Source organism: Vreelandella olivaria (assembly GCF_023507745.1).
Lineage (GTDB): Bacteria > Pseudomonadota > Gammaproteobacteria > Pseudomonadales > Halomonadaceae > Vreelandella > Vreelandella olivaria_A.
In genome coordinates this window covers 1-41,333 of record NZ_JALPZO010000126.1, presented here as the reverse complement: position 1 = coordinate 41,333, position 41,333 = coordinate 1, and the positions used below count along the sequence as shown (strand labels likewise).

Sequence of the window (41,333 nt, the reverse complement as noted above, 5' to 3'; positions counted from 1 at the left end):
GAAGAAAGACCGAAGAAGAGTCTTGGTGGGCTGACACCTTCAGCCTATGCCGAGCAACTGGTGGTAAAACACGATAAAGTTATTTCTGACTCTAAACCCGGCTGCTACTGAAGATGGGGTGACGTCGGCCCGACACTAAGAACACTCTCAAGGCCTCCCTCATCCACATACTCAATTTCAGCATCGAATGTAGAGGATCCTGATACTGTATTAAAGCTAACCGTATAGCTCCTTGACCCACCTGTATAGGATCGTAAGTCCGCGTACGGCCCCCAAACTCCAGGTGGAGCCCAAATCTCAACAATTGCCATCGCTAATCTCCTTTTTTACAGTGACAATCTCAGGATGGCTGTGAGCCGCATAAATTAAAGTATACTTTAGTCCAAGTGCTCGGAAATATCCCTGGCCAGCGCATCATCCTCGACGCCAGTCCAAAACGGTGAGGCAGGATTCATCGGCGTGATGATGGGTGAGTCATGAACAAGCACCTGATCGCCATACTCTATGGTCATGTGCTGGCCCACCTTGGAGAAAACAGTTTCAAACGCTTTTTCACTGCATTCTGGGCTTCGCTTCATACTCACCACAACCATCGGCCTACCGTCTTCATCGTGGTCAACCTCCGCACTACGCGTGCACTCAGGCGTGAGCGTATAACTGGCATCCGACACGCTGAATATCAACCCTTGCTGTTCTTGATTTGAATTCTGGTGCAGGGCTCCTTGCCCAGCACACCCAGCCAGGAACGCCAAAGACATTGCTGCTAATATATTTATCTTCATAAGGAATCTTCCTTGCCAAGCTTCTCAGTAGATAGGTTTAATGAGGGCGCTATGCTTACTATCTAACGTTAGACGGCTTCAAGTTCTTTTTTCAACTCGACCCACTCCCCCGACTGTGATTATTTAGTCTCTGGCTGATAACAAGGCCTGTATCGCAGACTGACTCAACTCATCGAAGGCCTCTGGATCAGTATAGACTCTGACATCACCGCATTTTATTAAATGTGAGCGCCAGTGGTACTCTGTCCCAGTAATAGCGCGCTTTTTCTGAATCACGCCCGGTAGATTTTTACGAGCCTCATCAACATCGAACTGAGGCTCAAATATAAATGCTTTAAAACCACTCTCCGCATAAAAAGTCTCTTTGAACATCAGAACCAAATGAACACGGCTAATGGGTATTCCCGAAAGTTCTGTATTGCAGATTCTATTCAATAAGATATCTCTGGTTTCATCGTTATTCATCAATACAGATGTGTAGACAAGAATATAAACATCTTTGTGAACTGACTGAGATTGAGGATTTTTCAGCTTTTCGTGGGGTATGAGCACACATTCATACTCCTCTTGCATCGCGTAATAGCCAAGCCCGCCAACCGGAATAATCACCTTCTTCTTATTGCCTGGAGGAACATCTGGCTTGCCAACCCAGGCTCGAATAGCCGCACGAACCTCTGACTCCCGAGTCCTTCCATTCGCCTGAGCGGTAGCATCAAGGGCTTCCATCACGTCCGGGTCTATACCTCGTACGGTCATTGCTAATTTTTTATCCGACATGCTATCCCTCAGTCAGACTGATATCAAAACGATACGAAATGATACCACAAAAATTTTTGTACCATACCCCATGATAAACTCCTGTCACTGAGATAGCTGCGCTACAGGGAGCACAGATGGCGAATTATCATGACACCGGCTACAAGGAGCTGTTCAGCCACCCCGAATTCGTACAACAGTTGATCGAGGGCTTTGCGCCTGCCGAGATCGCCGAACTCATGGAGTTCACCACACTGAGAAACCATAGTGGTAACTACATCACCCCTCTGTTCGAGGAGAAGTTCGAAGACGTGGTGTGGTCTGTGGAGATCACTTGGCATGGTCTCACCCAACGGGTTTTTCTCTATATCCTGCTGGAGTTTCAGTCCCGTGTGGATCACACCATGCCCATTCGGTTGATGCACTATGTCGCTGGCTTCTATAGCCATCTGATTAAGCAGAAGGTCATCGCGCCTGGTGATGGGCTGCCTCCAGTGTTTCCGATCGTGCTTTACAACGGGGCCAAGCGCTGGACAGCCAAGACGGATATTTTCAACATGATCACCCCGGAACTGCCAAGCTTCCTGCAGGTCTACCAGCCACATCTTCGCTATTACTTGGTGGATGAGGGGCGCTATACTGACAAGGAGTTGACTGAGCATCCGACACCGCTGAGCGGCGTTTTCAGCGTGGAGAATGCTGGTGGTAGCTGGAAGGCGTTACAGCAGGCCGTGGATCGGGTCGTCGCTATCATTCAGGCTGAGCCCGATAAGGAGCGAACCGATAGGATCATTACCCGTTGGCTGAAACGCCACCTGCATCGACTGGGCGCCGAGATCAACCTGGAGCGGCTCGATAGCCTCGTGGAGGATAAAGATATGTTGGCTGAGAATTTAGAGAACCTGGTTAAAAAAGAACGCTTACAAGGACGCCAGGAAGGACGCCAGGAAGGCAATCTGGAGGGAAGGCTGGACGTTGCCCGCCGTATGATTCTGCACGGCGCATTGTCGGATGAGGTGATTGCCGAACTGGCGGGGTTGGAACACGCCAAGGTAGCGGAGCTACGCCGTGAGATAATGCATTAACCTCGACCATTTTAGATGGTGCTATCCTTTATGGGCAGAAGTCGATTTTGGAGGCGAAATTTGTACTCGATGGCGCAGATAGGCCTCAATCTCCTGTAAGTCTGGGATCCGGTGAGAAACCTATTTCCTTTGCACTTGTTACGATACCCTCAAAGTCTGGATGCGCCGGATTTAGAAGATAGTTCACCTCACGCGGTACGACGACACTGGGCACAACCAATACCAGGCTCGACAAGCTTGCCAGCCAGCCATCACCGATCTCGGAAGTTGACTCTGGGGCAGGCTCGGCCTGCCAGTCCTTCGGTAGCTCATCATCGGGAAGAGACAGGACGGCACTCTCATTGAAGGTAACAGCGAACAACGTGTAACGCTGCAGCAGGTTGTAGTCTTCAAGGTGAACCATCACTTCGAGCATCGCTAAAGACTCAGAACTGGCGAGGTAGACACACGGTGTCCCCTTGCTATTCCAGCGGCCACCATACAGGCGGGCTCCTTCTCCATCGAAGGCGTTACCCACCCAGCGCTTTTTGATCAATCGGTAGCCTGTCACTACACTCAAGCGAATACTCCATGTTCGAGCCGACCAATTAGATCGAAAACTGCCTCAGTTCCTGCTGACGTTGAGACCATTTCGATGGGGCGACGCCCGCCCAAGCCTCGCACCGGTTTCATCAGCCACTGCCGGGCCTGTTCCAGATCGCCCTCAAACAAATCTACAGTGCGTGTATACACTTCGGCTAACCGGTAGAGACGGTCGCTCTCTTCTGCCTTGAATCGACCCGCTTTGGCACGTCTTTGCAGTGTCGCCGGAGCTATCACCACATAACGAGCCAACTCTTGACGTTCCAGCCCTACCGCCGAGGCTAGCTTCATATAGACTTGATAAGGGATTCCCTCCCTCAACACTTCATGCAGCTGGGGACCACGCGGTGGAATGCCTAGAAATTGCCAGATGCTCAGATGGAGCTTCTCTCCTACTCGGAACTCTCGCTGTGCAGTAGCCATGACACACCTCCCAAGACTGCCTCATTGATAGAATGAAAGTATATCATATGAGGGTTATGGCGATAGGTCAGCGACAGCAGGTTATTCAATACATCTTTCAAACCGGGCCAAGGCAATGGCTAACCATGCCATGCACCGAACGCTAAAATGCACTTCCAAGTGGACGCGCCCGATCCCATCGCCTGCGAGGAATGCGGCGTGCAGGGTGAGTTCGTGCGGGTCACCCTCTGGGTGGTCCGCCGCCGGTATACCTGCCGGGCCTGCAAGACCACTTTCAGGCCCCAGCTACCGGAGATGGTGGACGGCTTCCGCATGACGCTGCGTCTGCATGAATACGTGGAGAAGGAATCCTTCACCCCCCCCCTACACCTTCGTGGCGGCACAGACCGGCCTGGACGAGAAGACAGTACGCGACATCTTCAACGCCCGCGCCGAGTTCCTGGGGCGCTGGCACCGCTTCGAGACGCCCCGCATTTTGGGCATCGACGAGCTGTACCTCAACAAGCGCTACCGCTGCATCCTGACCAACATCGAGGAGCGAACCCTGCTCGATCAACTACGGGGTCGATCTATCAACCATCTGAGGTTGGTGGGGTGAAGATGCCCCATCAACCATTAAATCCGTATACCCGAAACGAAGAAACCGGCACGGAGGCCGGTTTCTTCACCCTAACTGCCAGCGAACTAAATCGCTGAGTACAGGGTTGAGTCGTACTCATAGTCCTACGTATATTGACCGCCCCGTCAACGGACTCCCTCGCAAAATCTGGCAACTTTGCCTCCAGATTTCGCGTACAGCTGTCTGTTCGGAAGAAAGAATGCTGTGAAGAGCTGAGTCCTTGCTGGATAGGCTATATTTGCATAGAATTGTGCGTATAATAGCGCACAACTTAATGCGTACTGGAGGATAACTATGGCCACCTTACTTGAACGTCCAGAAGACGCGGTATCAGCGACCGCAATGGCGCGTACCTTCAGCGCCCGGCTCAAAGAGATATCATCACGTGCGACTGATAGACTCGTGGTCTTCAAGGATAACCAGCCTGCAGCTGTACTGATGAACGTCCAAGCCTATCAGGATCTCGTTGATGAGCTTGAAGACCTTCGTATCGAAGCTATCTCCCGAGATCGATTGGCGAGCTACCAGGCAGATCAGGCCATCTCCCACGATGATATGCGCGCTCTCTTTAGTCAGGACGATTGATGCATGGTCTGGCATTTGATCTACCACCCCGATGTTCAACAAGATCTAATTAGATTGGGTTCAGCCGCAGCGAATCGCGTCCTTGATGTTATTGAAGAGAGGATCCGCGGTGGCGAACCTGACAAGCTTGGCAAACCCCTTCGGGGCGCTCTGGCTGGCTGTAGACGGATTCGCACTGGAAACACGAGGATCGTCTATAAAGTAGATGGACCCGCTATCCAAGTGCTAATCATTGCGGTGGGAGCCCGGCGGGACGAAGAGGTGTACGAACTTGCAAATCGGCGTGTGTAGACTCGGGGGCTTGTTTCTTGCCGAGACTCGACCCGGCCAAAGTCACCGCTCTCCACGCCCTTTAGGACTTGAGTTGTGCTAACCTTCAAGAGAGAAACTGGCAAGGTGATGACAGGAGCAACGATGAGCGATAGCCCTCAGAATTCTGATGCCAAGATCTGGAAGCGTCGTGCCAAGGCATCCGCTGTTTTTGCGTCAGCCCTGTTGTTTGGTAACAAGGTGGTGGGTTCCAAAGGTCTGCTGCATACCCTTAGCAGCGCTACAGGTGCCGCTACGGTGGGTGCTGTCGGCTTCTTGTTCCGAAGCGAACGGCAACGCGACATGGAAGCGGCGCTAAGAAACCATGAAGCCTATCTAGGCCAACGTAATGATCGCAAGGTATCGTCATGAGCCTTAAAACACTGTTACAGCGCACCACCCAGGCTGCCAAAGCGGCAGGGAAACGTGTTGCGCCTGCTGCCCAAAACAACGACGGTTGGACCGATGGGTGGCATACCCAGGCAACCTCAACTGAGTCGCTGCGCATGCTGCGAGACTCAGCCACTGACGCAGCCAAGTCCACGGCACAGACCGTCACTACCCAGGCTGCCAAAGCTATTACGCCTGCTCCCCAAACCAACGACGGCTGGACCGACGGTTGGCATACCCAGGCAACCCCAACTGAGTCGCTGCGCATGCTGCGGGATTCAGCCACTGACGCAGCCAAAGCCACTGCCGAGACCGCGACCACCCAGGAAGGATGGCAGCGTGTAGGTCGTGGTGCGGGCAAAGTGATTGCTGGCGGGGCTACAGTAGCGGTCGTTGTAATACATGGAATGCTACAGGCTGCGGCTGAAACCTCCCATGAGGAGGAAGAAGAGGAAAATCTTAGTGATGGTTGGAGAAACGGGCATTCTGGCTATGGATACTACTTTGGCGATTGGCGTACAGACGATGAGGATTATTGATTAGGGCCAAGCATCACTTGGCCCTGACCAACTTATAGCTTTCCTCCTGTGCCTATCGACTGGCCTTTACTTCCTCCCGATTTTCCCGCCCCCTGCGCGTCACCAGTCCCCTTGTTGACACCTTGCTCAACAGCATTACCCACTTTCATCCCGGTCCAGCCGAGCGCTCCCAGCCACACCGCAGGTAACACCAGGAACATCGCCCCCTCCACAAACTGCAGTACTAAACGGTCATAGAGGTTGTTGGCAGCCGACAGCCAGCTCATCTTGGCGGCATCGCTACGGTAGAGCAGATCCACCAGGTTCGAATCGACCCAACGGGCCAGCTCCCACCAAAAGCTCAGGAACCAGATCCCAAACAGCCCAAAGGTCGCCATCCCCACCGCTTTGTACGAGTAACCCGAGATCACGATCACGAAGGGCAGGCAGATGATGATGGCCATTACCAGTGCACTCTGCACCATTGGCAGCGCCTGCTTGAGCATGTCCATGCCTGCCTGAAACGGCAGTATCGAGATGCCGCCGCCAAATACAGCTCCTGCGGTGACAGTGGCATCCCAGAAGGAGGAGCCGCCATCAAGATCGCGGTAGCCTACAACGGCTTGATCCAGGTTGCCGGCGGCGGCTCCCGAGCGAGGACTCACCATACGCCGGATCACGTAGTCCTCAGAGTCGCTACTGGTAAAGACGCTCCGAAATCCATCCCAAAACCCGGCGTCCACCTCTTGGTGCAGCCGAGCCCGAAGGCCCACTTCATCGGCAGACCACCACTCCTGGCATGTGGGATAGCCGGGCTGGCCTGGCCCTGTCCCTGGGCGTGACTGATCGCGCTCGGTATTATAGGGAAAGCCCTCAACTGGACGGCCCGCGTGGAAGCTATCGTAGTAGCCTGGCGTCGTTTGGAAGTAGTTAGACCCGATCCAGTCCACATCCATGGCACGTGTCGCTTCAATCGAACCACCCTGCTGAAACAGACGATTACGGGCTCGCCCGAAACACTGACGCTGGAACTCGCCGACTTCCGTTTGTAGCGCGGGATTCTCGATCGCCTGTAGATCAACCTCAGTGCGAATCGATTGAAAGTCCGTGCTACATGGGATCGCCGCAATGGCCGTAGCCGTCGTGCCATGCGAGATCGCATGCACGAATGCCCACCAAACCGGTATCCGTGGAACAGTCCCTTCAATACCGGTCAGCGTCGACCCACTCCATTCACCTCTTGCAAACTGGCGTGTCCCACACTCCTCACTACGATTCACATCGACATCAACCGTGTTGAGGTTGACCTGCAGAATGGGCTGACAGGTGAACAGGAAAACCAGAGCCATGGCATACAACCGCGTTTCGATGCGATTGATACTAAGGACCCCCTTGTTTCCCTCATCGTCACCCTCCTGTCGTGCCCGGTACCACTCCGACGCAATCATCGCGATAAACGGTACAGCCGCTATGCCCGTGCTGTTCATCACGCTCCAAATGGCGTTGTTGATGATCCAGCCAAGCACCACCAGTGCATTGGAAAAGTAGTCAAATACAATTAAGGGAGCATCCATTTACGATCCTCCCAGCCAACTGACAACGTTGATCAACTCAAGCAGGACAACAAAGCCTAATGCTGCGTATTCAAGTCGCTTGAGCTTGTGTCGCGCCTGCGCTCCACCGTCGTCATCCGAGGTAAGGCCCGCCAAAACCCGTGGTTTCCACAGTTTCAGCCAGAGACCAACAATCCCGCCGTAGAACAGAATCCGCCAGCCAAGCAAGGCAGGACCAGCGGTGCTCATCGCGGCATTCCATGCCTCCATACTTCCCGCCAGACGGATACCAATGGAGGCCACGACACCACTGATCACGTACACCACCACCATGGCGATGATGAACACTACAATAGGAGGCCAGCGCCTGGGGTCGAACCAGGCGCGCGGTGATTGACCCATTACGGCTCCTCCCCTGCACTCGGACGGCCACGGCTATCCATCGTCGCACCTGGCCGTAGTGTCTCAGTTGTCATAGAGCCATCAGCACGGTTGGATGCCCGCTGCAACGCAGTGCCCGCCGCACTTGACGCCAGCGCCTGGCGAATCTCCATTTCAGAGCGCAACATATCAATGTCGCGATTAAGATCATCAATACGACGATCCAATGCGGTCATGCCATCGGAGTTTTCCGCGACTCCCGGATCGCTCGCCCCAGCCAACAGCGCACGACGTGCCCACAGGGCTTTGGTCATGACACGGGCAATGGCCATCTCGGACGCAAGTCGGTGGACCAGGAGATCCGCTTGAGGATCTTCACGCAATGCCTCAATGACACTTCGAGACACCGTCAAGCCATCACCTGCAGACACAGCACGCAGATTCTCTGGTGAAGGCGCCTGGCTTCCGTTGACTAACGCCACCAGGTTCTGGTGTACATCTTGCTGCTCAGTTTCCAGCTCTCGCATCAAGCCTGTACCTGCCTGTGTGGTGCGCTTCTCACAGCTGTCGCAGGTTTGTAGCTCGTCCTCACCCAACACCTTGCTCGTCCACTCAGCCGCTTCGGAAGGACTGCCCCAGACGGTACACATTCCCCCCAGGCACTCTCCAGTGCCTCCACCACCGCCACCAGCTACACCACCGCCACCACTCCAGGTACCGTTGTCGGTAGCCACCGATCCCCAGCCACCTCCACCGCCAGACACAGGTGCAGAGCTGGTGACATCACTACGGCCATGGAGGAGGTTGTAACCAGCAGTTGCCGTGTCTTCGACGACTCGCACGGGTTGCTGCCCACTTCCACCACGGCGTTGCCCTCCAACCCAGGTCACGCCGTTATCACCACCTGATTGTTCCACCTGGCGTTGTGCTGCCACGACGTCAGATGTGCTCTGTGCAGCCACCTGCCAGTTCTCTGCCTGTGCCCGTTGCATCAGGCTGTCCCCCATGGCCATGTCAGCCATCCGCTCTGCCATGTTCTGACAGGACAGCTTGGAACGGTCAAAGTCCATGCGTCCCTGGAGTACACCGTTACTCAACAGGTCGTATAGGCCAGGGTTAGCACGTTGAATAATCATCGCTGGTAACGACGCCACCGCTCCCTGGGCATTTTGTACGACCTGCCCCATCATGTTTTGAAAGCCTTGGGTAGCGCCGTTAAGCTGGTTGCTGACGGTCGCTCCGATATCAAAATTGCCGCACGTCGCGTTCATGTTCCAGCGGACTCCAATACCGGCGCGGTGAGGGTTATACCCTCGTCCTGCAGAGATCGAGAAGGGAGAGGCTCCGCCGATCTGGTAGTAGAGGTGGTCAGCAGATTGGGCAACGGCGCCCTGGCTGGCAGTCATCGCCATGGCTGCTGCCAACGGCAGCAGGCTACGTGAGAAGATACATTTCATATTCGTCCCTACCGTTCTTCAAGGGAGTCAGGCAGACTCTGGCCAGGTGCACCCAGAAACTCCTGCCCACGACGCTGACAACAGTGGTACCGGCTCCACATGGCAAAACGTAGTCGCCGTCCTCTGCGAGCCGATCAGCATAGGTATCCTGGGCGCTTCGGTCCGGCCAAACGTGACAGGAGCGACTCATGTTCGGTTGCAGTTGCTGCCACCGGTGGTCACTGTTGCCTTCCACAATAGGATCAGGTGGCCACCAGCCATCACGAGCGTTTCTGATCAGGGGGAAATAGACGTGCGGCTGACCAGTACGAGTCACAATATCTGCACTGCGTTGAGCCGTTAGTGCCGCCGCTTTATAGTCGTGGGTCTGAGCGATAAAGCCAGAACGCGGATACACGTTGCCCCACAGGTCACTGGTCTGGCCAAGTTCACGCCGACCAGGGATCAGCGCCTCAGGGTAGGCGGACTCAGGAATGCCGGATCGCCAGGCCAACGAATCAAGAGTCGACAGATAATAGGGGTAGAACGCCTGAGCGGCTCCCTGACAGGCAAATCCGAACCCACTGGCAAATTGATTGAAGATGGCCCCGCCTGGATGCCCAACCACGTCCGCGTGCTTGAAACGCAGGGACTGACGGTATCGTGGCTCCGCGTCCGACGTGTTTTGGCCACCTCCCATCGCGTCGGTGCTCGGAGCCAGGCTGCTGGCGAGGAAATTGGCGAGTTCGGAGGAGACGCTGTACGCTTGCCCGACCATGTCAGACCATGGGTTCTCACCGGTTTTCTCATAGCTTGAAACCACCAACTCAGGCACATAGTGGCGCACCAGCAGCGACGTGCGAACACTGCACCCCGTCCAACCACAATAGAGCCAGAAGCAAACCCCTACGATGCTATAATCCAGGCATTGGCTCGACGCCGTTGCATTAATAATCGAGGGAGTAGTGATCGCCTTGGCTGGCGGAGCGTTCAGACTGCTTCCCAAGAATCCAGCCACTACCACAGCGGGAAGCAGTTGCCTCAATGTATCCCTCATAACGCTCCCTCACGCTGCTCAAGGATCTCCATGACCGCTGCGGTGACGTCAGGCTGACCATAAACGACATACTCCCCGTCCACGACCACCGCTGGAACCTTCTCGACGCGCAGCAGCCAGGCACGGGCTACGCCCATGTGCAGATCGCCGTAACGGGCTGCCACCTGCTCCCACTCAGGAGACTGCATACGCTGTTGCATCTCGGCCTTTGCTGCTGTTTGATCCTGTGGCAGCCCTTGAGAAATTTCACCATCGAGCCGTGCAGGACCATCCAGTTCGATGACCGCCACTCCATCGGGCACACGACTCACTGGCTCGCCTGCCGTAGTGAACACCTCAATGCTGTTGGTGTGGTCGCTGATAGACCGTGGCATATCGATCGTTGATGTTTGTCCCAGCGCATTCATCGGCCCCCAGGCCAACGCACCGGAGGCCAGTAAGAGCAACCAGGGTCGGGAAAGGGGGGAAGTCTGTCTTGGCATGTCCGTCACTCCAGAAGATTCACTGTTACAGCAAACCCTATGCATAGGGACTGACACAGCAGGAAACGTTAAAGAGAGCCGATAAGGTTTCCAATACGCTCAATCACTGTTCCAGTCATTCACTGGTTGTCACGATCTGCACCAGGTCTTCAACGGGTATATAGCCCTCTCCCACCTCGCCATTTGGAAGCACCATGGCCGGAGTCCCCTGGACACCAAACTCATGCCCCAGGACATACCCCTGCTCTACAGCGGCTCTACAACGCTCCCAGGCTTGTGCATCGTTCTGAACGGCAAGGCCAGGATTGAACGCCGTGTTCAGTGCCGCCTGTGGATCTTCACTGCACCAGATTTCAGCGAGTAGATGGGCAATAGGGTGGTTGAGGCCCATGCGCGGGAAGGGCAGATAGTTCACTGTGATGCCCGCCGCGTTGATCGCATCGATGTCGCCATGAAGCATCTCGCAGTAGGGGCAACTTGGATCGGTGAACACCGTTATCTCAGCGATCTCATCACTGGCTTGATAGGTAACGGCACTGTCCTTAGCAACCGCCAAGGCCGCTATCCGGACTTTGCGGCGTACCACTTCGGTCACATTGATCAAGCGATCCTCGGCGTTCTCGTAAAGCGTGCCGACTATCACGTACCGCTGTTCAGGATCGGTATAGAAAATCTCCCCAGACGGCAGCATGACTTCCTGCCAGCCCTCCATCGGAGCATCTGCTATACGGCTGGGCGTCACTGACTGGCCGCCGAGCACCAGGGTGTCCAGGCTATCGCTGGCAATAGCCGACGATAGCAGCATCGCACTCGCTACCAGGGTGCCCAGAATGGAAGTCGATCCATGCTTCACAATCTTTGGCATTGCCATTCTCCTCTCAGATGTGATGCTGAGTGATACCGTAGGTAAGGAGTGTCAACCACCCGGAATGTTAAGGCGATGATTTGAGGATTTACCCAAACCGATCAAGCTAGGTAGCAGCCACAGCGGTCGGCGTACCCTCGCTTAAATGCAGGCGTTCCGCCGCTGTCAAACCACGTGAGCCTATTTGATACAAAGCCGTACCTCTCCGTAGATCAGAACACCATACGCAGAGCTTTCGAGATAGCTTTGTAGATACTTATGTTGACACGTAGCATCCCAAAAGCTAAAGTAGCTACATAAGTAGCTACATTGGAGTAATAGAATGAATAGCGAAATTAAACGGTGGGGCAATAGCGCAGCGGTACGCCTATCAAGCAAAGTGCTTGCACAAGCCAACCTTGACGTATCTACGCCCATTAGCATCAACGTGCGCGCCGGTAAAATCGTAATTGAACCGCTGGTCAAGAAGCGGAAAATGCTGAAGCTGCCTTTTTCCGAAGCTGAGTTGTTACGTGGTTTAACGCCTGAAAGCGCCCACGCAGACGAACTGGCAACGCCATCTTCATCAGAAATGGGTATTTCATGAGCAAGTATGTACCCAAGCGAAATGACATTGTGTGGCTTGATTTTGAGCCAACGAAAGGTAAAGAAATAGGCAAATATCGACCTGCTCTAGTTTTATCTTCTGAGGAATATAACAAGCAGAGCGGCTTGATGATCTACTGTCCAATTAGCACCAGTGTTCGGGGTGGTGTAACAGAGGTTCCTGTTAATAATCTGGATCAACCCAGTGTTGTTGCAGCAAGCCTTATTCAGACACTTGCCTGGCAAGATCGTAGCGTGAAGTTCATTGTCCGTGCAGAGCGGGGCGTAATGGATGAAGTTCTGGTAAGGCTGATCCCACTAATTGGGGCTGACAGCGTTATAGAAAAATTTGTTGAATAGGAAGACGTATGGCTCAGAAGATGCAGAAAAAGATCAAATGAAGCATTTTTTGATTTAAACGCTCATCGCTCATTTGGCGTACTCTAAAAACAAAGGGAGGGAGAGACCATGGCCATCCAGTACAAGACTGCCGACAAGCGTCGCGACATGGGTACCGCTGCGATGCGAACCTACCCCAATATCTCACGGTCCTGAGGACTGAAGGAACACGAAGCCGCCCTGCTGCGGGGAGTGCCAGACTCCACGTACCGACGCTGGAAGCAGGCCCCAGAGCATGCACACCTCGACGTCAATCATCTGGAACGCATGTCATTGATAGTAGGGATATACAAGGCGCTGCATATTCTGCTCCCGAACAAGGAGGCCGCCGACACTTGGCTGCAGCGACCCAACAGTAACCCCTTGTTTGCTGGGCATCCTCCGAGAGAGCGCCTACTGAGCGGGCAGGTTTCCGACCTCTATGTCGTTCGCCAGCACCTGGACGCAGCGCGTGGCGGAGGCCATGCATGACGCTTCCCCTGACCTGGGTCTCCTGGCAACCAAGCTATCGCGTCATTCCTTCCCGCTTCCCCCCATCGACTTATTCGAAGGTGTCAACGACAGCCCTGATGACTGGGCACTATTGAACGAGTTGGAGGGCGACACCTCCGCATGCCTTCGGGAGGAAGCGGAGAACATCCACCTGATCCGTGATGGAGACCGCCGCTATGGTCCCGGCTGGACACCCGTCATGGCGGCCTTCTGCCACTTCCCTGCCACTGGCTCTCGCTTTACCGATGGCACCTTCGGCGCCTACTACTGTGCTTTGACGGAAGTCACAGCCATCGCCGAAACCCGCTTCCACGCCGAACAGTTCATGCGAGAATCCAACGAACCCCCAATGATGCTGCAGCAGCGGGTCTATCTCTCAGATCTGAACGGCCAGTTATTTGATCTGCACGGGCAGACCAACACCCAAGCGCTGCTCTCTCCGGAAGACTGGACAGCCGGGCAGACCTTCGGCCGACAAGCCTGGGAGGCCCATGCGGATGGGGTCGTCTATCCCAGCGTGCGGGATCCCGAAGGCGAGTGTGCAGCCATACTTCGCCCACCGGTGCTATCCTATCCCCCACCCGGCAAGGTCGCCACCTCGGTTACGATTGGGATGGTCGGTGTATCCGCCACGTCTATGAGCTGACGGTACTGAGTTAAGACTGGCCATGCTGTCCACCTTCTACAGGGCGGCGGCAGGCTGCATGATGGAGTTACTTCCCCCACCAGATTGGAGATAACGGTAGATGACGAGTCCACTCTTTGACCGCCAGCAATATGAGGAACTAGCCGATAGGGTTGAAAAAGCAGCACCCAGCCTCCACCCAGAACAGCACGAGATGCACTTCATCCTGTCTGCCTACGGTAATGCCTTGGCAGTCAGTAGAGAATGGCAATTACGGGGAATAGATGCTATTCACTATGCCCTGATTCATCGCTATCACTGGCTACCAAGCCAGATTCATTCTCTTTCGCTTCACGATAAAGCCTTAGCATTACATGAGGAATTGCAGGGTCTGACACTCGACGATGAAGCGGTGACAGTATGGCGAGATCACTACAATCCCCAGTCTGAGCCAGCTTCACCTTCTCTCTATAGCTTATGGTACCCCTTTGGAAGGATACCACTAGCTTGAACTGTGGCACATCGACCATCTCAACTTGCCAAACAGGCTGAATGGACGGCAATGCTTTCATTGCTAACTGAAGGGGCACTTCGACCAATAGGATTTCGAGCATGGCCACTCCACCTGGGGCACCATACTGCTTTCTCCAAAGCAATGCGCAAGCCCGGGGTTGGGGAACGATACCATGATCCAGCAAGCGACTGACCCCGTCCATCCAATTATGTACCGAGACAGTACCTAAGCGCCTCTGGAGCTCCTCATCCAACCAATCCGTGGCAACCCAGAGGGCCCCTTCGGTTAACCAAAGCGATCTCTTCCCAGCTTCACCATGCTCACGCAAGGCTGCCAGGAGTGTCTGTTCCAGGAGCTCTCTTTCACGACTCATCCTCCGATCCCTCCGAGAGCTATTTGAGTGACATATACTTTGATGGCAAATATTGGAGATATTCATCTGGAGACCGCCTTGGCCACATGCCACGCTATGAAGAACTGGGATGGGCATGGGAAATTTCAAGAATGATCAGTATGTTGGATTAGCACTTCCATACCGGTCAATGAAATTTTTGATCACGCCACGCTGGATAAACGCATATGCATGGAACCGGCTTTCAGCCCCCCCCCCGGATTCCAACTGCTCCAGTAGGCGTCTTAAATCATCACTGAACCAAGTGAGATTTTGTGGATCGCTTCCACTGGGAAGCTCGTCAAACACACCCAGGATTCGTAATACCATGTCCCGGCACTCCATGGAGTAACAGGTCACCCCGAAGAGCTGAGTCCCTTGATGTCTGAGCATTCGGGCTGCTATGACCCCTAAAGCCCTCGCCACATCCGTAATATCCTGATTAGTGCCCTTTACGTCCTGCTCTTGAGACAGGTTCTGCATCATTTTCCTCCTATCCTTTACGCTTGATTTGGGAGTTGACGACAAGTGCTCAGCCAGTGCCTGTTGCCGCTTCTCTCAGCGCTGCCGCCCAACGTTATTGACAGCCGCCACCAGCATTTACCAGCAGTTGCACTCACGTCGCAATCCCCCGCTTATCATCCAGACGCCTGGCAATCTCGATCGCTGCATCGAGTTCTGAGCAGTCAAGCTCGCGCCTCACACGGTCACGCTCGGCCTTCTCATCACCCTCAGTTCCTGCTAAAGCGAGATAAAGGCTGGGAGGTACAACACGGAACAGTGCCTCCAACCGTGTCGAGAGCACGACCCCCTCGGTGTACTTTTTATTGACTTTGGACGCGGACAGCATGAGCTGTCGTTGGGAAGGTGTCAGGCTCTTAAATCGTGCGACTTGCTCGACTTCGTCGGGCGGCATCGTTAGACAGATCCACCACTCCACCATATTGAGGAGCTTCTCAGCCGCGCTGGGAAAGTCTTCCAAGCTCTGAGTCGCAAACCACAGCCAATGGGACAGCTTGCGCCCCATTTTGCCGACCTTGACAAAAAATGGGCTAAGCAGCGGATTCACCGTCACGATATGGCTTTCATCAATTGCCTGAACAATGGGCCGCCCCGAAAACTGCTCCCGTTCTGCCAGGTTGGTGATCATATTAGTGATCGAAATTACGGCTAGAGCCAGTTGGGCCTCATAGCCTTCACGTGAGTAGTGAGCCAGGTCGATGATAGTAACATCGCACTCAGGCCAGGCATTGCCATCACGGTTAAATACTTCACCGTCAAAACCGTCCACAAACAGCCCAAGACTTTCACCCATTTCATAGGCGCGATGTCGCGCCGACTCCGGCAGTTCTGGGTCAACCGCAATCTCACGAAACGCCTGCCGAACATCTTCAGTCAAACACGTGCGACCAACTGAGTGGGAGGTACGAGCAGCCCGATAAATCGCATCTCTGACCATGCGTCGATCTGAACGACGGAACTGCGCTTCTTCTTTGGGATCCCCACCGGTAATCATCAGGCGCGCAGCGATTTCCATCTCGCCCATCAAGTCACGTTCATCACCCTCTTGATCGCCTTCTGCATCACTCACCAAGGACTCAACAGGTGCTTCCTCATAAGGATTATGGTCTTCACGATCACGCTCTAACCGAGTTGCTTCCATCTCTGCATCAAGCAGGCGATGAGCTTCAGAAAATGGAGGCAAACAGGCACCCGAACCCGGAGCCAGCCGTACCTTATTGACGGTCATGCCCTTGCGCTTGAAGTAGTCCCCCAGCATGCCAAAGGAGTTGCCGACTTCGATCACAAAGAGCCTCGGGCGATGAATGGCCATCACCTGGCTGAGGATACTGTTTAACGTCGCTGATTTACCTGCCCCGGTTGGCCCAAAAATCAACATGTGGGCATTGGCCGCCCGGTCATCCAGGTTTAGCGGGTCAAAATTAAACGTCCCACCACCGCGATTGAAAAAACTGATCCCCGGATTACCTGTACCCTTGGCGCGACCGAATAGCGGCATTAGATTCGAAATATGCTGAACAAAGTTCATCTGGGTGTACCACCCAGAGCGATCCAGCTCAGGATCGTAGGCCATAGGCAGCCATCTCAAGTAACTATTAAGGGCAGCCACTTCATCTTCAGGATCGACCGGTTTGAGCTGGGCACTCGTCAGGCGAGTTGTCAGTTCGAGGAAACGTTTTTCCAGTTCCCGTTCATCAGCACCATTGACATAAAACACAAGCGACGACTGATACAGCTTATGATCATCGCCTAAATACCCACGTGCCTTATCACAATCCTCTCGAACTTTTTGGGCCTGAACAGAGCTACCCACCGCTTTTTGACGCAGCTTATCAATATGATCTTCCAGCGGTTCCTGGGGGACTGCCACGAGCGTTAAACATGCCTCGGTCCCTTCCGGTAACAAATCCAGCAACGCATTCGATACTGTTCCCCCACTTTTGCCATTATTCCTGGTGACCTCCCCAGTAAGGTGGCCAACCTTAGGTACCTGCCGCATTTCTTCGACGGGGACGACAGCGTGAGGCATTCCATCAAAGTACCAAAGCCCCTTCTCAACATCGCCATAAGGAGAACTTGCCAGCAACCCCTCCGCCAAGTCGTAGTGAGGCAGACGGTTATCGTCATCAGGGAAGTCAAATACATCGTAAAAACGTTGTGGATCATCAGGCGACATGCGCGGACACGGATTGAAACGAGGCATCAACCAGCGATGGAAATCCCGGCCATCGTAGCGCTGAAAACTCAACCCGGCGGGCTGTAGCGCCGTCACCAGGCGCTCGTAAACCTGGTTAACAGCATCATCAGGATTAGACAAACGAGCCGACTTGCGCTCTCCCACCTTGGCTTTACCACTTCCCAAGCGGCGATACAGTACCAACCGGGTACGTCGAGTTTGGCCACGCCATTGAGTCTGAGTGACCCGGTCATCCTCAAAAAGCCCTCCTGGCTTTGCAATAGCGCGCATATGCGCCTCCATGCTAGCCAGCCACGCTTGCGTGAACTCGGTATTGAGCAGTCCAGGGCGCGTATAAGCGCGCAGCTTTTCTAAATCGGGGCGGGGGTCCGTATCGTCACGTACATATAGCTGAAGCACCCACGGATGGTGGTCATGCTCGGGTAGACAGTCCTGTAATGCTGAACAAATGGTATCGCGAACACTTTCCAGTGCGTCTTCACTTCTCCCCTCGGTGGGTACTGGGATGACTTCTGCGACAATACCCACCGACACACCGTCTTCCAGCAAAAAACAGCCTGTCTCTGATAAATACTCAACCCAGGGCAGCCGTGAGGCAAACGACGGTGCTCGACGATAGGCTGCGCGCAGGTTTTCCTCTGTAATCGGCTTACCACGCGGTAACGAAAGCGGGCGTCCGCTCTCGTCTGTCAGTAGCGATTTTACCTGCGGCGAAACCCTATCGGTATCAGCCGCCTCGAAAGCCCCAAGACTGTCTCCCTGGGGGTTTTCCTGACGGGCTCCCTTTCCGCTCGGCGGAAACATTTTGCTCATGAAAGCATCGAAAGCTGACATCACTGCCCTCCAATGAACTCAACGCTGACATGGCCACGCTGTTGACCTGGTATCTGAGGCCGAGCGGTTTCACCCGGCATCGCATATTGCGGACGTGAGTAGAGGGTGAATATGGTTGAGTAACCAGGAATGGGCACTGGATCGGCCCCTGCCAGGTGCGGGAACACGTACATCACCAGGTCGGGATTCGGCAGCCGCGAAAACTGACTATAGATCTCATTCGCGGCAGAACGGGTGTAATTGATATTCTCATCGACCAGGGCTCCGTCCGTCAGATCACGGCGCAGTGAACTGCGCATATCCAGCAAACCGCGTTGCGTCAGATCATTACCCGCTCCACCGTTGGACGCTCCCCCCTGCTGCCACAGTTCCTGCATGGTCGGCGCATCGTCCAGATCCCACATATCCTGCGCGGATGTTGCACAACCACTTATCAGGCCTATCCCTATCGCCAGCAACAAACCGCGTCCAAATTGTCCCTTATGGCATGTCATAGCCGAGCGAGAAATCGCGCTCATAATGCACCCTCCGTCCCTGCGTCTAGTAATCGATTTGCAGTTCACGATCAATATGAATGGCCACGTCCCGGCCAGGCGGCACAAAGACGGCTGCGAATGCCTCGCCATACAACCGGTTAACCCAGCGAGACATATCGTTGACGCCTGATGCCATGATTTGATTGACGGCCTGGTTACCGCTCATCGCAGTTGATACTGAGCCGTCAGTATTCATCGTCGAGACGATGTCACCGTCATCACTCAGTAGTGACGCCACACCGGCACCGGCAGCAGTCAGGAGAGCTTGAGTTCCCAGGTACTGCTGAGCATTGCTACTACGCTGACCACCCACACAGGGAATCCCGACCGAATCCGACAACCAGCCGATCTTGGTACGCGAGGAATCACCCGAGCCAGAGTTAACATCTTCAGGCTCAGGTAGCGTACGAACCGTGCCATCCTCGAACACAAACGTGACCGAATGAACATCACCGCGGACACAAGACAGCGTCCAGTCACCAGTGGCAGTACCGCTCATGACTGCCGACTGCACTTCCGGAATCTCGATGCCATTGGCGGTCAGGTTGTCGGGGCCAACAATGACTTTGAACGGGTAGGGGTCGGTGACGGTGCCATCAACCGGCACCCGGCCTATCAGGGCTGTCATTGCCAGCGAACCCATCAACGTGGAATTCTGAGGCACGGTATACACCGGCTCTACCGTCGACGCCGGGGGCTGGCCGGTGACCCGGCGCTCGACCGCATCAGCCGCAGTCTGAGCCGCCCCGCTCACTGCGCTGGCGGCCTCACCGAAGGAGGTCGGGAACATCACCTCCTCCTGGCGGCTGCCACGACTGGGCGCTTCCTTGACATCCATGGGCTCCACCCAGGACATACTGCCGCGTGCAGTACCACCCTCAAGGCCCAGGCCAATAGGCAGGTCAGCTTCATCAGAATCCGGCGAATCAATGCGTCGGCGTAGATCACTTAACTCACGCTGAACCGAGCTTAGAAGGCTCTGGTCCTGACGACTGCGTTGTTGATCCTGGTTTTGCTGACGCTCCCGTTCTGCGCGTAACGCCTCATCAATCAACTGATCCACATTCTGAGTACGCTCAGTAAGGCGCTCATTCTGCTGACGCAGCGCCTCACTCTCCGCTGCTGTACGTTCCAAATCAGAACGCATGGCTTGTACCTGACCGACGAGTGTCGCCACGGTGTCCTGAGGCGTATCACCCTCCACCCCCAACGCCCGCAGTTCATCCTGCGTCAGCTGAAGGGTGGGATCCTCGCCCTGAGAGGTTCCCGAACTACTGGACCCGCTACCGCTGCCACAGCTTCGTAACATCACAACCATGACGAACAGAACCATTAACGGGACAAGGATTTTCAGTAATCCATTGGACTTGAGCGTCATGCGTCATCCTCCTCTGCCATTGGGGGCAGTAGAAGCAATGCCTGCGCCAATCCTACGCCACGGGTGACGACGAACAGCGTGGTGGTATCCTCGACAGTTCCCCTCGGCCCGATGCTCGGGTGCATGAAGGACGCGCTATATAGCTCTCCCTGCAACCAACGCGGGTCGAGTTCAAACGAACGCCGGTCGTTATTGGTAATGCGTACCGCTGTGACGGTGTAGCCGTTCAAAGTCCAGGCCCCCAATGGCGTTGCCGTCACTGGCAATGCAGGGATCAATGATGAAAGCGTCTCGGGAAGGCGCATTGGAACCCGTCGAATGCCCGGTACGTCTTCCACCGCCCGCATCGGGGCATACAGCGACTGAGCAGCATAACGAGTCAGTGCCACTGGAGCGGGAGGTAGCGGAACACCAGCCCCTTCCGCCACCCCGGCCTGACCTGGTTGCTCAGATACCTGATACGCAGGAGCCTCGGCTTCGACAATGCGAATATCCTCATCGCTGGCTCCGTCTCGCGCCGATAGATCAACCAATAGGATCTCGCCGCTCTCGACATCCTGAAGCTGCACCCGCTGCGCATCGAACGGCTCATGGGCGAGGAGGTACAACACGCCACCCGAGCTCTGCACCCGTAGCGTCTCGGCGCTGGCGATCGGCCCAGGCAGCCCGACGCGCACATTGCGATCCAACACCACGACACGCTCGGTGCCGACCGGCAGCGGGATATCCATTGGCCGTCGATCCCACTCGATAATTTCCACGGCCCAGGCAGGAAGAGCCATTAAGACCCCCATCGCGAGCAGTGCTCCTCGACGGAACAAGTTCATGAATCACCTCCCGCATTGGGCATCTGCAACCGCTGGGGAGGCCTGGCGAAACAATCCAACTGCAGCCCCCATGGGTTATTCTGAGGATCGACATCGGCACGCACGACCCGCATCGGGTAGCGGATATACAGGTCACGGATAGGCGTCCCCCGGTACTGTTCGTCGATGGCCATATCGAGGGTAGTCACCCAGGCATCACGGCTGAGGATTTCAACAGATCCAGGACTTTCACCAGATTTAGGACGATAGCCACGTCCCGGGATTTCATAGATTCCCCTGACACGATTGTTCAATTCGTTGCTGTTTCGACGCTGTTCATATTCCCGGTTCAGCTCAATTTGGCATGCAGGAGTAAGAAAATGTTGGTAGGCATAAAGATTGCGGCGGTAGTCATTCTCGCCATTGGACGGCCACCGATTTATTTGCTGCCAGACATAGAGCGAGAACGCGTAAACACTGGACGGGTCTATCTCCCACCATGCCCGTGTACTACCGCTGCGAAGGTCCGGTGGGTTATGAATCGTCAGATCTTCAGGGGCTGATTTCCACCCCCACCAAAGCCCTGCACACAACAGAAGCAATACGGCGATGATGCCGCGCAGGGTCAGAATATGGGAATCCCGAGCGGACAAGGCATGGAGATAACGGCTCATGAGCGCCCCCCCCTACCCTTCGCCCGACGAGTCCGGTAGACCTCGGAACGGATAATAAGCGAACGGCCCTCACCCAGAGGGAAGCCCCGAACAGCTAGCTGCCATTGGAGGTTACGATATAGCCAGATGGTGGATCGACCGCGGCGCAGCCTCCTCATCACCGTACCGCCGAACACCAGAAACATACCGGCCATGGCAAATGCGAGCGTAGGCACCATAGCGAACATCCCCAGCGCCCAAGCACTGATCACCCCCATAGGCAATCCAGCAACAAAACCGATCAGGGCCATGATCCCCACCTCGCGCCCGGTCATGCCCCTAAACACCACAGGCGGCTCGTTCAATCGTTTGGGAATAAACGCGATGGTCGACATAGTGCCTACTCCTGATTACTGAGATAAGATCGGCGCAGCTTCGGTGGCCAGCCAAATGATCGCGACGATCAACACCACACCGACGACAACGGTTACGGTAAACTTGCCCCATGTCTCACGCTCACGTGCTTCTTTAAAGGACGCAATCGCAGAGGCACCCACTATCAGGAAAGCAACAGCACATAGGATCAGCCCTATCAACGCCCCGAAATCGTATAAATACCCCTGCAGGGTCGACATAAGGCCCCCGCCCCCTTGAGAGGGTTCTTCCAATTGGGGAAGCTGAGCCAACGCGGCGGTTGGTAAGCCCATAACACATGCCGCCACCGTCGCCAGTGACTGTCTGGCACGAGTACCACCCACGCGAGCCATTGATGAAATTTTCATTGATGCCACTCCTTCACTACGTTGAAATGCCACTCTTCGAGCAGCGCATAAAAATCTGCCTAGGGGCCAGGGGTAAAGATCCAAATGAACATGACCAACAACAGCACTACGCGCAGGCATGCCAGGGTGAAATTGTTGTCATCGACCCTCCCCTTCGCCCACCCTTTGTAGGCTGATATTGCCGCCCACATTGCCCAAAGCAGAGCAACGACCATCCCCGCTCCGGTGAGCATGAACAGCACCGTGCTGTTATCAAACCCAGCAGCAATCTCAAACGGGGAAGCATCAGTCGGCATTAGTGAAACTCCCGCAGGTAGTCTCCCGCCAACGGAATGGGTGCACGTGGTGGCAGGCGCGGAGGCGCCAGGTAGCCGTCAATGCCCTCGGCAATGCGAGCCAGGTCACGACGCAGTTGATCGGTATCCAGGTAGAAGCGGTGGATTTCCGGGTCGGTATGGGCCTGGCGGGCCTCCAGGCGCTGCACGACAACATCGATCTGATCCAGCTGCTCCTGGATCACCGCCAGGTCCCGGCGCAGGATCTCGTCACGCACCTCATCTCCCACTACGACAGCGGGCAGAAAAGCCGCTAACGAGACGGTCATCGCACAAAGCGAGGTAACGAAGCGCTGACATCGACGCGTGTGAGATGGTGTGTAATGTGACATTGGCTCGGCTCTGCAATGTGTGTCCTCCCATGTTGCGGGAACCACCGGGCAGATCACGCAGAAATATTAAGTGCGCTGATGAAGTATTTATTTTTTGGCAAGTCAATGGCTTGACTGTGGGAGTGGCACCGCTAGCCACGCCCCTCCTTGGAGGGACGTTTCTATATCCGTAAAAAGAGACGCCCCAAGGTGAGGCGTCGAAAGGCACTGTGCCAGAGGGGAAACTCAGAGATACTTTTTGAACGAACCCGTCGCAATGCTGACCAGCAAGCCAAATAGAGCCGCGCAGGGAATAAGAAAGACGTTGGGGTGGATGGCAAACGGCACACTCAGATAACAGATCCAGCCAACCACGAAGACAGGCCCAACCGCCCGCTTGGCATGATGGTAGATAAACGCCGACTCACGCCCCGCACCAAACCGGCGTAGGTCGCGGCGCACCAGACCATCAACGAATCCCACCAGAGCGGCCAGGGCAAACAGTGGCGACGTCAGTGCCAGAATCACCACGCGAGTGAGCGTCATCAGCGTCACATACACGGCGGCCTGCAGATACGCCACAAGCGAGCCAATCCAGCCATCGCTGTCTCGGTTGCTCTCCAGTAACCCTGCGATCCCTGTCTTGACGAAGGTCCACTCATAGGCGAGCCCAATGAACCAGGTCGCCGCTTCAACGGGTCTGGAGATGAGCAGCGAACGGCTGAACTCAGTATCCAACCAGCCCATCTCACGCTCCATCGTCATGCGAGCGTGCTCAGCACCCGGCTGAGACCACCACTCGAAATAGATGCCAATCCATTCGATCACAATGGAACAGAGCAACGATACCAGTAGGATGGCCAACAGTTGAAAGGGAATGCCCAGTGTCTTGGAAAACAGTCCACCACGCTTCTCGTGTGTCTTCTTTGCCGTATCGTTTGCCATTAGCCGTCACCCCTGGACACACCGACGTCCACACAGTCAATCACTCCATGCAGCGGCATCGCTGGACTCCTCCACCTCTATGCCACCACCGCCGCCCGGCGGCGAGTAGATAGCTGGCCGTCCGCCGTCTCTGAACTCTGCGGGCACCTGGAAATGCACGGGAGGTGGCATGACCTCCTCCCACCAACGCTCGCCCGTGCTGTACTGGTCTCGCATTCCCTGGGCGATGTCGTGGATATTCGAAGGAATGCGCTTACCTTTATCAGGCAATGGCAGCGGCATACGGATCTTCCACAGCTGCCCACCTTCCATGAGAGCAAATGCCTGCCCCTTGGGCAGGCTGACCACATTGGCGGGCTCAAGCATCGGCTCCGGCGCGGTGCTGATCCGATCGCCACCGGAGCTTGTGAAATCCACGCCTGAATCGACATCTGAGCTATCCCCGGCCATCGACACCAACATCCGAGTTGCCACTTTGACTCGGGGCAACTGGTCCGTGAGGATTCGTGCAGTACGCTCCTCGCGCACACGCAGCATGAAGAGGTTGTTGAAGTTACCGATGACCTGCCCGGCTTTCGCTGCACTACCGATACGCGCCTCAATATCAGAGATGGTCTGGGTGTAGGCCGTGACCTGTATTCCCGCGCCGCCCCCCTTGTTGATGAGCGGGATGAATTCATCGCCCATCAACTCATTAAATTCATCACAGTGGAGGTTGATTGCTACCTTGCCGGACTGCCCACCGTCCACCTCCGGCAGGCCGTCATCGATGCCATGCTTGTAGATATGGCCTGCCACCGACACCAGGTCGGCAAACATCGAGTTACCTACCGCCTGGGCTACCTCAAAGTCGCTCAACGCATCGAGGCCGACATAGACGATGCCGCGTTTACGGATAATCTGCTGCCAGTCGAAGATAGGACGCGGGTCGTCCAGGTCGTGATAGTCTGGCGACAGCAGTTCGGCAATCCGTCCAGAGGTCAACTTCTCAAGCAAGGGCAGCAAGGAGGCCACGATCTTGTCGAAGTAGGTCTTGTCGTAACGTACTGCCGAACGCAGCCCCTCCAGTACCACGTCACGGATCTTGACCTGCTGCAGGAACTGCTCGATGGCCACCACACGCTTGTCACGACCCTTCATGGCCATCGGGATATTCTTGTCGTTGAGCTTGGTCTCGATGTCACTGATCATCTCCCACGCATTGGGATGATGTTTCGCCAGGGTGCTCTGGGCATACTCGATCAGCACCCCATCGATATTCACCACATCAGACAGAATCTGCTCGTAGGAAGGGCGCTGTCCCAGTGCATGACGCGCCCGTGCAACGATATTGACGAATCGCCAGGCAAACTCGCGGAAGGCGGCGCTATTACCCTCTCCGGAAAGCTGCCCAGCGATACGGGTCGCCACTTCCGAGATCCGCCCGAAACGGCCTACCGCGTTGTAGCGGGCACTCATCCCAGGGTAGCCCAAGTGGAAGACATAAAATTCGTCTCCCCGACCCGCTCGCAAGGCTTCGATATACATACGAATCATCAAATCCGCATCGCCCTTCGGGTCAAAGCAGATAACAACTTCGTTAGTGGAGCGAGCGATATCCTGAGTGATCATCACCTCCGCCAGGCGGGTCTTGCCCACGCGGGTCGTACCCTCCACCAGCGTGTGGCCCACTCGCTCACCCAAGGGGAGATAGACATCGACCTCGTTCCACTCCACGGCGTGTAGCGCCGCGATGCCGCCCACTGGTGGTAGAGGCCGGAAAGGATTGAGCGCGGTATCCGCACTCAGCAGGCGAATGGCAAAGTGGAGCGATCGCACGCGCTCCATACGGTTCTCCAGCCGCCGAGCCCAACGATACAGCGCTGACGGCCCCACATAGGACTCGGCTTCCGGCTGCTGGCTGTCATGCAATCGCTGTGTGTGACGGGCTTCCCAGCGGAAGCCCTTTCCCAGCCACAGGTTCCGGGTGCTCACCGGAATCTGGTCACTGCGCAGTGCAAAGCGAGGCAAGCGACGCATATTGCGGCGATAACGCAACACGATCCAGGCCTGACGTCCGCGGTACATGCCAAAGGCCAGGAACCCCAGCCCCATTCCGATCCCCACACTGGGCGTCAGTGCCAGCGCCCAGGGGGCAAACACACACAGCAGCGCACACACCAGGCACACGATAGCGGTATTAAGCTCCACTGCCGGGCGCAGCAGCGCCTCCAGGGGATGGTGCTGTTTCACTCGGTTCCCCCCTGGACGGGCTCGGAAGGGTTTTCCCCCAGCTGCTTAAGCACCTGGTGTGCCACTTCCCTCAACACCTCTTGCGTCGCCAGGTTGGCCATGATGGCATCGTAGTGCGCTCCATCGTATCGGCAGGCTGACTCAAAGCCCTTGAACAGTCGCTCCAACTCCTCGTTTTCGCTTGGCCTGTTTCTCAGTACGAGAATCAGGCCGCAGAGCCGTTTATCACGTCCCTGGTAGACCTTGGGGATCGCATCTTTCCCAAAGCTCTCCAGTATCTCCTCAATCTCTTCCCACACGTCCCCTGGCAACACCTCCAGGGCGGCATCAATCACCATCTCATCAAGACCATGGATGGTACTGACCTGTCGGATCAGCGCATCGGCCTCCGGCGGTCGCTTCAACAGGCGAAACGAGAGCACCGCGATCATCAGCAAGCGCGTTGCAAACAGCAGCCTGTGCTCAACATCCTCGGCAGGTTGATGACAGATCGTTGGGACATCCAGGGCATCAAAAGCAGTGACCGGTAGTCGAAGGGTCATATTAGCGTCCTCATCACTGCTCAAGACGTGTTGGGGTAATCAACACGGGGTAGTGCACAAGACCGATGCGTCCAGCCAGGTCATCACCGGATACCGGTCGAAGCTCAAGTCCTGGCGCAGCATCCCGCAGCCTCTGCATACCCTGTGCATCCTGGACATTCACGACCAGACCCACGGCATATATGGAACGCAAGCTGTCGCCACGCTGCTCCAGCCATGAGATCGAAAGATCATCATCCCCCACCAGGAAAAAGGGGGTTGTTCCCGGGGGCAGCTCCAGCGCTCGCGTCTCAACAGTTCCCGGCGTCAACGCCTCACTCTCCACCGGCAGGATATCCATCCCACTGATGGTCTGAGACGTGTCAGCTACATACCCTTCAGACTCAGCCACTCCCGCCATACCGATGGCGACATAGTACGGACGGGCAGGCTCCCCTCCATGGTCCGCCACTACCGTCAATGCCGGCATCATCTCTGCCGCCACATCATCCGCTTCAGGCACGCCGGTTGTTATAGGGGAGGTTTGAGCCATCACCGGCATACCAATCGCCGCCACGCCCAACGCTCCTATGAGCGCCTTTGCCCATGGCATCAAACGTCGAGTTGATCTCGTCACTCGTTTCATAAAACGTCCTTGGTTATTGCACCACCACCGATACCAGCCAGTCCCACCGCACCTCCGGGTCAATCCATGACACGGGTTCAACCTCAGAAGGCACTACCCAATGAAGAGAATGATCGATAGCAATCGGCTGATAATGCTCTGATATATTTGCAGAATAGATAGAAGGGGGTTGAGGCACTGACTGAGTTGTGGCCGGGAGTTCAATATCCGAAGCAGAAGCAAATCGGACGGCAGCGTCATGACTCGCTGGACGTGGGCCGCTCCCTGCCTCCAGCCTGGCCAGTTGGGCGGCAATACCACGCCGATATCGCGCAGCGGCTTCCCCCCCTGCGGGGCGATGATAGCGACCAGCGGCCATCAGCCAATCACCGCTCTCCTCGTAATGCTGACGCAACAGCCCTGCCGCCTCCTCAAGATTGGCATACGGATCCAGGGCATCGCAGGGATCGACGAAACGGTTCCCAGCACCAAACAGCTGTGGTTGCCAGCGAACATTGAGTTGGGCGATGCCGACGTCGACGACCCGTGTCCGACCCAGAGCCTCATATAGGGCCTCGCACGCCGAGTTACGATCAGCGAAGTGATATCCCGTCCCTGCAACGTTCAATGTCCAAGGCCACGGTCGGATCGCATGAGCCAACTGGACCTGGGACTCATTAAGTGCCAAGGCATACAAGATGTCGGGTGGCACACTGTGCGTCTCTGCGGCCACGGCATACGCCTCAGGTATATCCGGACGATAGGCTGCATGAGCGTCCCCCCACCACCACATGCAAAAAAACAAGTACGCTGTCGCAAAAAAACGACGCCTATTCAGCCACCTGCAGAATAACAGGCTGGGTATACTGATTGCCCTACGCAGAACATCACAACCTGAGCGCCTATGCCAATGGATATGCTTCGAGACAAACAACTGGAAATATTGAATAAATTGGCTAATGAATACCCATTTAGCGTCAATCCTCATGATCTGGCAGAAGAGAATGAATTTTGGCTTCTTTACTACCTCAAGGAGCATGGCTTGATTAAAGTGAACACACATCGGCCCTTCCCATATATGCCCGTGATTCGATATGGGGAGGTACGAATCACGGCTCAAGGTATGGACTTCCTTAGCGACGATGGCGGACTCAGTGCAATCCTGGGAGTGGTAACCGTCAAATTTCATGAGGAAACCCTCCGTTCGCTTCTTCTGACCCGGACGGAAGCGTCGAACGCTTTACCCCAGGACGTGAAGAAGAAGATGCTTGAAGCGATTGCAGAACTTCCCGCGAACGGTATAAAACAGCTTTCAACGGAATTATTGGGCCGGGGCATTGAGCATCTGCCGGCAGCAATCTCGTCAGTGCGTGCAGCATGGGGGCTGTAAGCTTTCCCTCTTCATGACATATGAACTGATATTCGGCATACCCAATGAGCTCTTTGGATGGGCATCCATACAGCGCGACATAGAAGCTATCGAACCGCTGGTCCAGATAAAGAAAATGCTCGGTCGACGACTCTGACCGCCTTGCCCCAACGTATACCGAGGTGATATTCGATAAGGAATGACTCATCATCCCCCCCCTGAAAAAAAAGGAAAAGCATTTGCACGCGTCCATGGCCACCTCGCTACTGGGCAAAGACCTGGGGCACATTATCCGCTGTCACACCCAGAGAAGGCTGTGCCTGCCCATGGTTTAGCGTGATCTCACGGGACTGCACACGGCTCACCGGAATAGAGCGATCACGTGCCCATGTCCGAATCACGTTGTCATCGCCATCGGAATCGACGACGAATACGTCCATGGGTGTCCCGCTGGCCAACAGCTGGTCAATCGTCTCATCGCACCGAGTACACCCACCGGCGGCCACGTGAACACTCAGGCGAGACGATGAACTCGTCGGTATCGAACCAAAGAAAGCGATACTCTCTCCGGCCCCCTCGTTAACCAGGAACGGTGTGATTGGCAAATCATTGGGATACAGTCGCGCCCACGCCTCGTCGTAGGCACGCTGGAACGCCAGCTCACGCTCTACCCGTTCCTTCTCGATCTGCACCAACAACTCCGCATAACGGCGACGATCCTGCTCTGTCTCGGCCTCAATCCCGAGTGCTGTCACCGGATCCAAACCTGGGGACCAGATACCTCGTGATCCCTGCATCAACTGCTCGTAACGATCCAGCTCCTGTTCTTCAAGCCCCCATTCCTGGGCCTCAGCACGTAGCGAGTCATTCACCCCGCTCTCATGTACCGTGAGATCCTGTATCGAGGAGGTCTGAGCCAATACCGACCCCGTGGTCACCATGGAGGCCAGGGCCAACCCGACGGTCAATGACACTCGCTTGAATTCAGTCTCTATCACATCGACTCTCCATCGGTTTACGGCAGCGGTACTGTCACGCTACGACCACGGTAGTAAAACTCAGCACTGGAACTGCCAATGCTGACGAGTTGCCACTCCCCCTCAGACTCCCGCTCCCCCAGCAATCGAACTTCACCGAGAGCGCTGACAGGACCAGTAGCGATACTTAGGAAACTCCTTCCTCCCCGATACTCCACGCCGGAGATACTGAAAGGCGGTCGTGACGGTGCTGGGGCAGCCGATTGAGCTGTTGATGCTTGACGGGTAGCAGCCCTGTCAGCTTCTGCCTGGGCTTCATCCCTCGCCTGTCGTGCCAGCAGAGTCTGCTGCTCAGCCACTTCAACGGCAGCGTGAGCCTCCGCCAATTCGCTATCCAATTGCTCAGAGAATGCTGCCAGGCGTATCTCAATCTGAGAGGTGAGCTGATCGACTCGCTGCTCCAGGTCCTCCAGGCGTTCCGCCACTCCGCTCAAACCTTCCAGGCTCTCGCGCAAGCCTGCGTCACCAACATCCAGACGCTCGAGACGTTCTTCATAACCCTCAACATGCGCCACGCGCTCCTCAAGGAGCAGAATGTCTGATCGCGTTCCTGCCAGTCCCATATTCAGGTTATTGAGGAATTCATCATCACCGCCTCCAGTCCTTCCGAATAGGGCAACGAGAATGAGCGCCCCCCCCATAAGGACAACGCATCCCAGTCCGGCTTTCACTGACAGAGGCATCGAGAAGGGCTTGCCACTACGCTTGGAGACCGTTTCCTGGTGGTCAGCAGGCTCTGCTTTGATCGGTGCCTCAGATGCCACCTCATCAGGGCCACTCATTGCTCATCTCCTCTGCCCGCCTCTACCTCACCAGAAGAGGGATAAACCAGATCCCAGGATTCGACGGTACGAACGTCACGTTGCTGGTAGCAGACGCTACGCCGCACTGGATCCACTTCCAGTTCCCACGCCTCACCAGCCAATACCTGCAGCGCCTCACGCAACGGCATAGGCCCTAGTGCATAATGGGTTGCTGGTAATGGACTGTTAAACAACAATCGTTGGTCATTCTCTTGACCTGAACAGAGTGAAAAGCCGGTATTCTGCAGCGTGTAACGCATCCCATCCCCAACGGTGGACGCAATACTGGGAGGGATGCGGACATGAATCGTTTGTTCCAGCAAGTGACGCTGGCCCAATGGCGCACGCGTGGTTACCAACTGGTAACGCCCAGTTCGCAACACTTCAACGGGAATCAGATCCTGGTTATAGACATCAGGGTCGACAATGCCGGTACGCGGCGGGTTTGGCCCCGTGATGACACGGTACTCATTGCGTACCAACTCCGGCTCAGGCGTAATCTCCAGCGGAGTTGCCGCATCGTACGTCTTGGTCTCGGCGGTGGATTGTGTTTGCTGATGGGCACAACCAGCCAGCAACGCAACCGCCACACCAGCGGTTAAAATGCGAAAAGAATGCGGGATGGAAAATGGTGAGAGGGGATGCATCATGTTGGCCTCGTGATGACACAGAACAGAATCTGTCACACGGTGCCGCTAGCGGAGAAAGGGGTCGAGAAGGAATGTTAAAAGGAAGAAAAGGAGTTTATTGACTGCCACTGCCGGGGCGCTCTCACAGAGCCCCCCGGACGGGATTATGATAATCACGAAGCATCCAGGAACGATTAACTACCTGCCGGTGGGTAGTTCAGTAAAGCGTGCCACAATGCGTGCTATTCCATACATGTCCCTCATCGCCATGCTGAAACAACGTACACCCGATCCAATGGTGGCGTCACGATCGACAAATCGCCGAGTTCGGCGACGATGCGCGGCTTCTCCCCGCACAAAAGGAACCCGTTGGTTAAGCGGCGGGCACCGCCAGTGTGAAGCCAAGACAGACCGGCCAGCAAGCTATCCCCACCCCAGGAGATAGTTTGCTGGCCAGACTGAAAATTAGCGAAGAGTGGTCAACACACCAGGTTGACCTATGACAAATGAACCACAAATCCCCTCAACAGTGCAAAGTGGTGGCCAAAGATCTGGCAGCGGGGACGCCTCCTTGCATGCGGTTTGGGAGACTTCGGGACCATGAGTGACAGAGCACTCAAAGGGCGTTACTGATGACCGACAGTAACCAACGGGGTTCGCCACTATTATGGCACCTCAGTCACACCGGTCAACATTTCCACAACCCGTTTCCTATTTGTTATCCAAATTGGCTGTCTATGGCTCCTGTAATAGAGCAATGGTACCCATTGGGATGAACATCCTTAATGGGTTCGAGGGAAGTGATTGAAAGCCAAACCCCTCGTACAGTTGCTGCCGTCGTGCCATAGCCTCTGAATTACCGCATTCCAAAATATCAAGCAGCACCACGGCTGTTCCTACTCGCATAGATGATAGATAAGCCCCTTTGAGCGCATCAGCAAGTAACAAACTCCCCAATCCTTGGCCTTGAGAACTCTTCGTAACTCCCATCATGCCAATGAACGCAGCAGGGATATTACCGCCTGGCAGAGCATACCGTCGGTAGCGATTGGAAAGACTCCCATAGTCAATGCTGTGAGCATTAATTGAATAGAACCCCAGAATTTCATTAGGGTCATGCTGGAGGTTCGCTATGACGAATACTCGCGAAGTCCCTCCTTTCATTAGCTTATTAGCTGTCTTATGTAGGAAGTTATCAACTTGCTCGACCCCAGACGAAAAAGCCGCTCGATCATGTCTATCCATGTCGAGCGGCTCAATGACAATATTGGCTTCCATCAAGGCTTCACCACCGTCTCCTGGTGGCGAGAAAAAGCCGCACGTAGTTTGTTGGTCGGAGCAGGAGGATTCTCCATAGCATCAAAAAAAGCCAGGTGATCCTCGCGTGTAAGCCGAGTCACTTCATGTGACTGTATGGTGGTCATGGCGCGCTCGTACGCTGCTGAGAGCGCAAATGCCGACATATCTTCGCCACGTAATGCCGCAGCTCGCTCTATGGCCTGCTTAATACGCGGTGTCGTGCGGAAACCAAAACGCTCAGTATTACGTTCCCGCGCTATGTCATCAGGACTCAGTAGAGTCAACATGTTAGCCTCCTATTAAATTTCTCTTCTTTCAAAATCAAATTGTACGCCAGACAGACGTACAATACAAAGTATGATAATTAGCTCCCCTTATTACGTTTTCTATTTTTTCCAATATCTATAGTCCCCTTACACTCGGGATGGCGGCTACATCCCCAAAAGGGTCCATTACCACCCTTACGCTTGCGCATTGGAGAACCACACAACGGGCACTTCTTGGATGGCTGTTGCGGTAGCACCATCGTCACGCCTGACGCATGCTGTACCAGCTTTCCGATCAGTGCTTCCTGACGCTCCATGAACGTCTGAAGTCTCAAGCGCCCCGTTGCCACTTCGTCCAGCGACTGCTCCCACAGTGCCGTCATCCCAGGGGCGGTCAGCAGCTCCGGCAAGGCACCGATCAACTGCTGTCCTGTCAGCGTCGACACCAGAGCACGCTTCTGCTTCTTCAGGAAACCACGTCTCAGCAGCGTCTCGATAATCCCGGCCCGAGTGGCCTCGGTACCGATACCTGCCGACTCCCTGAGCCGGGCTTTCAGCGTTTCGTTGGTTTCGAAGCGGGCAATATTCTTCATCCCTGCAATCAACGTACCTTCGGTGAAGGGCTTGGGGGGCGTCGTCTGCCTGGTCAACACATCAATGGAGCGCACCGGGCATACCTCCGCCTGAGACAGTGGTGGTAACACTTGGTTATCCTGACCTTTCTGGTTCTCCTCGTCGTCATCATCTTTGGCCGCACGGGGGAACAACGCCTTCCAACCCTCGACCTTCACCTGCCGACCGCTGGCCACAAAGTCCTCGCCCTCAAGCTTTACGACTACATCTGTCTGATCATACTCATGCTGAGGCAGAAACTGGGCAAGGTAGTGGCGCCGGATCAGGTCGTAGAGATTGCGCTCCGGCTCGCTCATGCGCGAGATGTCACATTGGGAGGTCGTGGGAATGATCCCGTGGTGAGCCGTGATTTTGCTATCGTTCCAAACGCGGCTCTTGCGCGTCAGAACCAGTTGCTCACGAAGCGGAGATAGTGTCGGATCCGATTGCAGAAGCGCCGTCACGACCACCTCAGTTTCGTCCAGCATCGACTCAGGCAGGTAACGGCAGTCCGTCCTGGGGTAGGTGGTGGCCTTATGGCTCTCATACAGGGCTTGGGCAATGTCCAGCACCTGCTGTGCCCCATACCCGTAGCGCCGGGAACCCTCCTGCTGCAGTGTCGCCAAGTCCATCACCAACGGCGGCGCTTCCTTCTTGCGTACCGTCTCCAGTTGCGTGATGCGGCCCTGGCCGCCAGAGGCACGCTGCCGCAGCGTGTGCGCGGCTGCCTGGTTGATGCAGCGCCCTGCTTCATCAAGCAGAGATTCATCCCGAGGCTTCCACCGGGCGGAGAACACGCCACCGGCTGCCTGAAATTGGGCCAGAACCACCCAGAATGGTTTTGGCACGAAATTAGCGATTTCCATGTCGCGATCCACGACCAACCGTAATGTCGGTGTCTGTACCCGGCCCACTGACAGCACCCCATCATACCCCTGCTGTTTCGCAATCAGGGTATAGGCCCTGGTCATGTTCATCCCCACCAGCCAATCAGCACGGCTGCGCCCGAGACCGGCCAGATAGAGGGGATAGGTCGAGGCACCAGGACGAATGTCAGCCAGGGCTTTGCGGATCGACGTATCATCCAGCGCCGAGATCCACAACCGTGTCACACCACCCTGGAAGCCACAGTAATCCAGAATTTCACGGGCAATGGTCTCTCCCTCGCGATCCGCATCGGTGGCCACCACTACCTCTGCGGCCTCTTTAAGCAACTTACGAATCACCCCAAACTGCTTACGCCCCTCTTTTTTGACTTCCATCTTCCACTCAGCGGGCACGATAGGCAGTGTCTCTAACGCCCAACGCTTGTAAGCAGGATCATAAGCATCTGGCTGCGCCTGTTCGAGCAAATGCCCGAAGCCCCAGGTGACGATAGTGCCCTTGCCACGCAAACAGCCTTCACCTTTCTGGTTTGCCCCCAGGACACCGGCAATATCTCTCGCTTGAGAGGGTTTTTCACAGAGAAATAGCTTCACGACTGTCTCCCATATCGTTATGGGAAACAGGTTCCATCGTTCGGTGGTGGTGAGGAAGGGTAAACCGTAACGGTCGATTAAAGGATTATCCTGCCTTTCGGGATACCATCGGTGAGCCAGAGTGGCTGTGCCACACACCATAAGAAGTGCTCACCAATCAGGCACTCTCTTACTGAGTTAGGGGTTAGGGAATGCCTGGGCATGTGCTTTTCCTCGACCTGTTGGGATTTTACGCCAGCCAGTGGCCGAGGATTTCGCTCGCTATCTCGACCAGCCTCATATCTCGGTTTTTCTTGGCATGTTCCGGCGAAAGGTTTAACAGCCGTTCAAAAAAACCGTACTCAAAAACGATGTCTTCTTCATAGAATGACTCGACATCAATTTCCCGATCCCAACGCACTGAGACCGACATTTTCATCGTTTCGTATACCTGCCCTTCCTCGGACTTGACTGTGTCATGACCCACGAAGCATACAGCGATATCAAAATGGCGGCGCTTCCTAGCATCCGGCCTGGCCAGTAGCCGATGGTTATCATCAAAAGTCGCATTCGGGACATGGGCCAAGATCGCAGAACGCATTGCCTCATTCTTGATCACCTGCCCATAAAGTCCAGTTGAGTCCGACATGTAGGCAAAGATCCATGGAACATTGCGCAGTGTTGCCCCCATGTACAAATGCCCACGCTCTCCGTCATAGGATCGCAGCATGTGGCGTAATGCCCGCTGAGAAAACTTAATCCCGGTTTGTCGCCGCAGGATATACTCAACTCGATCAAACTGATCAACCAGAAGTTCAAGAACCTTGCGTGGCACACCTTCAAAACGCTGCTTGCGGTCTAACTTATTGTGCTTACGAGGTTTGAAGTACGGGCACCCCTCTCTAGCCTCATCATCAATGTTGGCAAGGCCAGGTACAGCATGGGTAGTATGTTTGCCAAAGGGATGCTTCACGCCCGGAGGTAACCGGTACAACCCGATCAACTGGATGGGGCTATCGCAAGCGGGGCACACGGCAAACTGGGACTTTTCGCCACTGGCTCGCTCACGATACCACGGCGACTTCGACTGCGTTTCACGCTCAAAACGTGATCTTTCGATCAACTTGGCCGTCTGGTGTGCTGGCCTCAATTTATAGACATCCAAACGCCTATCCTCTACTCACGTCTGATTTTCTTCATCTTCTCCTTCATAAGAGGTTTTCTCAAGCTCATGCAAGCTGAGGTGATAGCGGCTTGCCACCTGCCACCACCAAGCGGACTCCAGCGGAGGAACAGCACCATTTTCCTCGGCAAACCTCAAGCATTGCAACAGTGTGCTCAGGCTCATGGAGAAGTCATGGTGCTTATCGCGCAAGGCGAAGACCACATCACTCCCGCAACAATCGCTGTTGACCTGGTCGCCGCCAGGCTGGCTCTGTACAGCACGGTTATTGAGAATCTCATCGTGGTTCATGGTGACTCCGGTCACGAATAGGGTGTCGCCAGATGCTCCTTTGGGGCAGCCAAGCCACGCACCATGAAATGTTAAACGCAGTGTCAGGTATTTATGGTCGCTTCAGCTCGCCACATCATCCCATCCCGATCTTCTCGGCCACTGCCAAAGCGTCACCGAAACGGAATAGCATCTGCTTTCTCACCCCAGGCCAATCACCCAATCCCCTGCGTCCCCTCATACTCGCGATATCCTAGCCGTACTCTCTCGCGGGCATTCAGTTCATGGATCCAATCCTTGAGCTCATACACAGACTTCTGTGCCAGCAGATCAAAAGTAGGATGGGAGCGATCCACGCTCTCCACACGCAATGTCCCCAACCCCAGTAATCGCTGTCCCAGTGAACGGTAAGCCGTCAGGTCACGAATCCTCACCAATTCAATCTGATCCCGCTGACGATTCAAAATCCCACGGGTATAGCGAAGTCGTTGGGTGGTGAACTCATATTCGCTCGTCTTCAATTCCACTAGACGGTAAAGCGGCTGTACCAGGCAGAAACCCCAGACGATTCCCAGCAACCACAAAAACCACGTATCGTTTGGGAACCGATTACCGATCATCTCAGCCATAAGGCTCGCAACCCACGCCACCTCACCGTAGAACTGGAGCAGAATCCAGGTGATGACCACGGCCACCACCAGGTAAAAAGCTGCTATAGGGATCACAGCACGAGCTGACGGCTTGAGTACCCGCAGTGTCGATTCTTCAGCTGCCCACTTAACGTTAGTGTGGGGTCCTCTACGATCCTGACTATGTCCCATAGACAAACCTCTGTTTACCGCAATACCGCATCGAATCGCTGCTCAAGTGCATCCTGCATCTCATCGGCGTTATAAGTGAGTGTGCCACTTGGTGAAAACTCAACATTGATGCGCGATCCACTGCCATCTCGCTCAATCTGAGCCCTGAGCACGATGCTGTGTTCGACACCATTGATTACCTGACGCTCATAGTCACTCAATCGATAGAACGATCCTGGATTGGCTTCGTGGTGATACGCACCATCCCTCTGCTGAAACCCATCACTCATACTGTCACTGAAATCCACAGGGGCACGAAAGCGAAATCCAGAACGGAGCCGCGCATAGGCAGTATCAATATCCACTCCCGACGCAATACGGAAACTGCCACGCCCATCGCCGGTAACACTCGTGGTCACCTGCTGGGCTTCACCAACCGTTATATCCTGTTCATCGAAGATCGGGATTTCATCTGGATTGTAGTTGACCGGCTCTCCGGTGATCGGATTATTAATGCATGTCAAACAACGACCTTGCGAGTAAACATGGTCTGTCGTTGTGCACCCAGCCAGGGTAGCGACGACCACCCCTGTCCCTACCACGGCCAACAGTTTAGAACGGGAGTCCATCATCACCTCCATCCTGCATGCCTGCTTGTTGAGGGGCTTGCTGCTGTACTGGTGGCTGGTAAGCCTGCTGAGGGTGAGGCGGTGTCTGTACTTGCTCCTGACCCTGACCACCCTCCATCACCACTTGGCTCACCCGAAATGGCAGAATACCGACACGATCACCCATCACCTTCATTGCCGTTTGCGTTTCCCCATCCTTCTCCCATGTTTCCTGGACCATCCGTTCAAACACTATGACACGCTGCCCACGCTGGTACAGCGACGCCCACTGCTCAACTTGACGGCCCCATAACTCTACGTTGGCCCAAAAGCCACCACGGTCGACCATGCCGTCATCGCCAGGCACCAGGTTGTCGAAACGAACATTGAGGCGCAAGACCCCACGCGGAGCCTGATTACCGTTGCCGGGGAACATCCGGCAGGTAGGATCAGAACCAATATTCCCTTCACCAAAGAAACGTGTGCTCATGATTGGCAGCTCCATGCGGTGTATGTACTGCCACTATTCCGGTGAGTCGGAAAAATGTCTGTGAGAAATATTAAGACTGATGCTAAGGGGTTTTCATGGCGGCGAATTCAGCTTGCCTCCATCATCGTCAGCTATCGTTGCAAGCCCTCCAGCATCACGCACAGAATGAAACAGTTTAAGCAGACCCAGCTCCTCATCGGTAAGCACCGCACCAGACCCCAAACGTCTATCCCCGGTCAGAATGTAGTGAACATCGGCTCCAAGTTTCGCCATGACAGATAAAGCTTTAACGTTGACGGGTAAGCGCCCCGTTTCCATACGGCTCCAATGTTCTTGCCGGATACCAGAAGCCATTGCTAACGTCATCTGAGTTTTCTTCAAGCGTATGCGTTCCTGTTTAAACCTTTCGGAGATATGCACTTTCGCTACCCCACACTTGACATAAGATGACACGGAAGGCATATCTTATGCCTTTGCTTCATATGAAGGGCCGCTTATGGGAACAAAACAGGAACTTCGCCACGCTAGGAGAAAGGAGCGGCTGTTCTCTCTTGCTGCCGCCATTACCGCTACGTTAATGGCTCTCGTGCTATTCAAGGGCATGATCCTCCTCTCAGAAGGTCGTGGATATTACATTCCAGAAAGGGCTTGGTACCCAAACACTTTGCTTGGAAATTTTAATTACTATTTCGAAATGATCCCTTCAATTGGCCTCCCACTTGTACCATCGGTATCAAATATTTTCTCAGGTATCCTGATTGCTGTTCTCTTAGGGCTGTTTGCCTTCTTTGCCAGAAGGCACGCGAAGGAAAAGCACAAGATTGCTGCGATCATAAAGGGGGTCAAAGACTCAGACGCTGAGTACTATAAAAAAATGCGAGACAAAGAAAGATAAACCCTGCTCCTTCGCTCACTCAGAGTTTCTCCCCCTGGTAAAGAAGCCAGCCTTAAACAACATGAGAGTTGCTATAGTGATGCAGGCTAACGCAATCATGTTCGTCATCTTTGCCACATCGCTCATATCCTTAATATGCTCACCGAGCATTTCGTAACCTCTCAGTTCCCCCACCACACTGAGATAAGCTTTTACTGTCCAGAACCAAACCAAAGGATAAATGCTTCCAACAAGGGCAATCATGGCAATCAAGGTACGAGCCATAATAAAAACGCAGTCAAAAAACCGATGGGCCTCCTTCTTCATATGAACCTTCTCCTCGCAAATTATACTGCCACTATTCCGGTGAGTCGGAAAAATGTCTGTGAGAAATATTAAGACTGATGCTAAGGGGTTTTCATGGCGGCGAATTCAGCTTGCCTCCATCATCGTCAGCTATTGTTGCAAGCCCTCCAGCATCACGCACAGAATGAAACAGTTTAAGCAGACCCAGCTCCTCATCGGTAAGTATAAGTCTCTAAACGCCTCTCCCGCTCCACGTCGCCCAGGCTATGGGTTCCAACTTCACCGCGCGCCACCTCCTTAAAACACAGTCACGGTAACAATTGCTCATTGATTGCACTATGCTAAAATGCAATCATGGAAAGCAAAGTAGAGGAATGAAAGCAATGCCATCTATTACTGTCAGAAACGTACCAGACGAGGTACACCGCGCCTTGAGGGTGCTGGCTGCCCAGCATGGGCGCAGCGCCGAAGCGGAAATCCGCGACATACTGGCAAACGCGGTGAAACCACAGGGTCGCAAGCAATTGGGGACGCTGCTGGCGGAGATTGGCCGCTGTGCCAGGTTGTCAGATGAAGATTTTACGATCATCGAGCAGGTGCGCGACAAAACCCCTGCTAAGCCGATGACGTTTGAATGATCATTCTGGATACCAATGTCATTTCGGAGCCTTTGCGTCAGGCCCCCGAAAGTCGGGTGATTGACTGGATCGACGCGCAGGCGCTTGAAACGCTGTATCTGTCAGCGATTACCGTGGCCGAGCTGCGTTTCGGGATGGCTTCACTGCCAGCCGGTAAACGCCGGGACAGGCTGCAAGAAAGCTTGGAAAAGCAGATATTGCCGCTGTTCGCTGGGCGGGTGCTTCCGTTCGATATGTCGGCATCACAAGCCTATAGCGAGTTGATGGCGAAGGCCCGGGCGACGGGCTTGGCAATTGGCACCGCCGATGGATATATCGCAGCGATAGCCGCCGCCAACAGCATGATGGTTGCCACGCGAGACGTCAGCTCCTTTGAAGCGGCAGGCGTAGACGTAATTAACCCTTGGGAATCCTAACCGTTCCCCAGGACAATGACCCGATGCAAAGGGGGTTTTAGCTTCCTCAATACTCACGTATCAATAACTGCTCTGATTGCTCAAGCTGCTTGAGCGCGTTACGAAGATTGCGCAGTGTCTGATTCACCATCCCCGCCCTTGCATTAAACAGCAGTCGCTTCTGTTCGATATCAAACAGCCGTTGCCGCATCGGTTCTGAGAGACCACCTTCCAGCATCGTGGCTTCAAAGAGTGCATCCCCCATTTTCTTGAGCCCCTTGTCACGCCAGCGCAGGTAATGGGTGCGCCGACCTTGATCGCCGTGCCGTTTGATGGCAATGCCAATGGAGTACAACCAGGGATTGTATTGATGCTCGAAGTCGACAGCCTCCTGGTTCATGGCATCCGACTCTGCCATCAATTCATCCCTCAACCTCAGGATTCCCCCCTTACCCTTATAAAAGGGTTTTAAAAGGCCCTTTGCGTAGGGATTTGGTGGAACATCGCCATTGTTATGTAGTGGAAAATCGTCGTGCGCCTGCATCGCAATTGCCATCATGTTGGTCATCCCAGTGTGGTTCTATGCTCGGTTCAGTTGCTGCAGTTCCCCTGCCCCTACCCACCTGCTTTTATTAATTAAGTCAGCCTGTCTGCGCTTTATTCATCCTAAGTAAACTCTATGGCAGTGCCATAGCTCATCTACCTGATCGCTGTGAGCACATTCCTAAGTAAACTCTATGGCAGTGCCATAGCTCATCTACCTGATCGCTGTGAGCACATTCCTAAGTAAA

54 protein-coding genes and 1 pseudogene are annotated in these 41,333 nt (G+C 54.8%); 15 read left to right on the top strand and 40 right to left on the bottom strand.

The window, feature by feature from the left end; genetic code table 11:
* Positions 1–104: 104 nt before the first annotated feature.
* From HP566_RS21900 to HP566_RS14815, 3 genes are all read right to left on the bottom strand, one after another.
* Complete coding sequence (locus tag HP566_RS21900; RefSeq protein WP_425348203.1) at positions 105–311, bottom strand: colicin Z C-terminal domain-related protein; 207 nt, start codon at positions 309–311, stop codon at positions 105–107.
* Positions 312–377: 66 nt separating this feature from the next.
* The gene (locus tag HP566_RS14820) at positions 378–782 is read right to left on the bottom strand and encodes a hypothetical protein (RefSeq protein WP_249978049.1); all 405 of its coding nucleotides are present in this window, start codon (positions 780–782) and stop codon (positions 378–380) included.
* Positions 783–905: 123 nt separating this feature from the next.
* Positions 906–1,559 (bottom strand): FitA-like ribbon-helix-helix domain-containing protein, encoded by a 654-nt coding sequence (locus HP566_RS14815; protein WP_249978048.1) that lies wholly within the window; start codon positions 1,557–1,559, stop codon positions 906–908.
* Between the two features lie 116 nt (positions 1,560–1,675).
* Here HP566_RS14815 and HP566_RS14810 point away from each other — a divergent pair, with 116 nt between their 5' ends.
* Complete coding sequence (locus HP566_RS14810) at positions 1,676–2,623, top strand: Rpn family recombination-promoting nuclease/putative transposase (RefSeq protein WP_249978047.1); 948 nt, start codon at positions 1,676–1,678, stop codon at positions 2,621–2,623.
* 85 nt (positions 2,624–2,708) lie between these two features.
* Here HP566_RS14810 and HP566_RS14805 read toward each other — a convergent pair whose 3' ends face one another.
* On the bottom strand, positions 2,709–3,173 hold the full coding sequence (locus tag HP566_RS14805; RefSeq protein ID WP_249978051.1) for an RES family NAD+ phosphorylase: 465 nt from the start codon (positions 3,171–3,173) through the stop codon (positions 2,709–2,711).
* Between the two features lie 5 nt (positions 3,174–3,178).
* Positions 3,179–3,628, bottom strand: coding sequence for a type II RES/Xre toxin-antitoxin system antitoxin (gene parS / locus HP566_RS14800; protein WP_249978046.1), 450 nt, complete (start codon positions 3,626–3,628; stop codon positions 3,179–3,181).
* 141 nt (positions 3,629–3,769) lie between these two features.
* Here parS and HP566_RS14795 point away from each other — a divergent pair.
* The 5 genes and pseudogenes from HP566_RS14795 to HP566_RS14780 form a co-directional block, all read left to right on the top strand.
* A pseudogene (locus tag HP566_RS14795) lies at positions 3,770–4,196 on the top strand (helix-turn-helix domain-containing protein); the annotation flags it as partial.
* A 345-nt stretch (positions 4,197–4,541) separates the two neighbouring features.
* Positions 4,542–4,832, top strand: coding sequence for a hypothetical protein (locus HP566_RS14790; protein WP_249978045.1), 291 nt, complete (start codon positions 4,542–4,544; stop codon positions 4,830–4,832).
* A 3-nt stretch (positions 4,833–4,835) separates the two neighbouring features.
* Positions 4,836–5,123 (top strand): type II toxin-antitoxin system RelE family toxin, encoded by a 288-nt coding sequence (locus tag HP566_RS21895; protein ID WP_425348202.1) that lies wholly within the window; start codon positions 4,836–4,838, stop codon positions 5,121–5,123.
* 123 nt (positions 5,124–5,246) lie between these two features.
* Positions 5,247–5,513 (top strand): hypothetical protein, encoded by a 267-nt coding sequence (locus HP566_RS14785; protein ID WP_249978044.1) that lies wholly within the window; start codon positions 5,247–5,249, stop codon positions 5,511–5,513.
* Complete coding sequence (locus HP566_RS14780; RefSeq protein ID WP_249978043.1) at positions 5,510–6,070, top strand: hypothetical protein; 561 nt, start codon at positions 5,510–5,512, stop codon at positions 6,068–6,070. The genes HP566_RS14785 and HP566_RS14780 overlap by 4 nt, the downstream gene beginning before the upstream one ends.
* 32 nt (positions 6,071–6,102) lie before the next feature.
* Here HP566_RS14780 and HP566_RS14775 read toward each other — a convergent pair whose 3' ends face one another.
* The 6 genes from HP566_RS14775 to HP566_RS14750 form a co-directional block, all read right to left on the bottom strand.
* Positions 6,103–7,623, bottom strand: a complete 1,521-nt coding sequence (locus HP566_RS14775; RefSeq protein WP_249978042.1) for a conjugal transfer protein TraG N-terminal domain-containing protein — start codon at positions 7,621–7,623, stop codon at positions 6,103–6,105.
* Entirely contained in the window at positions 7,624–8,004 is a 381-nt protein-coding gene (locus HP566_RS14770) for a hypothetical protein (RefSeq protein WP_249978041.1), read from the bottom strand.
* A complete protein-coding gene (locus HP566_RS14765) occupies positions 8,004–9,440 on the bottom strand; it encodes an integrating conjugative element protein (RefSeq protein WP_249978040.1) in 1,437 nt (478 codons plus the stop codon). Before HP566_RS14765 ends, HP566_RS14770 begins: the two co-directional genes overlap by 1 nt.
* Complete coding sequence (locus HP566_RS14760; RefSeq protein WP_425348201.1) at positions 9,418–10,476, bottom strand: TIGR03756 family integrating conjugative element protein; 1,059 nt, start codon at positions 10,474–10,476, stop codon at positions 9,418–9,420. The genes HP566_RS14765 and HP566_RS14760 overlap by 23 nt, the downstream gene beginning before the upstream one ends.
* A complete protein-coding gene (locus HP566_RS14755) occupies positions 10,473–10,958 on the bottom strand; it encodes a TIGR03757 family integrating conjugative element protein (protein WP_249978039.1) in 486 nt (161 codons plus the stop codon). The genes HP566_RS14760 and HP566_RS14755 overlap by 4 nt, the downstream gene beginning before the upstream one ends.
* A gap of 115 nt (positions 10,959–11,073) precedes the next feature.
* Positions 11,074–11,823 carry a DsbC family protein gene (locus HP566_RS14750; protein WP_249978038.1) on the bottom strand — a complete coding sequence of 250 codons (750 nt, stop codon included), beginning with the start codon at positions 11,821–11,823 and terminating at the stop codon, positions 11,074–11,076.
* A gap of 322 nt (positions 11,824–12,145) precedes the next feature.
* On the opposite strand from HP566_RS14750, the gene HP566_RS14745 reads away from it, so the two are divergent.
* The 5 genes from HP566_RS14745 (at position 12,146) to HP566_RS14725 (ending at position 14,435) form a co-directional block, all read left to right on the top strand.
* On the top strand, positions 12,146–12,409 hold the full coding sequence (locus tag HP566_RS14745) for an AbrB/MazE/SpoVT family DNA-binding domain-containing protein (protein ID WP_249978037.1): 264 nt from the start codon (positions 12,146–12,148) through the stop codon (positions 12,407–12,409).
* Positions 12,406–12,768 carry a type II toxin-antitoxin system PemK/MazF family toxin gene (locus HP566_RS14740; protein ID WP_249978036.1) on the top strand — a complete coding sequence of 121 codons (363 nt, stop codon included), beginning with the start codon at positions 12,406–12,408 and terminating at the stop codon, positions 12,766–12,768. The genes HP566_RS14745 and HP566_RS14740 overlap by 4 nt, the downstream gene beginning before the upstream one ends.
* Before the next feature lie 231 nt (positions 12,769–12,999).
* Positions 13,000–13,278 (top strand): antitoxin Xre/MbcA/ParS toxin-binding domain-containing protein, encoded by a 279-nt coding sequence (locus tag HP566_RS14735; RefSeq protein WP_249978035.1) that lies wholly within the window; start codon positions 13,000–13,002, stop codon positions 13,276–13,278.
* The gene (locus HP566_RS14730; RefSeq protein ID WP_249978034.1) at positions 13,271–13,945 is read left to right on the top strand and encodes an RES family NAD+ phosphorylase; all 675 of its coding nucleotides are present in this window, start codon (positions 13,271–13,273) and stop codon (positions 13,943–13,945) included. The genes HP566_RS14735 and HP566_RS14730 overlap by 8 nt, the downstream gene beginning before the upstream one ends.
* A 100-nt stretch (positions 13,946–14,045) precedes the next feature.
* Positions 14,046–14,435, top strand: a complete 390-nt coding sequence (locus HP566_RS14725; protein WP_249978033.1) for a hypothetical protein — start codon at positions 14,046–14,048, stop codon at positions 14,433–14,435.
* Between the two features lie 511 nt (positions 14,436–14,946).
* Here HP566_RS14725 and HP566_RS14720 read toward each other — a convergent pair.
* From HP566_RS14720 to HP566_RS14650, 15 genes are all read right to left on the bottom strand, one after another.
* The gene (locus tag HP566_RS14720) at positions 14,947–15,312 is read right to left on the bottom strand and encodes a hypothetical protein (protein ID WP_249978032.1); all 366 of its coding nucleotides are present in this window, start codon (positions 15,310–15,312) and stop codon (positions 14,947–14,949) included.
* Between the two features lie 133 nt (positions 15,313–15,445).
* Complete coding sequence (locus tag HP566_RS14715) at positions 15,446–18,382, bottom strand: conjugative transfer ATPase (protein WP_249978031.1); 2,937 nt, start codon at positions 18,380–18,382, stop codon at positions 15,446–15,448.
* Positions 18,382–18,900: a TIGR03751 family conjugal transfer lipoprotein gene (locus HP566_RS14710; RefSeq protein WP_249978030.1), complete on the bottom strand. Its 519-nt coding sequence runs from the start codon at positions 18,898–18,900 to the stop codon at positions 18,382–18,384. The genes HP566_RS14715 and HP566_RS14710 overlap by 1 nt, the downstream gene beginning before the upstream one ends.
* Before the next feature lie 22 nt (positions 18,901–18,922).
* Positions 18,923–20,296, bottom strand: a complete 1,374-nt coding sequence (locus HP566_RS14705) for a TIGR03752 family integrating conjugative element protein (protein WP_249978029.1) — start codon at positions 20,294–20,296, stop codon at positions 18,923–18,925.
* The gene (locus HP566_RS14700) at positions 20,293–21,123 is read right to left on the bottom strand and encodes a TIGR03749 family integrating conjugative element protein (RefSeq protein WP_249978028.1); all 831 of its coding nucleotides are present in this window, start codon (positions 21,121–21,123) and stop codon (positions 20,293–20,295) included. The genes HP566_RS14705 and HP566_RS14700 overlap by 4 nt, the downstream gene beginning before the upstream one ends.
* Positions 21,120–21,776: a PFL_4703 family integrating conjugative element protein gene (locus HP566_RS14695; protein WP_249978027.1), complete on the bottom strand. Its 657-nt coding sequence runs from the start codon at positions 21,774–21,776 to the stop codon at positions 21,120–21,122. The genes HP566_RS14700 and HP566_RS14695 overlap by 4 nt, the downstream gene beginning before the upstream one ends.
* The gene (locus tag HP566_RS14690; RefSeq protein WP_249978026.1) at positions 21,773–22,150 is read right to left on the bottom strand and encodes a TIGR03750 family conjugal transfer protein; all 378 of its coding nucleotides are present in this window, start codon (positions 22,148–22,150) and stop codon (positions 21,773–21,775) included. The genes HP566_RS14695 and HP566_RS14690 overlap by 4 nt, the downstream gene beginning before the upstream one ends.
* Positions 22,151–22,165: 15 nt before the next feature.
* The gene (locus HP566_RS14685) at positions 22,166–22,537 is read right to left on the bottom strand and encodes a TIGR03745 family integrating conjugative element membrane protein (RefSeq protein WP_249978025.1); all 372 of its coding nucleotides are present in this window, start codon (positions 22,535–22,537) and stop codon (positions 22,166–22,168) included.
* 59 nt (positions 22,538–22,596) lie between these two features.
* Positions 22,597–22,833 (bottom strand): TIGR03758 family integrating conjugative element protein, encoded by a 237-nt coding sequence (locus HP566_RS14680; RefSeq protein WP_249978024.1) that lies wholly within the window; start codon positions 22,831–22,833, stop codon positions 22,597–22,599.
* Positions 22,833–23,204, bottom strand: a complete 372-nt coding sequence (locus HP566_RS14675; RefSeq protein WP_249978023.1) for an RAQPRD family integrative conjugative element protein — start codon at positions 23,202–23,204, stop codon at positions 22,833–22,835. The genes HP566_RS14680 and HP566_RS14675 overlap by 1 nt, the downstream gene beginning before the upstream one ends.
* 225 nt (positions 23,205–23,429) lie before the next feature.
* The gene (locus HP566_RS14670) at positions 23,430–24,128 is read right to left on the bottom strand and encodes a TIGR03747 family integrating conjugative element membrane protein (RefSeq protein WP_249978022.1); all 699 of its coding nucleotides are present in this window, start codon (positions 24,126–24,128) and stop codon (positions 23,430–23,432) included.
* A 36-nt stretch (positions 24,129–24,164) separates the two neighbouring features.
* On the bottom strand, positions 24,165–26,360 hold the full coding sequence (gene traD / locus HP566_RS14665; protein ID WP_249978021.1) for a type IV conjugative transfer system coupling protein TraD: 2,196 nt from the start codon (positions 26,358–26,360) through the stop codon (positions 24,165–24,167).
* A complete protein-coding gene (locus HP566_RS14660) occupies positions 26,357–26,902 on the bottom strand; it encodes a hypothetical protein (RefSeq protein WP_249978020.1) in 546 nt (181 codons plus the stop codon). The genes traD and HP566_RS14660 overlap by 4 nt, the downstream gene beginning before the upstream one ends.
* Positions 26,903–26,915: 13 nt before the next feature.
* Entirely contained in the window at positions 26,916–27,527 is a 612-nt protein-coding gene (locus tag HP566_RS14655) for an integrating conjugative element protein (protein ID WP_249978019.1), read from the bottom strand.
* Between the two features lie 13 nt (positions 27,528–27,540).
* Complete coding sequence (locus HP566_RS14650) at positions 27,541–28,239, bottom strand: transglycosylase SLT domain-containing protein (RefSeq protein WP_249978018.1); 699 nt, start codon at positions 28,237–28,239, stop codon at positions 27,541–27,543.
* 171 nt (positions 28,240–28,410) lie between these two features.
* On the opposite strand from HP566_RS14650, the gene HP566_RS14645 reads away from it, so the two are divergent.
* Positions 28,411–28,896, top strand: coding sequence for a hypothetical protein (locus HP566_RS14645; protein ID WP_249978017.1), 486 nt, complete (start codon positions 28,411–28,413; stop codon positions 28,894–28,896).
* A gap of 242 nt (positions 28,897–29,138) precedes the next feature.
* Here HP566_RS14645 and HP566_RS14640 read toward each other — a convergent pair whose 3' ends face one another.
* The 12 genes from HP566_RS14640 to HP566_RS14585 all read right to left on the bottom strand — a co-directional run bounded on the left by HP566_RS14640 (position 29,139) and on the right by HP566_RS14585 (position 38,710).
* Positions 29,139–29,873 (bottom strand): TIGR03759 family integrating conjugative element protein, encoded by a 735-nt coding sequence (locus HP566_RS14640; protein WP_249978016.1) that lies wholly within the window; start codon positions 29,871–29,873, stop codon positions 29,139–29,141.
* Between the two features lie 17 nt (positions 29,874–29,890).
* On the bottom strand, positions 29,891–30,694 hold the full coding sequence (locus tag HP566_RS14635) for a hypothetical protein (RefSeq protein ID WP_249978015.1): 804 nt from the start codon (positions 30,692–30,694) through the stop codon (positions 29,891–29,893).
* Positions 30,691–31,365: a PilL N-terminal domain-containing protein gene (locus HP566_RS14630; protein WP_249978014.1), complete on the bottom strand. Its 675-nt coding sequence runs from the start codon at positions 31,363–31,365 to the stop codon at positions 30,691–30,693. The genes HP566_RS14635 and HP566_RS14630 overlap by 4 nt, the downstream gene beginning before the upstream one ends.
* Positions 31,366–32,079: 714 nt before the next feature.
* Complete coding sequence (locus HP566_RS14625) at positions 32,080–32,622, bottom strand: GNAT family N-acetyltransferase (protein WP_249978013.1); 543 nt, start codon at positions 32,620–32,622, stop codon at positions 32,080–32,082.
* Positions 32,622–32,930 (bottom strand): DUF1778 domain-containing protein, encoded by a 309-nt coding sequence (locus HP566_RS14620; protein ID WP_249978012.1) that lies wholly within the window; start codon positions 32,928–32,930, stop codon positions 32,622–32,624. The genes HP566_RS14625 and HP566_RS14620 overlap by 1 nt, the downstream gene beginning before the upstream one ends.
* A 77-nt stretch (positions 32,931–33,007) precedes the next feature.
* A complete protein-coding gene (locus HP566_RS14615) occupies positions 33,008–34,999 on the bottom strand; it encodes a DNA topoisomerase III (RefSeq protein ID WP_249978011.1) in 1,992 nt (663 codons plus the stop codon).
* Positions 35,000–35,228: 229 nt separating this feature from the next.
* On the bottom strand, positions 35,229–36,143 hold the full coding sequence (locus HP566_RS14610) for a hypothetical protein (protein WP_249978010.1): 915 nt from the start codon (positions 36,141–36,143) through the stop codon (positions 35,229–35,231).
* Between the two features lie 15 nt (positions 36,144–36,158).
* Complete coding sequence (locus tag HP566_RS14605; protein ID WP_249978009.1) at positions 36,159–36,452, bottom strand: hypothetical protein; 294 nt, start codon at positions 36,450–36,452, stop codon at positions 36,159–36,161.
* Positions 36,453–36,646: 194 nt separating this feature from the next.
* Complete coding sequence (locus HP566_RS14600) at positions 36,647–37,252, bottom strand: PH domain-containing protein (RefSeq protein ID WP_249978008.1); 606 nt, start codon at positions 37,250–37,252, stop codon at positions 36,647–36,649.
* Between the two features lie 14 nt (positions 37,253–37,266).
* Positions 37,267–37,863, bottom strand: coding sequence for a hypothetical protein (locus tag HP566_RS14595; protein WP_249978007.1), 597 nt, complete (start codon positions 37,861–37,863; stop codon positions 37,267–37,269).
* Entirely contained in the window at positions 37,844–38,329 is a 486-nt protein-coding gene (locus HP566_RS14590; RefSeq protein ID WP_249978006.1) for a single-stranded DNA-binding protein, read from the bottom strand. Before HP566_RS14590 ends, HP566_RS14595 begins: the two co-directional genes overlap by 20 nt.
* A 93-nt stretch (positions 38,330–38,422) precedes the next feature.
* The gene (locus HP566_RS14585) at positions 38,423–38,710 is read right to left on the bottom strand and encodes a hypothetical protein (RefSeq protein WP_249978005.1); all 288 of its coding nucleotides are present in this window, start codon (positions 38,708–38,710) and stop codon (positions 38,423–38,425) included.
* Between the two features lie 115 nt (positions 38,711–38,825).
* Between HP566_RS14585 and HP566_RS14580 the strand changes: the two genes are divergently transcribed.
* Complete coding sequence (locus HP566_RS14580) at positions 38,826–39,224, top strand: hypothetical protein (RefSeq protein ID WP_249978004.1); 399 nt, start codon at positions 38,826–38,828, stop codon at positions 39,222–39,224.
* A 15-nt stretch (positions 39,225–39,239) separates the two neighbouring features.
* Here the strand turns inward: HP566_RS14580 and HP566_RS14575 are convergent, their stop codons facing one another.
* Positions 39,240–39,530 (bottom strand): hypothetical protein, encoded by a 291-nt coding sequence (locus HP566_RS14575; protein WP_249978003.1) that lies wholly within the window; start codon positions 39,528–39,530, stop codon positions 39,240–39,242.
* A gap of 362 nt (positions 39,531–39,892) precedes the next feature.
* On the opposite strand from HP566_RS14575, the gene HP566_RS14570 reads away from it, so the two are divergent.
* The gene (locus HP566_RS14570; protein WP_249978002.1) at positions 39,893–40,147 is read left to right on the top strand and encodes a FitA-like ribbon-helix-helix domain-containing protein; all 255 of its coding nucleotides are present in this window, start codon (positions 39,893–39,895) and stop codon (positions 40,145–40,147) included.
* Positions 40,144–40,563, top strand: a complete 420-nt coding sequence (locus tag HP566_RS14565) for a type II toxin-antitoxin system VapC family toxin (protein ID WP_249978001.1) — start codon at positions 40,144–40,146, stop codon at positions 40,561–40,563. The genes HP566_RS14570 and HP566_RS14565 overlap by 4 nt, the downstream gene beginning before the upstream one ends.
* 46 nt (positions 40,564–40,609) lie before the next feature.
* On the opposite strand, the gene HP566_RS14560 is transcribed toward HP566_RS14565, so the two are convergent.
* Positions 40,610–41,086: a DUF3158 family protein gene (locus tag HP566_RS14560; protein WP_249978050.1), complete on the bottom strand. Its 477-nt coding sequence runs from the start codon at positions 41,084–41,086 to the stop codon at positions 40,610–40,612.
* Positions 41,087–41,333: the final 247 nt, after the last annotated feature.

Bases quoted from the DNA above. Each gene is read 5' to 3' on its own strand.
- HP566_RS14670 (WP_249978022.1), bottom strand. From the start codon at position 24,128: ATGGCAAACGATACGGCAAAGAAGACACACGAGAAGCGTGGTGGACTG.
- HP566_RS14620 (WP_249978012.1), bottom strand. From the start codon at position 32,930: ATGTTGACTCTACTGAGTCCTGATGACATAGCGCGGGAACGTAATACT.
- HP566_RS14740 (WP_249978036.1), top strand. From the start codon at position 12,406: ATGAGCAAGTATGTACCCAAGCGAAATGACATTGTGTGGCTTGATTTT.
- HP566_RS14685 (WP_249978025.1), bottom strand. From the start codon at position 22,537: ATGAAAATTTCATCAATGGCTCGCGTGGGTGGTACTCGTGCCAGACAG.
- HP566_RS14580 (WP_249978004.1), top strand. From the start codon at position 38,826: ATGGGAACAAAACAGGAACTTCGCCACGCTAGGAGAAAGGAGCGGCTG.
- HP566_RS14575 (WP_249978003.1), bottom strand. From the start codon at position 39,530: ATGAAGAAGGAGGCCCATCGGTTTTTTGACTGCGTTTTTATTATGGCT.
- HP566_RS14760 (WP_425348201.1), bottom strand. From the start codon at position 10,476: ATGAGGGATACATTGAGGCAACTGCTTCCCGCTGTGGTAGTGGCTGGA.
- HP566_RS14595 (WP_249978007.1), bottom strand. From the start codon at position 37,863: ATGATGGACTCCCGTTCTAAACTGTTGGCCGTGGTAGGGACAGGGGTG.
- HP566_RS14625 (WP_249978013.1), bottom strand. From the start codon at position 32,622: ATGGAAGCCAATATTGTCATTGAGCCGCTCGACATGGATAGACATGAT.
- HP566_RS14680 (WP_249978024.1), bottom strand. From the start codon at position 22,833: ATGCCGACTGATGCTTCCCCGTTTGAGATTGCTGCTGGGTTTGATAAC.
- HP566_RS14630 (WP_249978014.1), bottom strand. From the start codon at position 31,365: ATGATGCATCCCCTCTCACCATTTTCCATCCCGCATTCTTTTCGCATT.
- HP566_RS14810 (WP_249978047.1), top strand. From the start codon at position 1,676: ATGGCGAATTATCATGACACCGGCTACAAGGAGCTGTTCAGCCACCCC.
- HP566_RS14570 (WP_249978002.1), top strand. From the start codon at position 39,893: ATGCCATCTATTACTGTCAGAAACGTACCAGACGAGGTACACCGCGCC.
- HP566_RS14785 (WP_249978044.1), top strand. From the start codon at position 5,247: ATGAGCGATAGCCCTCAGAATTCTGATGCCAAGATCTGGAAGCGTCGT.
- HP566_RS14705 (WP_249978029.1), bottom strand. From the start codon at position 20,296: ATGACGCTCAAGTCCAATGGATTACTGAAAATCCTTGTCCCGTTAATG.
- HP566_RS14655 (WP_249978019.1), bottom strand. From the start codon at position 27,527: ATGAAACGAGTGACGAGATCAACTCGACGTTTGATGCCATGGGCAAAG.
- HP566_RS14645 (WP_249978017.1), top strand. From the start codon at position 28,411: ATGCCAATGGATATGCTTCGAGACAAACAACTGGAAATATTGAATAAA.
- HP566_RS21900 (WP_425348203.1), bottom strand. From the start codon at position 311: ATGGCAATTGTTGAGATTTGGGCTCCACCTGGAGTTTGGGGGCCGTAC.
- HP566_RS14775 (WP_249978042.1), bottom strand. From the start codon at position 7,623: ATGGATGCTCCCTTAATTGTATTTGACTACTTTTCCAATGCACTGGTG.
- HP566_RS14660 (WP_249978020.1), bottom strand. From the start codon at position 26,902: ATGACCCTTCGACTACCGGTCACTGCTTTTGATGCCCTGGATGTCCCA.
- HP566_RS14750 (WP_249978038.1), bottom strand. From the start codon at position 11,823: ATGCCAAAGATTGTGAAGCATGGATCGACTTCCATTCTGGGCACCCTG.
- HP566_RS14565 (WP_249978001.1), top strand. From the start codon at position 40,144: ATGATCATTCTGGATACCAATGTCATTTCGGAGCCTTTGCGTCAGGCC.
- HP566_RS14770 (WP_249978041.1), bottom strand. From the start codon at position 8,004: ATGGGTCAATCACCGCGCGCCTGGTTCGACCCCAGGCGCTGGCCTCCT.
- HP566_RS14560 (WP_249978050.1), bottom strand. From the start codon at position 41,086: ATGCAGGCGCACGACGATTTTCCACTACATAACAATGGCGATGTTCCA.
- HP566_RS14590 (WP_249978006.1), bottom strand. From the start codon at position 38,329: ATGAGCACACGTTTCTTTGGTGAAGGGAATATTGGTTCTGATCCTACC.
- HP566_RS14695 (WP_249978027.1), bottom strand. From the start codon at position 21,776: ATGAGCCGTTATCTCCATGCCTTGTCCGCTCGGGATTCCCATATTCTG.
- HP566_RS14600 (WP_249978008.1), bottom strand. From the start codon at position 37,252: ATGGGACATAGTCAGGATCGTAGAGGACCCCACACTAACGTTAAGTGG.
- HP566_RS14715 (WP_249978031.1), bottom strand. From the start codon at position 18,382: ATGTCAGCTTTCGATGCTTTCATGAGCAAAATGTTTCCGCCGAGCGGA.
- HP566_RS14720 (WP_249978032.1), bottom strand. From the start codon at position 15,312: ATGCAGAACCTGTCTCAAGAGCAGGACGTAAAGGGCACTAATCAGGAT.
- HP566_RS14820 (WP_249978049.1), bottom strand. From the start codon at position 782: ATGAAGATAAATATATTAGCAGCAATGTCTTTGGCGTTCCTGGCTGGG.
- HP566_RS14675 (WP_249978023.1), bottom strand. From the start codon at position 23,204: ATGTCACATTACACACCATCTCACACGCGTCGATGTCAGCGCTTCGTT.
- HP566_RS14635 (WP_249978015.1), bottom strand. From the start codon at position 30,694: ATGAGTGGCCCTGATGAGGTGGCATCTGAGGCACCGATCAAAGCAGAG.
- HP566_RS14745 (WP_249978037.1), top strand. From the start codon at position 12,146: ATGAATAGCGAAATTAAACGGTGGGGCAATAGCGCAGCGGTACGCCTA.
- HP566_RS14755 (WP_249978039.1), bottom strand. From the start codon at position 10,958: ATGCCAAGACAGACTTCCCCCCTTTCCCGACCCTGGTTGCTCTTACTG.
- HP566_RS14710 (WP_249978030.1), bottom strand. From the start codon at position 18,900: ATGAGCGCGATTTCTCGCTCGGCTATGACATGCCATAAGGGACAATTT.
- HP566_RS14730 (WP_249978034.1), top strand. From the start codon at position 13,271: ATGCATGACGCTTCCCCTGACCTGGGTCTCCTGGCAACCAAGCTATCG.
- HP566_RS21895 (WP_425348202.1), top strand. From the start codon at position 4,836: ATGGTCTGGCATTTGATCTACCACCCCGATGTTCAACAAGATCTAATT.
- HP566_RS14780 (WP_249978043.1), top strand. From the start codon at position 5,510: ATGAGCCTTAAAACACTGTTACAGCGCACCACCCAGGCTGCCAAAGCG.
- HP566_RS14790 (WP_249978045.1), top strand. From the start codon at position 4,542: ATGGCCACCTTACTTGAACGTCCAGAAGACGCGGTATCAGCGACCGCA.
- HP566_RS14765 (WP_249978040.1), bottom strand. From the start codon at position 9,440: ATGAAATGTATCTTCTCACGTAGCCTGCTGCCGTTGGCAGCAGCCATG.
- parS (WP_249978046.1), bottom strand. From the start codon at position 3,628: ATGGCTACTGCACAGCGAGAGTTCCGAGTAGGAGAGAAGCTCCATCTG.
- HP566_RS14700 (WP_249978028.1), bottom strand. From the start codon at position 21,123: ATGAACTTGTTCCGTCGAGGAGCACTGCTCGCGATGGGGGTCTTAATG.
- HP566_RS14690 (WP_249978026.1), bottom strand. From the start codon at position 22,150: ATGTCGACCATCGCGTTTATTCCCAAACGATTGAACGAGCCGCCTGTG.
- HP566_RS14815 (WP_249978048.1), bottom strand. From the start codon at position 1,559: ATGTCGGATAAAAAATTAGCAATGACCGTACGAGGTATAGACCCGGAC.
- HP566_RS14605 (WP_249978009.1), bottom strand. From the start codon at position 36,452: ATGAACCACGATGAGATTCTCAATAACCGTGCTGTACAGAGCCAGCCT.
- HP566_RS14725 (WP_249978033.1), top strand. From the start codon at position 14,046: ATGACGAGTCCACTCTTTGACCGCCAGCAATATGAGGAACTAGCCGAT.